Annotated in this window: 58 protein-coding genes, 1 tRNA gene and 1 pseudogene (1 of these 60 cut by a window edge); 35 read left to right on the plus strand and 25 right to left on the minus strand. The window is 64.1% G+C overall.

Annotated features, from left to right (window positions below; translation table 11 throughout):
• Nucleotides 1-127 precede the first annotated feature (127 nt).
• The 9 genes from CA236_RS00005 (at nt 128) to CA236_RS00045 (ending at nt 8610) form a co-directional block, all read left to right on the plus strand.
• A complete protein-coding gene (locus CA236_RS00005; protein WP_277600058.1) occupies nt 128-1114 on the plus strand; it encodes an ABC transporter permease in 987 nt (328 codons plus the stop codon).
• Nucleotides 1115-1414: 300 nt separating this feature from the next.
• The gene (locus CA236_RS00010) at nt 1415-2503 is read left to right on the plus strand and encodes a catalase family protein (protein WP_239436748.1); all 1089 of its coding nucleotides are present in this window, start codon (nt 1415-1417) and stop codon (nt 2501-2503) included.
• 17 nt (nt 2504-2520) lie between these two features.
• Entirely contained in the window at nt 2521-3219 is a 699-nt protein-coding gene (locus CA236_RS00015) for a hypothetical protein (RefSeq protein WP_125944062.1), read from the plus strand.
• 1 nt (nt 3220) lies between these two features.
• Nucleotides 3221-4591 (plus strand): Dyp-type peroxidase, encoded by a 1371-nt coding sequence (locus tag CA236_RS00020; protein ID WP_125944063.1) that lies wholly within the window; start codon nt 3221-3223, stop codon nt 4589-4591.
• Nucleotides 4572-5009: a thioesterase family protein gene (locus tag CA236_RS00025; RefSeq protein WP_241212435.1), complete on the plus strand. Its 438-nt coding sequence runs from the start codon at nt 4572-4574 to the stop codon at nt 5007-5009. The genes CA236_RS00020 and CA236_RS00025 overlap by 20 nt, the downstream gene beginning before the upstream one ends.
• 191 nt (nt 5010-5200) lie before the next feature.
• Nucleotides 5201-5830, plus strand: coding sequence for a TetR/AcrR family transcriptional regulator (locus tag CA236_RS00030; protein ID WP_125944064.1), 630 nt, complete (start codon nt 5201-5203; stop codon nt 5828-5830).
• A 506-nt stretch (nt 5831-6336) separates the two neighbouring features.
• Complete coding sequence (locus CA236_RS00035; RefSeq protein ID WP_206430469.1) at nt 6337-6768, plus strand: glycoside hydrolase family 15 protein; 432 nt, start codon at nt 6337-6339, stop codon at nt 6766-6768.
• Between the two features lie 212 nt (nt 6769-6980).
• Nucleotides 6981-7301: a 2Fe-2S iron-sulfur cluster-binding protein gene (locus CA236_RS00040; RefSeq protein ID WP_046411193.1), complete on the plus strand. Its 321-nt coding sequence runs from the start codon at nt 6981-6983 to the stop codon at nt 7299-7301.
• A 28-nt stretch (nt 7302-7329) separates the two neighbouring features.
• The gene (locus CA236_RS00045) at nt 7330-8610 is read left to right on the plus strand and encodes a cytochrome P450 (protein WP_125944065.1); all 1281 of its coding nucleotides are present in this window, start codon (nt 7330-7332) and stop codon (nt 8608-8610) included.
• Between the two features lie 37 nt (nt 8611-8647).
• On the opposite strand, the gene CA236_RS18900 is transcribed toward CA236_RS00045, so the two are convergent.
• Nucleotides 8648-9670 (minus strand): HigA family addiction module antitoxin, encoded by a 1023-nt coding sequence (locus CA236_RS18900; RefSeq protein ID WP_206430473.1) that lies wholly within the window; start codon nt 9668-9670, stop codon nt 8648-8650.
• A gap of 604 nt (nt 9671-10274) precedes the next feature.
• Between CA236_RS18900 and CA236_RS00055 the strand changes: the two genes are divergently transcribed.
• Entirely contained in the window at nt 10275-11276 is a 1002-nt protein-coding gene (locus CA236_RS00055; RefSeq protein ID WP_125944066.1) for a DNA N-6-adenine-methyltransferase, read from the plus strand.
• Here the strand turns inward: CA236_RS00055 and CA236_RS00060 are convergent.
• Entirely contained in the window at nt 11188-12456 is a 1269-nt protein-coding gene (locus tag CA236_RS00060) for a Y-family DNA polymerase (RefSeq protein WP_125944067.1), read from the minus strand. The two genes, CA236_RS00055 and CA236_RS00060, sit on opposite strands and share 89 nt — an antisense overlap.
• Nucleotides 12453-12881 (minus strand): translesion error-prone DNA polymerase V autoproteolytic subunit, encoded by a 429-nt coding sequence (umuD, locus tag CA236_RS00065; RefSeq protein WP_125944323.1) that lies wholly within the window; start codon nt 12879-12881, stop codon nt 12453-12455. The genes CA236_RS00060 and umuD overlap by 4 nt, the downstream gene beginning before the upstream one ends.
• A gap of 285 nt (nt 12882-13166) precedes the next feature.
• Here umuD and CA236_RS00070 point away from each other — a divergent pair, with 285 nt between their 5' ends.
• From CA236_RS00070 to CA236_RS00090, 5 genes are read left to right on the plus strand one after another with little or no spacing between them, the layout of a single operon-like run.
• Entirely contained in the window at nt 13167-14381 is a 1215-nt protein-coding gene (locus tag CA236_RS00070; protein WP_164518803.1) for a cysteine desulfurase family protein, read from the plus strand.
• The gene (locus CA236_RS00075; RefSeq protein ID WP_125944069.1) at nt 14378-15283 is read left to right on the plus strand and encodes a DUF4007 family protein; all 906 of its coding nucleotides are present in this window, start codon (nt 14378-14380) and stop codon (nt 15281-15283) included. The genes CA236_RS00070 and CA236_RS00075 overlap by 4 nt, the downstream gene beginning before the upstream one ends.
• On the plus strand, nt 15280-17256 hold the full coding sequence (locus tag CA236_RS00080; protein WP_125944070.1) for a hypothetical protein: 1977 nt from the start codon (nt 15280-15282) through the stop codon (nt 17254-17256). Before CA236_RS00075 ends, CA236_RS00080 begins: the two co-directional genes overlap by 4 nt.
• A gap of 58 nt (nt 17257-17314) precedes the next feature.
• A complete protein-coding gene (locus CA236_RS00085) occupies nt 17315-17536 on the plus strand; it encodes a hypothetical protein (RefSeq protein ID WP_125944071.1) in 222 nt (73 codons plus the stop codon).
• Nucleotides 17533-17766, plus strand: a complete 234-nt coding sequence (locus CA236_RS00090) for a hypothetical protein (RefSeq protein WP_125944072.1) — start codon at nt 17533-17535, stop codon at nt 17764-17766. The genes CA236_RS00085 and CA236_RS00090 overlap by 4 nt, the downstream gene beginning before the upstream one ends.
• A gap of 200 nt (nt 17767-17966) precedes the next feature.
• On the opposite strand, the gene CA236_RS00095 is transcribed toward CA236_RS00090, so the two are convergent.
• A complete protein-coding gene (locus CA236_RS00095; protein WP_125944073.1) occupies nt 17967-18458 on the minus strand; it encodes a hypothetical protein in 492 nt (163 codons plus the stop codon).
• A gap of 313 nt (nt 18459-18771) precedes the next feature.
• Here CA236_RS00095 and CA236_RS00100 point away from each other — a divergent pair, with 313 nt between their 5' ends.
• From CA236_RS00100 to CA236_RS00115, 4 genes are read left to right on the plus strand one after another with little or no spacing between them, the layout of a single operon-like run.
• Nucleotides 18772-19056 (plus strand): hypothetical protein, encoded by a 285-nt coding sequence (locus CA236_RS00100; protein WP_125944074.1) that lies wholly within the window; start codon nt 18772-18774, stop codon nt 19054-19056.
• Between the two features lie 10 nt (nt 19057-19066).
• Complete coding sequence (locus tag CA236_RS00105) at nt 19067-19798, plus strand: hypothetical protein (RefSeq protein WP_125944075.1); 732 nt, start codon at nt 19067-19069, stop codon at nt 19796-19798.
• Nucleotides 19798-21162, plus strand: coding sequence for a hypothetical protein (locus CA236_RS00110; protein WP_125944076.1), 1365 nt, complete (start codon nt 19798-19800; stop codon nt 21160-21162). The genes CA236_RS00105 and CA236_RS00110 overlap by 1 nt, the downstream gene beginning before the upstream one ends.
• On the plus strand, nt 21162-24437 hold the full coding sequence (locus CA236_RS00115; RefSeq protein WP_125944077.1) for a lytic transglycosylase domain-containing protein: 3276 nt from the start codon (nt 21162-21164) through the stop codon (nt 24435-24437). Before CA236_RS00110 ends, CA236_RS00115 begins: the two co-directional genes overlap by 1 nt.
• 1 nt (nt 24438) lies before the next feature.
• Here the strand turns inward: CA236_RS00115 and CA236_RS00120 are convergent, their stop codons facing one another.
• Both CA236_RS00120 and CA236_RS00125 read right to left on the minus strand, forming a co-directional pair.
• Nucleotides 24439-24795 (minus strand): J domain-containing protein, encoded by a 357-nt coding sequence (locus CA236_RS00120; protein ID WP_125944078.1) that lies wholly within the window; start codon nt 24793-24795, stop codon nt 24439-24441.
• A 72-nt stretch (nt 24796-24867) separates the two neighbouring features.
• A complete protein-coding gene (locus tag CA236_RS00125) occupies nt 24868-25326 on the minus strand; it encodes a hypothetical protein (RefSeq protein WP_125944079.1) in 459 nt (152 codons plus the stop codon).
• Between the two features lie 165 nt (nt 25327-25491).
• Here CA236_RS00125 and CA236_RS00130 point away from each other — a divergent pair, with 165 nt between their 5' ends.
• Both CA236_RS00130 and CA236_RS00135 read left to right on the plus strand, forming a co-directional pair.
• Nucleotides 25492-26211 carry a hypothetical protein gene (locus CA236_RS00130; RefSeq protein WP_125944080.1) on the plus strand — a complete coding sequence of 240 codons (720 nt, stop codon included), beginning with the start codon at nt 25492-25494 and terminating at the stop codon, nt 26209-26211.
• On the plus strand, nt 26204-26776 hold the full coding sequence (locus CA236_RS00135) for an energy transducer TonB (RefSeq protein ID WP_125944081.1): 573 nt from the start codon (nt 26204-26206) through the stop codon (nt 26774-26776). Before CA236_RS00130 ends, CA236_RS00135 begins: the two co-directional genes overlap by 8 nt.
• Before the next feature lie 24 nt (nt 26777-26800).
• Here the strand turns inward: CA236_RS00135 and CA236_RS00140 are convergent, their stop codons facing one another.
• The gene (locus CA236_RS00140) at nt 26801-27382 is read right to left on the minus strand and encodes a hypothetical protein (protein ID WP_125944082.1); all 582 of its coding nucleotides are present in this window, start codon (nt 27380-27382) and stop codon (nt 26801-26803) included.
• A gap of 11 nt (nt 27383-27393) precedes the next feature.
• Here CA236_RS00140 and CA236_RS19020 point away from each other — a divergent pair, with 11 nt between their 5' ends.
• Nucleotides 27394-27849: a hypothetical protein gene (locus tag CA236_RS19020; RefSeq protein WP_125944083.1), complete on the plus strand. Its 456-nt coding sequence runs from the start codon at nt 27394-27396 to the stop codon at nt 27847-27849.
• Between the two features lie 188 nt (nt 27850-28037).
• Here CA236_RS19020 and CA236_RS00150 read toward each other — a convergent pair whose 3' ends face one another.
• Nucleotides 28038-30104 (minus strand): hypothetical protein, encoded by a 2067-nt coding sequence (locus CA236_RS00150; protein WP_125944084.1) that lies wholly within the window; start codon nt 30102-30104, stop codon nt 28038-28040.
• Nucleotides 30105-30693: 589 nt separating this feature from the next.
• On the opposite strand from CA236_RS00150, the gene CA236_RS00155 reads away from it, so the two are divergent.
• The gene (locus CA236_RS00155) at nt 30694-30882 is read left to right on the plus strand and encodes a hypothetical protein (protein WP_125944085.1); all 189 of its coding nucleotides are present in this window, start codon (nt 30694-30696) and stop codon (nt 30880-30882) included.
• Between the two features lie 17 nt (nt 30883-30899).
• Here CA236_RS00155 and CA236_RS00160 read toward each other — a convergent pair whose 3' ends face one another.
• Nucleotides 30900-31607: an SOS response-associated peptidase family protein gene (locus CA236_RS00160; RefSeq protein ID WP_125944086.1), complete on the minus strand. Its 708-nt coding sequence runs from the start codon at nt 31605-31607 to the stop codon at nt 30900-30902.
• An 856-nt stretch (nt 31608-32463) separates the two neighbouring features.
• On the opposite strand from CA236_RS00160, the gene CA236_RS19305 reads away from it, so the two are divergent.
• Entirely contained in the window at nt 32464-32535 is a 72-nt protein-coding gene (locus CA236_RS19305) for an excalibur calcium-binding domain-containing protein (protein WP_241212473.1), read from the plus strand.
• A 9-nt stretch (nt 32536-32544) separates the two neighbouring features.
• On the opposite strand, the gene CA236_RS00175 is transcribed toward CA236_RS19305, so the two are convergent.
• Together CA236_RS00175 and CA236_RS00180 are read right to left on the minus strand one after the other, a co-directional pair.
• Nucleotides 32545-33717, minus strand: coding sequence for a plasmid recombination protein (locus tag CA236_RS00175; RefSeq protein WP_125944089.1), 1173 nt, complete (start codon nt 33715-33717; stop codon nt 32545-32547).
• A gap of 303 nt (nt 33718-34020) precedes the next feature.
• Nucleotides 34021-34293: an XRE family transcriptional regulator gene (locus CA236_RS00180; protein WP_125944090.1), complete on the minus strand. Its 273-nt coding sequence runs from the start codon at nt 34291-34293 to the stop codon at nt 34021-34023.
• Nucleotides 34294-34515: 222 nt separating this feature from the next.
• Here CA236_RS00180 and CA236_RS00185 point away from each other — a divergent pair, with 222 nt between their 5' ends.
• From CA236_RS00185 to CA236_RS00210, 7 genes are all read left to right on the plus strand, one after another.
• Entirely contained in the window at nt 34516-34728 is a 213-nt protein-coding gene (locus CA236_RS00185; RefSeq protein WP_125944091.1) for a hypothetical protein, read from the plus strand.
• 3 nt (nt 34729-34731) lie between these two features.
• A complete protein-coding gene (locus CA236_RS00190; RefSeq protein ID WP_125944092.1) occupies nt 34732-35328 on the plus strand; it encodes a hypothetical protein in 597 nt (198 codons plus the stop codon).
• Nucleotides 35325-35765 carry a hypothetical protein gene (locus CA236_RS00195; RefSeq protein WP_125944093.1) on the plus strand — a complete coding sequence of 147 codons (441 nt, stop codon included), beginning with the start codon at nt 35325-35327 and terminating at the stop codon, nt 35763-35765. The genes CA236_RS00190 and CA236_RS00195 overlap by 4 nt, the downstream gene beginning before the upstream one ends.
• A 1-nt stretch (nt 35766) precedes the next feature.
• The gene (locus tag CA236_RS00200) at nt 35767-36471 is read left to right on the plus strand and encodes a hypothetical protein (RefSeq protein WP_125944094.1); all 705 of its coding nucleotides are present in this window, start codon (nt 35767-35769) and stop codon (nt 36469-36471) included.
• On the plus strand, nt 36471-36689 hold the full coding sequence (locus tag CA236_RS00205) for a hypothetical protein (RefSeq protein WP_241212438.1): 219 nt from the start codon (nt 36471-36473) through the stop codon (nt 36687-36689). Before CA236_RS00200 ends, CA236_RS00205 begins: the two co-directional genes overlap by 1 nt.
• Nucleotides 36690-36796: 107 nt before the next feature.
• The gene (locus CA236_RS18610) at nt 36797-36961 is read left to right on the plus strand and encodes a hypothetical protein (protein WP_164518805.1); all 165 of its coding nucleotides are present in this window, start codon (nt 36797-36799) and stop codon (nt 36959-36961) included.
• Between the two features lie 85 nt (nt 36962-37046).
• Nucleotides 37047-37541: a hypothetical protein gene (locus tag CA236_RS00210; RefSeq protein ID WP_241212439.1), complete on the plus strand. Its 495-nt coding sequence runs from the start codon at nt 37047-37049 to the stop codon at nt 37539-37541.
• Between the two features lie 6 nt (nt 37542-37547).
• Here CA236_RS00210 and CA236_RS00215 read toward each other — a convergent pair whose 3' ends face one another.
• The 6 genes from CA236_RS00215 to CA236_RS00240 form a co-directional block, all read right to left on the minus strand.
• Nucleotides 37548-38201 carry a hypothetical protein gene (locus CA236_RS00215; protein ID WP_164518806.1) on the minus strand — a complete coding sequence of 218 codons (654 nt, stop codon included), beginning with the start codon at nt 38199-38201 and terminating at the stop codon, nt 37548-37550.
• Nucleotides 38202-38204: 3 nt separating this feature from the next.
• Nucleotides 38205-38819 (minus strand): hypothetical protein, encoded by a 615-nt coding sequence (locus tag CA236_RS00220; RefSeq protein ID WP_125944097.1) that lies wholly within the window; start codon nt 38817-38819, stop codon nt 38205-38207.
• A complete protein-coding gene (locus CA236_RS00225) occupies nt 38816-39664 on the minus strand; it encodes a TIGR04255 family protein (RefSeq protein WP_164518807.1) in 849 nt (282 codons plus the stop codon). Before CA236_RS00225 ends, CA236_RS00220 begins: the two co-directional genes overlap by 4 nt.
• Before the next feature lie 300 nt (nt 39665-39964).
• Nucleotides 39965-40528, minus strand: coding sequence for a hypothetical protein (locus CA236_RS00230; protein ID WP_125944099.1), 564 nt, complete (start codon nt 40526-40528; stop codon nt 39965-39967).
• A gap of 227 nt (nt 40529-40755) precedes the next feature.
• Nucleotides 40756-41097 carry a hypothetical protein gene (locus CA236_RS00235; protein ID WP_125944100.1) on the minus strand — a complete coding sequence of 114 codons (342 nt, stop codon included), beginning with the start codon at nt 41095-41097 and terminating at the stop codon, nt 40756-40758.
• Between the two features lie 149 nt (nt 41098-41246).
• A tRNA-Thr gene (locus CA236_RS00240) sits at nt 41247-41322 on the minus strand.
• Between the two features lie 160 nt (nt 41323-41482).
• Between CA236_RS00240 and CA236_RS18905 the strand changes: the two are divergent.
• Nucleotides 41483-42103 (plus strand): annotated as a pseudogene (locus CA236_RS18905) (hypothetical protein); the annotation flags it as partial.
• 283 nt (nt 42104-42386) lie between these two features.
• Nucleotides 42387-47006 carry an NAD-glutamate dehydrogenase domain-containing protein gene (locus tag CA236_RS00250; RefSeq protein ID WP_125944101.1) on the plus strand — a complete coding sequence of 1540 codons (4620 nt, stop codon included), beginning with the start codon at nt 42387-42389 and terminating at the stop codon, nt 47004-47006.
• A gap of 79 nt (nt 47007-47085) precedes the next feature.
• On the opposite strand, the gene CA236_RS00255 is transcribed toward CA236_RS00250, so the two are convergent.
• From CA236_RS00255 to CA236_RS00290, 8 genes are all read right to left on the minus strand, one after another.
• On the minus strand, nt 47086-48087 hold the full coding sequence (locus CA236_RS00255; protein ID WP_125944102.1) for an NADPH:quinone oxidoreductase family protein: 1002 nt from the start codon (nt 48085-48087) through the stop codon (nt 47086-47088).
• The gene (gene leuD, locus CA236_RS00260) at nt 48050-48676 is read right to left on the minus strand and encodes a 3-isopropylmalate dehydratase small subunit (RefSeq protein ID WP_125944103.1); all 627 of its coding nucleotides are present in this window, start codon (nt 48674-48676) and stop codon (nt 48050-48052) included. Before leuD ends, CA236_RS00255 begins: the two co-directional genes overlap by 38 nt.
• 123 nt (nt 48677-48799) lie before the next feature.
• Nucleotides 48800-50230, minus strand: coding sequence for a 3-isopropylmalate dehydratase large subunit (gene leuC, locus CA236_RS00265; protein ID WP_125944104.1), 1431 nt, complete (start codon nt 50228-50230; stop codon nt 48800-48802).
• A 106-nt stretch (nt 50231-50336) separates the two neighbouring features.
• The gene (locus CA236_RS00270; RefSeq protein ID WP_125944105.1) at nt 50337-50978 is read right to left on the minus strand and encodes a CoA transferase subunit B; all 642 of its coding nucleotides are present in this window, start codon (nt 50976-50978) and stop codon (nt 50337-50339) included.
• The gene (locus CA236_RS00275; RefSeq protein WP_125944106.1) at nt 50978-51829 is read right to left on the minus strand and encodes an HAD family acid phosphatase; all 852 of its coding nucleotides are present in this window, start codon (nt 51827-51829) and stop codon (nt 50978-50980) included. Before CA236_RS00275 ends, CA236_RS00270 begins: the two co-directional genes overlap by 1 nt.
• Nucleotides 51826-52542 (minus strand): CoA transferase subunit A, encoded by a 717-nt coding sequence (locus tag CA236_RS00280; RefSeq protein WP_125944107.1) that lies wholly within the window; start codon nt 52540-52542, stop codon nt 51826-51828. Before CA236_RS00280 ends, CA236_RS00275 begins: the two co-directional genes overlap by 4 nt.
• Before the next feature lie 157 nt (nt 52543-52699).
• On the minus strand, nt 52700-53350 hold the full coding sequence (locus tag CA236_RS00285; RefSeq protein WP_046409899.1) for an HAD-IA family hydrolase: 651 nt from the start codon (nt 53348-53350) through the stop codon (nt 52700-52702).
• A 68-nt stretch (nt 53351-53418) separates the two neighbouring features.
• Entirely contained in the window at nt 53419-54714 is a 1296-nt protein-coding gene (locus CA236_RS00290; RefSeq protein ID WP_125944108.1) for a M20/M25/M40 family metallo-hydrolase, read from the minus strand.
• 174 nt (nt 54715-54888) lie between these two features.
• Between CA236_RS00290 and CA236_RS00295 the strand changes: the two genes are divergently transcribed.
• Together CA236_RS00295 and CA236_RS00300 are read left to right on the plus strand one after the other, a co-directional pair.
• Nucleotides 54889-55320 (plus strand): hypothetical protein, encoded by a 432-nt coding sequence (locus CA236_RS00295; RefSeq protein ID WP_125944109.1) that lies wholly within the window; start codon nt 54889-54891, stop codon nt 55318-55320.
• Nucleotides 55321-55423: the beginning of a TorF family putative porin gene (locus tag CA236_RS00300; protein WP_241212440.1), read on the plus strand. The gene runs 638 nt beyond the window's last position; only the first 103 of its 741 coding nucleotides appear in the window; its start codon is at nt 55321-55323; its stop codon lies beyond the right edge, outside the window.

Below are 55423 nucleotides of genomic sequence, written 5' to 3' on the forward strand. Positions count from 1 at the left end.
GGCCTTGGCAGGCGATTTTTTCAAGGAGTGTTGGGGCTTCATCTTCGTTCCTTCGTCACTACGACGAAGCCCCAACACTCCTTAATTCACAACCTCAAATCTGTGCCATTGGCGCTGACGGGGAACACTGCCCGTCGTCGTGGTTGACCAGGATGGCAGCGCCCTCAGTAGAGCGATGATCGTCGACCTGGACGCGACGCGCGCCAGCCGGGTTGCCGAGGTCGTCCCGAACGTGGCCACGGCCAGGCAGATCATGCGAATCGGCAAGGCTGACGGGATCATCCTCATTTCCGATAATCTGGAGCGTCAGCTTCGCACCGGAACGCCCGGCGCCGGCGTCGCCGTGTGGGTCAATGCAACCTACCTCCTGCGCGCCAGCACCATCGGCGAAGCTGTGACGGCTGTCATCCAGAACATCGCCACGTCACGGCTGATCCCCGGAACCCAACTCAGTCGCGGCGGGCTGCCCGTCGCGGTCACCACCGAACCGTTGTTCAATCGGACGGGTGGTTACAAGGGCTATGTCTTTCCGGCCGTAGCGGTGATCATCGTTCAGCAGACGCTGCTCTTCGGCGCCGCTACCTTCATGGGCGGACGACGCCGCTCCGGCGCATGGCGGATGGGTGTCGCGGAGTTCTGGGGTACGCTGGCGGCGTTCGCGTCGGTGGGCATCCTGGGGTGTTATTTCCTCTTCGGGTTCATCTTCTGGCTCCAGGCTGTGCCCGTCGATGGCGACATTACCGGCATGATGGTGATGGTCCCTGTCTTCGCCACGGCGGTTGCTGCCCTAGGGCTGCTCATCGGCAGCGTGTTCGATTGCGCCGAGCGGGCAACCTACATCCTGGCACCGACCTCGGTGCCGTTCTTCTTCCTCACCGGGACCGCCTATCCGCTCGATCAGATGCCGCGTTTCATCGCCGCTCTCTCTCACTTGATCCCGGCCACCGCCGGCGTCCACACGTTCGTCCCGTTGAACCAGATGCATGCGAGCCTGGGCGAGGTCACGATCCCGGCCCTGACCCTTGCAAGCCTTGCCATCGGCTATGCCATGCTGGCGTATTCGCGCCTCGTCGGCTTCGGCGCGATGGTCGGGACGTCCGCCACCGAGGCCTGAATGGAGGGCAATCCTCGCCAAGGAGCGCAAGCTCCACCGTTTCCGCGGCTGTAGTGTATCGCGCACTCCTTCTAGCCGCTCGTAGTGGCTGCGACCTCGCTTCGCATGGCCACGAGACTTCGTGTCGCTGATCGCTGCCACCTACATCGATAGTTGCCTCACGTAGAGACCTGGTCGAGTCAGCAAGAAAGGGAACCATTCGGTTCCCCTAGTGTTGTTGGTGGGTAATTGCCGGGAAATGGCTGGGCCAAGCGGCGCCGCGACCGGCGTCGGGACATGGGCAACAGACGAGGTCAGGCTTTGAAAGCACCGCTTCTCTATTCGTCCGACATCGAGACGATCGCCGAGGATGAAGAGCGCCTGACGGCCGAGATCGTCGAGCAGATGGCGGCCGGCAACCGCTGCGCTTTCGAGCATCACCGTCACGCGATCCGCGACGCGCATGCCAAGTCACATGCCGTCCTGAAGGGCACATTGACGGTTCACGACGATCTGGCGCCGGAACTGCGGCAGGGTATCTTCGTGCGCCCAGCCACGTATGGTGTGGTCGCACGGCTGTCCTCGGCACCCAGCGACATTCATTCGGACGCGATCCCTGCGCCGCGAGGCTTCGCGATCAAGGTGATCGGCGTCGAAGGAGAGCGGTTGTCGCCCGATATCGGGGGCGCCAACCAGGATTTCCTGATGGTGAACTTTCCCGTCCTCGCCTTTGGCACCATCGCCAAATACAAGCTGATGCTGAGCCTTCTCGAGGCGAATGCGCATGCGCCCGACACCTTCCAGCGGCTGATCGCGGGCACTGCGCGGGGTGCCAAGAAGACAGTGGAGGCGTTCAGGATGACGCCGGGGGCGACACTCGAAGGTTTGGCGCGCGACAACCATCATCCGCTCGGCGAGAGCTACCATACGCAAGGTGCTATCCGCTTCGGTGACCATGTCGCCAAGCTGGCGCTGTCCCCAGCTTCCGATAACGTCCGGGCCTTGACGGGACAGCCGGTGGGCAAGACGGATTTCTCCACGATGCGGGATGTTATGGTGGAGCATTTCGCCGGCCAGGGCGCGGAATATGCCCTGTCGGCGCAGCTCTGCACCGATCTGGCGGAGATGCCGGTCGAGGATGCGGCGGTACGCTGGGACGAGAAGGTGTCGCCGCATCGCCCAATCGCGACGCTGCGGTTCGCAGCGCAGGACGCTTACGCCCCGGCACGCCAGGTGTATGGCGACGACGTCCTGTCTTTCAATCCATGGAACGGCGTAGAGGCGCACCGCCCACTCGGCCAGATCATGCGCATCCGCCGGGCGGCTTACGAACGCTCCACCAGCTACCGCCATCGGATGAACGCGCGCCCCCGGATCGAGCCTGACCGGCTCGATGACATTCCCGATTGAACAAGCAGGAGGTCGTGATGACCACAGACAACAAGGACCCGCGCCTCGCGGATGAGAGCAAGCTTCAGGAAATCCGTCGCCGGGTGGAGGAAGTCGCCGCCGATGCACCCCACCTCGCCAAGATCGCGCTCGAGGCGATGATCCGCAAACATAATCCGGACCTGAAGGGCAGCGCCCGGTCGGCCGGCCGCGCCGGCAAGCAATCCGGCAACGTGTCCGAACTCACCGCCATCGCGACGCTCAAGCCGGGCGGCGCGGAGCGCCTGCGACGGATCTTCGATCTCACCGCCGGCAACATGGACGGCGCCCAGCGCGTCTCCACCCTGCACGACATGCGCTTCGTCTTTTTCGACGATGATACGCGCATCCTGTTCGCGACCGCTTACGACGGCGACTGGGACGCCTACATCAATGACTTTGCGACCAAGATCCCCGAGCTCATGGACCTTCTGTTCGCCAACGTCGAAGGCTGGCCGGGGATCGACAGCCCCAAGGTGAAGGATTTCATCGCCGACCACCAGATCGACGCTGCCGGCTGGTTCGTTGCCAATCCGCAGGTGACGGTGGTCGACGTACGCCGCTTCCAGCGAATGGAGAAGGCGCTCAACGTGTTCCTCGATGCAGAGGCCGCCAACATGGGCATCGACCCGACGACCAAGGCGGCGCTCGACCAACTTACAGACGCCATCTCCAAGCCGGAAGGGGTGGATTACTGACATGAGCGTTCTGGCGAACCTGAAGGCGCGCTTCAGCCGGGAGCGGGTCAAGCTGCAGCTCGACGACATCCAGGCCCTGATCCTGCGATCCCGGCCCGAGCCCTATGTCGGCCTGCACGCGATGCTGCACGTCGATGAGGCGGAAGGCGGTCGCGATCTCGTCCGCCGGCTCGCGCCGCACATCCCCTCGGCCCACGATTGGACGGACGACATGGACGCTTGGACCGGCGTCGCGATCAGCCATGCCGGCCTGAAGGCGCTGGGCGTGCCAGAGGCATCGCTGAAGAGCTTTCCCCTGCCGTTTCAACAGGGCATGGCCGCCCGAGCCGAGCAATTGCGCGACTTCGGCGAGAACGCACCCGACCGGTGGGAAGATGCCTTTCGGCCCGGCACCTGCCATATCGCGCTGACGATTTATGCCCGCGACGAAGCCGCGCTTGAAAAGGCGATCGAAGTTGCCATGACCGAGTTGGAAGCCTCGCATGGTGTCACGCTCGTCGGCACGCACAGCTTCGGGGCGGATGCCGATGCCAAGAATCCTTTCGGATTTCGCGACTCCATCTCGCAGCCGACAGTGGCGGGCGGCGGGGTGGACCCGCGGGGCGACGAGCGCGCGATCGCGGCGGGCGAGTTCATCCTGGGCGAAAACAGCGAGACCGGCGCGCCAGTCGCAATGCCCGAACCGGCCCCGCTCGGCCACAACGGATCGTTCGTGGTCCTGCGCAAATATCAGAGCGCGGTTGGCGCCTTCAACGATTTCATCCGTGCCAACGCCGATAGCGAAGCCGACCAGGAAAAGCTGGCGGCCAAGATGTTCGGCCGCTGGCGCAGCGGCGCGCCGCTGATCCTGGCACCGGATCGTGACGACGAGGCGCTGGGGGCGGATCGATCACGCAACAACGATTTCAATTTCGCGGAAGATCCCAAGGGACTGGTCTGTCCGCATTCAGCGCACATGCGCCGTCTGAACCCGCGCGACAGCCAGTTGACGATCCTGACCGACGTCAACATCCACCGCATTATCCGGCGCTCTTCCACCTTCGGCCCCAAGTGGACTCCGGACGTGACGGCGGCCGACGATGCGAATGGCGATCGCGGCATCTTCTTCATCTTCATCAGCGCGCGGGCGTACGATACGATCGAGTTCCTCCAGCAGGAATGGATCAACCGGGGTAACTTCATCGATCTTGGCACCGAGAGGGACCCGATCGTCGCGCTGCACGAGGAGCCCGGGACCTTCACCATTCCGCAGGAGCAGGCGCGAAGGCGCGTCAACGGCGTGACCACCTTCAACCGTCTGATGGGCGGCGAATATCTCTTCATGCCGTCGCTGACGGCGCTCCGGTGGATCGGTGAAGCAGGCTGGCGCTGAACCGTCCGGCGGGCCCGGGGGGCGCTCGCAATACCGTTCGCATCGGCATGCCATCACCGTTTCGGCGGACGCGATCGACGAACCGGGCCACGTCAACAATGCTGTGTACCTGCAGTGGGTGCAGCAGGCGATAACCGCGTACTGGCGCGCGGTGGCGAGGAAGGAAGATGTCGACCGGCTTCGCTGGATCGTCGCTAGTCACGAGATCTTCTATCGAAAACCGGCCTTTCTCCGCGATAGTCTCGTCGCGACGGTGCAGCTTACCAAGCACACAGCGTCGCGAGCATGGTTCTCGACGAGTATCAGCAGGGACGGCGAGACGGTCGCCGAGGTGCGCTCGACGCTATGCTGTCTCGATGCGAGTTCGGGTCAACTCGTCCGCCTAACTCCGGACCTCGCGCAGCCGTTCTGCCTGTAACACGCCGGGCCTATGAGGGGCGGTTAACCCTGGCGAGCAGCTTGGGTCGGATGGTGCGGCGCAGCCCGCGAGCAAGCTGCGCCACGGCCGATCATGCTCAGCCTCTGGGCAGCGTCGGAACGGCTCGAGCGGTCGTCGCCGACGCTGACCGGGACCGATCAAAGCTCGGAGCGATGTAAGGAAGAGCCGCGATGGTCGGTGAAAAGAGAATGCCGAAAAGCCAACGCGGTCGGATAGGCCGGCCGAGTGCCGAACAGGCGGCCAGTCTGGAAGACCGGATCCTGGCCGCCACTTGGGACTTGCTGCTCGCAAAGGGTGCCCGCGAACTCTCGGTCGAACGGATCGCACGTGCGGCTGCTGTCAGCAAGAAGACGATCTACACTCGCTTTCATGGCCGCAGTGATCTCTTGATGCGCCTCCTGCGGCGCAAGCTGGAACTGGAAGAAAGCGGACTTCATGAGGACGTGGATGCGGAAGACTTTCGCGATGCATTCTGCAGCGTCGGGAGGCGTATCCTGGCCTTCTTGATCAGCGCGGAGCGTCAGGCGATCGCAGCGGTGCTGGCGGAACTACCGGACGCGCGGCATGATGCCTGGACCTCTACCTATGCTGTCGGTCTACGCGCAATTGATGCCTTGCTAGCACATCCGGGAGCCGCGATCGCGCTAGCGGATCTCGATCTTGCGACGTTCCGTCATGCTTTGTTGCAATGTCTGATCGGTCGGGCGGAGAACATGCTGCGTGCTCCTGAGTCAGATCAGCCTATGAGCGAGGATTGGATGAAGGCCTTGGCAAAGCTCTTCATACGGCATGATTCGTAACCGCGGTGGTGACTGCCATAGCCAATAGCCTTGGCAGGGTAGAACGGCCTCGCCGCATCGCTCGTCTCCATCTGACGAGCTAAGCTACCAATGGCATGATTTCCGGGGAGCAGGTCATCAGGCTTGAACGCACCCAGATTCTTGAGGTGAACCGAACCCAGCACCAAAACCTGCGTCTTCTCCCCGGCCACCTTGGACTTCCAGGCACGCGGATCAAATGCCGGGTCTCGCGCGATAGCTGCACTTCCCAGCGAAAGGCAGACCAATCCCATTATAAGTGCGCGCATCTGTAGCCCCCTGTGCCCCGCGACCAGTGGCACGTTCTGATCGCCAAACACCAGTCGTTATGCCGAATTAGTGATTTCCGCTGCGACGCCTTCCCGATGGCGGGCGATTTTACATTGGAGGATCTGGGCTTCATCTTCGTTCCTTCGTCACTACGACGAAGCCTAGATCCTCCTTAAATCACAACCTCAAATCTGTGCCATTGGTGCTGACGGCGGACAGTGCAGGAGCGGGGCGGGCGCGAGCTGGACGCGGCGTTGCTGATGATGCCCCTCGTCCGCTTCGTATCATCGACCGATCCCGTGTGGCTTCAGACGCTCGATGCGATCGGCGAGCAATTGTCCGATGACGGGCTGGTCTACCGCTACCGTATCGACGACGCGCTCGAAGGCGATGAAGTCGCCTTTACGACATGCATATTCTGGTTTGCGGAGTGCCTGGCGCGCGCCGGCCGCTTGGATGAGGCGCGGATGCAGCTTGCCAAGGGTGCGGCTTATGCCAACCATCTCGGCCTGTTCGCCGAGGAGGTAGACGTGCGCGGCTTGTCGTTGGGAAACTTTCCCCAGGCGCTCACCCATCTGGCCTTCATCAGCGCCGCGCACTTCCTGGATCGGCGTTTGGACCCAGCGTACCGGCCAAGCTGGCAACCGTAAGGAAACCCCGCTCGATGCGCCGGCAACTGTTACTCACCTTGCAACGCTGGGACGCGCTGTTCGATGGGCCGAGTCAGGTAAGCCGCCATCTTCACGATGCGCGGATGCGACCTCACGACCCGACACTCTCCTATTGTCACGGCTGTCAGTAAGGATTACGCCTGTATCAACAGACCTTCCACTTCGTGGACGAACGGCACCGAGAGGAACCGATGGCAACGATCATCTACGTCGAGCACGACGGCACGCGTCATGAACAGCAGGTCACCGACGGCTGGAGCGTGATGGAGGGCGCGGTAAAGAACGGCGTGCCCGGTATTGATGCCGATTGCGGCGGCGCGGCCGCCTGTGCAACGTGCCACGTTTATGTCGATCCAGACTGGCTGACGGCGACCGGTGAGCGCACCGAGCAGGAAGCCGAGATGCTGAACTTCGCTGAAAACGTGGAAAGCAACAGCAGGCTGTCGTGCCAGATCGAGGTTACGCCCGCGCTCGACGGGCTGATCGTCACCATGCCCGAAAGCCAGCACTGAGCCCCATCATCCCGGAAGGATCCGTCGCATGAGCACCGCCGCCACTGCCGCCTTCGCCGCCACCAATCCCGCCCGCGACGCCGCCTATGCGACCCCGCTCGACAAGCTGGATCCGTCGCGCCCCGAGCTGTTCGCTGCCGACGAGATGTGGTGGAATTTCGAGCGGCTGCGTGCCGAGGCGCCGGTCCATTACACCGCCGAAAGCGCTTATGGGCCGTTCTGGTCGGTGACGAAATATAACGACATCATGGCGGTCGACATCGATCACCAGACCTTCTCGTCGGAGCCGGGGATCATGATGGTCCCGCCGCTAGCGCCCGGCGAAACGCCGCAACTCGAAGGGCTGGCGATGTTCATCGCGATGGACCCGCCCAAGCACGACGTGCAGCGCAAGGCGGTCAGCCCCGCCGTGTCGCCCACCAACCTTCAGATCCTGGGTCCGTTGATCCGCGAGCGTGCCGCCGCGATCCTCGATGGGTTGCCGATCGGCGAAGAGTTCGACTGGGTCGACAAGGTGTCGATGGAGCTCACCGCGATGACGCTTGCGACGCTGTTCGGCATGCCGCAGGAGGATCGCCGCAAGCTGACCTATTGGTCCGATGTGGTCACTGCGGAGCCGGGGCATGGCGTGGTCGAGACGCGCGAGCAGAAGATGGGCATCTTTCGCGACTATCATGCCTATTTTACGCAGCTGTGGAACGAGCGCGTCAATGCAGAGCCGACCGGCGACCTCATCTCGATGCTCGCGCATGATCCCGCGACACGCGGTATGTCGCCGATGGAATATTTTGGGAACGTCATGCTGCTGACGGTGGGCGGCAACGATACCACACGCAACACGATGACCGGCTCGGTCTATGCCTTGTCCAAGAACCCCGATCAGTTCGCCAAGCTGATGGCCGATCCGTCACTGCTGCCGTCGATGGTGTCGGAAACGATCCGCTGGCAGACGCCACTGTCGCACATGAAGCGTCGCGCCACCCGCGATGTCGAATTCCGCGGCCAGCAGATCAAGAAAGATGACACGGTTGTCATGTGGTACGTCTCGGGCAATCGCGACGATGAAGTGATCGAGCGCCCGAACGACTATATCATCGATCGTCCCCGTCCGCGCCAGCACATCTCGTTCGGCTTCGGCGTCCACCGCTGCGTTGGCAATCGCCTTGCCGAACTGCAGCTGCAGATCGTGTGGGAAGAGATCATGAAGCGTTTCCCGGAGATCAATGTGGTCGCGGAGCCCAAGCGCGTCCGCTCGAACTTCGTGAAGGGCTATGAATCGATGCGGGTCGTTATCCCGCGCCGGTATTGACCGTTACGCTGCCTACTTGAGGCACGTTTCGGTTTTGTCACTCGACCGGGCGCTTGTCGTCAAGGAGGTCTCCGCCCTGGGTTTCGGCGCGTTCCTCGTCGACCAGCTTGGCGATATGCGCGTCGGGCGCAGCATCGTGCGCGATCCTCTGTTGCGACACAGCCGGTTTCGGTGGTTTGGCGACTGGGGCGTTCGACGCGCTTTGGGTCGGAACGGCGGCACCCTGATCAAAACGCAGGCGGTAAATCGGTTCGGGCAGGGCAAAGCCGTGAGCTTCCAAACTACGCTTGGCTGCATCTAGCGCCAAACTGCGCCCTTTCAGATAATCGGTGCGCGACTGGTTCACCCAGCCGAAGAAGCGCAGGACAATGTTCGAATCCCCCACGTCGCGGATGATCGCGCTGGCGGCTGGCGCGTCCAGCACGAAGTCGAGATCACGGATCGCCTGCAGCCCCACCGCTATGCCGTCCACCGGATCGTCATCCGCGTCGATGCCGAGATCGAACTCGAACCGCCGCTCGGGATCGGCCTTGCCTTTGATGTCTTCGGTAACGCCAAACTCCCAACCGGAATGGCCCGATGGCACCCAGGGTGTCGCATGCGTTGCCGTAACCTCTCCATCCCAACCAGAGCGCTCGCTATCGTCATTGCCGGGGAACTCGACCTTAATCAGGCCGACCCCAGTCGAGTTCACCAACGTTCTGATGAACACAGCCAGCCGTTGGCGAGGGGTGACGCCCGTCGTCGCCCACCGGGTGATGTCGGCACCCTTAATCTGCAAAAAGGGCGGCACATAAGACTTGGTAATCGCCGCCGAGCGGGCTGTGGTTTTGGCAGCGTCCCACGCGCTTTGAACGTCAAGTAAAGTGCGGGCAGATACGCCGAAAGCTCGTTCTAATCGAGCTGCCATCTCGGTTGAGAGATCCGCTTTCCCGTTGAGAAAGTTTGAGAGCGTTGGACGGCTGACATCGATCAGCTTGGCCGCTGTGGTGACGTTGGTGCCAACAGGAATGACGTTGGTTCGGACATACTCGCCCGGATGGATAGATTCATTTTTCATACGTGTAGTGCATGACGCTACACGATGCATGTCGATGGCAATGTAGCGTGATGCGCTACACGCTACATCAAGGTTTAGGCTAATGTCATTTCCAATCCGTGCCGACATCAACGCTCAGACCATTCGAAGTCTGCGGCTGCCGACTCTCACGCCGAAATGCGCTGACTGCTGACGGTCAAGTTTCGCCGTCGACTGAGAATAGGATGGTTTACGTCCGGTCCGCTCGTTCGAGTGCCGTAACCTGCCAGTCCAAAACCGGCCCACTTCCAGCCGCTCAGCGCGCCGGATGTTAGGATGGCAGCTCCTGGGCCGGGAGCTGACAGGCCGTATTTACGCGGCCAAGCGGGAAAGGACGTGTGGGGGTAGAGCCTACGATCAGGCAGTCGGTGTGCGCGGGTGATCGTCGGCGCCGTTTTGAAGCCGATCCACGACCAAGTGACCTCGACGATGAACGCCTGCACCAGTCCATGCGCCGCAGCGCCTACCGCCTGACACCAGTTCCTGGCGACGAGCGACCTCGCCAATTAACAGCTTGCACTGATCTCACCGGTAACGGCTGGTGAATGGTCACTGGAAAGAAAATGATACCAGTTGAGGTCAGATTTTGATCGGCGATCTTAAGGAGGCGCGGCGGTCAGCCGGTTGGAGTCAGAAGACCCTAGCGGACCGGATCGGCGCCGACGCCCAGACGGTCAAAAGGCTGGAGAAAGGGGTTGGTTCGGTCACGACGCTGGTCGCGGCCATGAAGGCCCTGGACTTTCGCCTGACAGGGCTCGGTCCGGGCGCAACACTGGCTGACCAGTTGCGCACCCGCCGGCGCCTGCGGGCGCTTTCGGTGAGCGAGGTAGCGTCAAAGGCGTGCCTAACTCGGGCTACAGTCTCCAGCCTAGAACAAGGAGGCGGGTCAGTCGCGAGCCTTCTTCGCCTGCTCTCCGTGCTCGCGCCGAATGCCCGCCGCCGTGCGCCTGAGCGCGCCTACTGGGGACAGGGCGACAAGGAAGACCGGGACAGCCGCTTCACGCCGCCGGAGTTCATGGATGGCATTTACGCGGCCTTCGGCGACGTCGACCTCGATCCCTGCGGTCACGCGCTCAGTCCCGTGATTGCGAAGCGCCGCATCCTGCTCAGCGAGGGGGGAGACGGATTGGTCGACGACTGGTCGGGCCGTCTCGCCTTCGTGAACCCTCCATTCAGCGAGTTGCTCATGTGGCTGCGCCGAGCTCACCACCAATGGAGCGCCCGGAACGTCGAGACGGTCGTCTGCCTCGTGCCGGTGCGCACGGACGCCGCCTGGTTCCATCAGACGCTGAGCGCGGACGCCGATCTGTTCCTGCTTCAGGGACGGGTCCGCTTCCTGAGCCCGGCGGGAAAGGCGCAGCAGACCCCGTTCTCGCTGATGCTGGTGACGCTCGGCGCGACCGGCGAGCAGAAGGACCGCTACAGCGAGCTGGTGCCGGGCTTCTGGCTGGCGCGCCGGCGCAGACCAGGCGCGGACCCGTCGTGCGACGTCCCGGATGTCACCGGGCGGAAACCACCGGCACCTCGGCGATCCGCGTCGTCCACGCCGGCGACTTCGCCTCGGCGCGCATCCGCCAGTCTCGCTTGAACCCCTGCGCCGCCGGCACGGCGGTGTAGCGGCCGAACCTGCCGTTCACCTCGTCGAGCGCCGTCATCAGCCGGGCTCGCCGGTCGGTGTGGCCCTCGAACAGCGTCCGCGGGCGCAGGTCGGCGGCCACGAGGTCGTCCAGCATGATTCCCGCCTTCGTGTAGGCGAAGCCGTCGCGCCACGCCGCCTCCACGCCCCGGCGGGCGGCGGCGAGCAGTTCGAGCGAGTCGTCGGTCATCGGGTGCAGCGTCATGCGCCGGGATCCGTGGTGTTGCGGTCGGTCGCGGTTGTGCGGGTTAGTGTGGAAGAAGACGGTGAGCTGGGCGGCGACGAGTCCGTGCGACCGCAGCTTCTCGCCGGCACGCATCGCGTACTGGGCGACCGCGCCCATCAGGGTCTCAAGGTCGGTGACTGGCGTCCCGAAGGAGCGCGTCACCGCCATCCCCTTCCGCTGCGGCTCGACGACCTCCACCACGCTGGCGGCGACCCCCTGCAGTTCGGCGACGAGCCGCTCCAGGACGACGGTGCCGAGGCCGCGCGCCTGCTTCATCTGCATGTCCCGGAGCTGGCCCGCGGTGGCGACGCCCAGTGTCGCCAGCTTGGCCGCGGTCGCCCGACCGACACCCCACACCTCGGCCACCGGGAAGCGGTCGAGGACGAAGCCGCGGATGGTCTCGTCACGCAGGTCGGCGACCCCGTCGAACAGCGGGTTCTTCTTGGCGGCGGCGTTGGCCAGCTTGGCCAGGGTCTTCGTCGGTCCGATGCCGACGCAGGTCGGGATCGTCGTCCAGCGCTGTACCTGCCGCCGCATGGCGTTGGCATGGATCACGAGGTCGCGGTCAGCGAACGGCGCCAGATCGAGGAAGCTCTCGTCGATGGAGTAGATCTCCACCTCGCTGGCGAACTCCTCCACGGCCGCGACGACCCGCCGCTGCATGTCCCCGTAGAGCGTGTAGTTCGACGAGCGGACCACGACGCCATGCTTGTCGAGCCGATCGCGGATGAGGTGGATGGGATCGCCCATCTTCACGCCCAGCGCCTTGGCCTCGTTCGAACGCGCGATGGCGCAGCCATCGTTGTTGCTGGCGACCACGACGGGGACGCCGACCAGCTTCGAGTCGAATGCACGCTCGCAGCTGACGTAGAAGTTGTTGCAGTCGATCAGCCCGATCGCGGTCATGCGCGGTAACGGCGGGCCAGCGCGACCACGACGCCCCAGATTTCGACGTTCTCGTCGATGCGGATGGCGTCGTAGCCCTCCGCCTCGGGCACCAGCCACAGCCGGTCGCCGCGCCGGCGCAGCCGCTTCATCGTGCGGTCCCCGTGGACCAGCGCGACGACGATGTCCCCGGCGCGCGCCTCCACCGCTCGACTGACGACGACGAGGTCGCCGTCGGCGATCCCGGCACCGGTCATGGAGTGGCCCGCGACACGCATGACGTAGCTCGCCGCCGGATGGTCGATCAGCCAGGCCGCGAGGTCGATCGGCTCCTCCATGTCGTCCTGGGCCGGCGACGGGAAGCCGGCCGGCGTGGTGCAGACGAACAGCGGCAGCTCGTGAGCGACCGCTTCGAACGGCACGTCATGCAGGGTCAGGCTGGTCATCGGCACGCTTCCAAACACAGGTTCGGAAGCGTTGTAGGACGGGGCGAACATATTGAGAACGATATTTCCTGCATGAGCCGACAGGCGCCAGCGCCTCGGCGTCTCAATCATGCAGCTCCACATTGACGCGGAGCGCTGGATTGTTTCCAAAGAACGCAACATGAACGTGAAGAAACCAACTCGGTCCAGCGTCCGTCGAGAGCGATTGTTCAACATGTGCGCCAGATCGCTTGGCGGTCCGCGGGGGGCCAACCTATAAGCACGCCAGAGATGGGGGAAATCGCAATGTTCGGCAACGTCTTGAGCGAGGAGGACAAGGGCTGCGCAGGCTCCGATCCAGCGCGCTTGGCGGAGATGGTGCCCATCAACCTGGACGCGAACGCGAATGCGCCGGTCACCCAGCGCGTGACAGACGCCGTGGTGGCCGGACTGGTCGGGGGGACCAATCCTTCGAGCGGCCATGCCGGAGGAGCCGAGGCGCGCGCCACGATCACGCGAGCAAGAGACGCGGTGGCCTCCCTGGCCGAGGGCGTGTTCGACGACGCCGTGGTGTTCACCTCGGGTTGCACGGAGGCCAACAACACCGTGCTGCACGCCGCCCGGGCGCTGCGAGCCACGCTGATCACGACCGCAGTCGAGCACCCGTCGGTGCTCTCCCCCTCGGCGGCGCTTCAGCGCGACGGGGTTCCCGTGATCCGGATGCCGGTCGGAAGGGATGGCGTGATTGCATTGGATGTGCTGGAGAGGCATCTGCGATCGATATCCGGCGCGATCGTCTTGTCGGTGCAGACCGCGAACAGCGAGACGGGTGTCATCCAACCCATCCAGGAGATCGCTCGCCTGATCGCCAAGCGCGGCGACGTCCTCTTCCATACGGACGCCGCGCAATCGTTCGGCAAGCTGCCGCTGGTTCTCGGCGACGGCGGCGCGCATGCGGCGAGCGTCTCCGCCCACAAGCTGCACGGCCCGATGGGCGTTGGAGGCATCCTGCTGTCCGATGGCGAGGACCGCATCCACCCGCTGCTGCATGGTGGCGATCAGGAAGGACGCAGGCGCGCTGGGACCGAGGCCCTACCGCTGATCGCCGGGATGGGGGCCGCCTGCGCGGAGCGCGCCGAGCAGCTGGACGGCGATGTCGGCAGGATGCGGATGCTTCGCGACCGCCTGGAGGCCTCCATCGTGAGCAGCGTGGACGGCGCCGCCGTGAATGGCGTCGGATCCCCGCGGCTGCCGAACACGACGAGCATCCGCTTCGAGGGTCGGGACGCGATGGAGATCGTGGCGCGTCTGGACGCGCTGGGCATTCTCGTCTCGCAGGGCTCCGCCTGCTCCAGCATGCGTCCGACACCTTCGCACGTGCTGATCGCCATGGGGCTGACCGAGGCCCAGGCGTTCTCCACGGTGCGCCTGTCCACCTCCCCGCTGAACACCGAGGACGAGATCGACCGAGCGATCGCCGCCGTCGAGCGCGTGTGCCGAGAAGTGAGTAGAGCAGTATGAGCAAGCCCATCCGCTTCCAATATGGAGGTCACGCCACGTTCCCGGTGCGATACGGGTGGCTCCCGAAGGGCGTCGGGCGGCTGGTGCGCGACGGCACGTTCGTCGCCAACACGGAGACCGCGGACGAGCTAGGCCTCGGGTCGAAGATGGTGGACTCGCTCGGCTATTGGCTGGACGTGACCGGCCTCGGGGACCAGCGCGAGAACGCGCGTGGACCCATGCCGCCAAGCGAACTCGCGCTGTCGATCCAGCGGAACGATCCGTTCTTCGAATACCCAGGCACGTGGTGGTTCCTGCACCTGGCCATGGCGCGACGCGAGGGGACCGTCTGGTCGTGGTTCTTCAACGACTATCACGACCGGATCTTCGACCGCATCGCCTGCACCGACGCCTTCCTCCAGCACACCCGGAGCCACGCGATCCGCCCGGCGACGCCGGCCGCGGCCCAGCGCGAGATCGCCTGCCTCATCAGCTCGTACGCGGCGCGCGCCGGCGTCGACGTGGTGGACCCGGATGACGTCGGCGCCTGCCCGCTGCGCGAACTCGGACTCGTCGTCCGCCATGATGCGGTCAACCGCTTCGAGCGGACCAGGAACCCTCATGCCGTCCCCATGGAGGCGTTTCTGGCATCCGCCTGCCTGCTGGCGGCCGACATGGAGAAGTCGGCGCTGACACTCAGGGATCTGTCGTCGGCCCGTGGCGGGCCCGGGCGGGTGCTCTGCATGGGACTGGACGCCATCGAGGAGATGGTTGGAGAGATCGGGAGAAAACGGTGGGTCGACGGGATTGGCGTGGAAACGTCCGCGGGCGAGCGGCAGCTGGTCCTCGCTCCGCGCGCACCCGCATCCTGGCTCGGCGAGCTCTACGAGCGAATCGAGAAGTCGAAGGCGAAGGCGGCGTGATCGAGGACAGCTTCTTCCGGTCGATGAGCCTTGCCGAGGATCTCGGCGAGCCGACCCGCTTCAGTCATTACCGCCCGACCCGTCGCGCCGCGGCCGTCCTCAACGCCGTGTTGCAGCCCAACGCCGCGACGATGGTCATCGCGCCGTATGGCAGCGGGAAGAGCCTCGCCGCAGGCGTCGCGGCTCTCGCCGTGCGCAACGGCGAGGACGACCGACAGGTCGTCGCCGGCATGGTCGACGCGGTCGACGAACTCGCGCCCGAGATCGGCCACCAAATCCGGGATCGACTGCATTCCTGTCGCAGCGGCCTGGTGGTCGTCCTCTCCGGTTATGAACCCGATCCCCTGGCGGTGATCGCGAGAACGGCCGGCATGGCGAAGGCGCCGCAGACCGTGGAGGGCTTCGGGAAGGCGTTCCGCGAGGGCGGTTGGGATCACGTCTCGATCATCTGGGACGAGTTCGGCCGGCATCTCGAGGGCCTGGTCGGCGAGGGCCGCCCGGACGAGCTCGACATCCTCCAGCGACTGGCCGAGCGCTGCGTCCGGGCGAACGGCCCGACGATGAGTCTGACGCTGCTGCTGCACCAGAACCTGCTGGCTTACGCCGCTCGCCTCAACGAGACGACGCGCAGCGAGTGGCGCAAGGTCGAGGGTCGCTTCGCCGCGGTTCGCATGGTCGAGGACAGCCAGGAGATCTACCAGCTGATCGCACATGTCGTTGGAGGCCTCCGTCCAGCGGCGCCGAAGGAGAAGACGCCACCCGGCGTCATCGACAAGGTTCGCGCGGCGCGTTGGCTCGACGACATGGCCGACAACGCGAAGGTCGGACAGGTGCTCGCGGACGCGCGTCCGCTGACCCCGGGCGCCCTGCAGATCCTGCCTACGCTCGTCGCCCGCGTCGGCCAGAACGAGCGCAGCCTGTTCGCCTTCCTGCGCGAGACGGATCTCAATGAGACGGTCGGGATCGAGGAAGTCTACACCGCCTTCGCTGACGCGCTGCGCAGCGATGTCGGCATCGGCGGCGCCTACAGACGGTGGCTGGAGACGGAGAGCGCGCGCTCCCGCGCGCATAGCCCGCTCCAGCGTGAGGCGCTCGCCGCCGCATGCGTGCTCCAGCTGGGGACAAGCGGCGAAAGGCGCCGGCTGCCCCGATCCGTGCTGGAGCTGGCGCTCATGCGGCCTGGAACCGGGCCGACGGAGATTTCGAAGGCGATCGACGATCTTCTGGAGGCCAACCTCCTCCTTTGGCGGCGTCACAACGACGATGTGGCGGTGTGGCATGGCGCCGACATCGACGTCTCGCTCCGCGTGAAGGAGGAGCGCGAGCGGCAGGCGATCGGCTTCGACCTCCAGAGCTTCCTTGAGGAGCGCTTCCCGGCGCCTAACCTGCGCACGCCTGGCCATAACGCTCGCTATGGCGTGAACCGCTTCTTTGCCGGTGGCTATGTCGCGGCGGCGGACATCGATGGGCTGCAGGAGAGCGCCGCGCCGCGGGTCAAGTACGTCCTCGCCCGGAACCGGACTGAAATCGGGGTCGCAACCGCTGCGGCCCGCAGAATAGATCATGAGGGCACCATCCTCGTGATCCCGTCGAGGCCCGTCGAGGTCGAGAGCGCGGCGGTCGAGGTTCTCGCACTGGAGGCGCTGCGCGCGGATCGGGACTTCCTCGCCATCGACCCCATGGTCTCGACTGAACTGGACGAGCTGGAGTCTGTCGCCTTCCAGCAACTGGCTGCGCTGATGCGGTCGCTTCTCGACCCACGGGGCGGGAGCGCGACCTGGTGGTCGGCAGGCGAGCGGCTCCCGGTCTCCGGGGACCGGCCCGCATCGATGGCGGCCTCGCAGCTGCTGGACGACTGGTATGGCCTGACGCCCGCCATCGCGAACGAGCAGCTGATGCGCGAGCACGCCTCGCGCACGATGCAGACGGCGCCCCGGGTGAACAAGCCGCATGCCTTTCAGCCCTACGCGTAGCGTGGGCGGTGAATTCGCTGCCGGGCAACCCTCCAGCCGTGCTAGCGGAGCGGAGGTCGTGAGCCGGGCGAACCTAGATCAGCGTCTCGGCCGATTGCAGCAGAGCCGCGGCGACGATCTGCCGCTGTACGTGCGCCGCTGGTTGACCAAGCCGCTGGCGGCTGACTGGCACACGATCGCCCACGTCGAACGGACGCGAGTGCCGAAGGTGCCGATGGACGCGTCCTCGTTCAGCCCGGAAGCGTACGCCTGGCTGAGTCAGCGGGAGCCAGTAGCATGACGCTGTCGCGAAGGATCACCCGCCTGGAGGCATCCGGCGGCGGCGAGATGATGACCGCGGCTGATCGTGAGGCGGTAATCTCCCGCTATATGGAGACGCATAGCGTCTTCAAGCCCGCGTTCCCGAACGCCATAACGCCGGCCGCATACCGCCACGCCATCGAGACCACACGAAGCCCGTTCAGCCAGCAGCTTCTCGCATGCTGGTTACCCGGCGATGAAGACCTTTGAGGGGCAAACGGCCATGAACATCAGCATCAAGAACCGACTCGAGAGGCTAGAAGCCGCGGAGCCCGAGAACAACGTCCGTTATCGTCTGCACTTTCTTCGGAACGGTGAGCCGACACAGCGACTGCCCGCGCTGGTGGCTCACGAGCACCTGCTTGTGGTCAACTTCGTTGATCCCGCCCTGGACCTCCGTTCTCACTCGGTCACCAGCACGACTTAAACCACGCTGATCGGTAGCTTGTATCTACCTCATCCTGCACCGTAACTGCGAACCGAGTGTTGCCGTTCTTCTTTAGAAATGCCGTAAAGGTGTCGGCTGGTAACCAAAGGACAAGCGACCTCCCCGATTCAATCGTGGTCGGTAGTTTGGGCGTGAAAACTGCATCATCGCTCACTTGATGGGAGATCGCCGCGCGGGGGAGAGAAAAGCGGCGGTAGCGAAACATGTCGCTGACTCGGCTCTTCAGACGACGGGTGATCTCGGTATCAATGCTGACGTGTCGAACGTGTACCGGGCGGTCGGCAACGTTGCGGATGTTGACGCGGGTGAACCTGCCGACGGGAGGATATTGCTCTGACCCGTAAGCGGGCACGGCAGTGATCGACAGCCGGCGTTTTCCTGCAAGTATCTGTCGAATGGCAAGATAGCTACTCAGCAAGGCACCATAGGCGCCCAGTGCATCTCCGATCGTCATATGAGCAGCATCGCCTGCACACCACCTATGATCAAGGCTTCGCCTCCTGAAGCAAAGGCTGCCCACCCCATGTTGGATTGGAGGGCGTTGCACCCGATAGACCCCAAAACACCCTCTGACATTCGGCTAAGTGCCGAAGCATACCTGTGCCCACGATCATCGGAGGGATTATGCGCACAGAGGTTCATAACACTCTCGCCCGTTTCCGGGTGAATGACGCCTTGATCGCATCGGCGGCCGCCAAGGCGAGAAGTGATGGCATGACCTTGTCCGAGTTCATCCGCGCCGCAATCCGTCGCGAGGTTCGAAACTGATGGGCCTCTTCAGCGATCTTGCGCCCGGAGCGTTCTCGAATTTGGCCGCATCGTTCGCTGCGGAGCGACAGGCACAGCGCGCGGCGCAAGCGGATGAAAGCACTGTGTGTGCCTTTGCCAAGGCGGTTGCTTACCGGAGCGACATCCCGTTCCGGGATGCACTATTCGCCGTCGCCAACGTGGCCATCAACGGCGGGCCTGACCTTCGCACGCCCAAGGGCTGGGCCTGCACTTCGGCGCTCCTCGGTGTGCCGGGGCTGCCGATCACTCCCACAATTCACTGAGGACATAGCCATGGGACTCTTCGGCGCAATCGCGGGTTTGTTCGGCGGTGGATCGCAAAAGAAGGCCAGTCAGAAAGCAACTGATGCGCTGGTGGCTGCCTATAACCGCGGCATCGACACCCAGAACGCGTTCAACCAGCAGGTACGGCAAGACTACGTGCCGTATACGCGGGCAGGCACGGCTGCGATCGGCGAACTGTCGAGCCTCGCAGGCCTAGGGGACGACGCCAGCCAACAGGCGATGATCGACGAACTTCGGGCAAGCCCGCTTTACGCGTCGCTCTACCGCAACGGCGAGGAAGCGCTGCTCCAGAATGCCGCGGCGACCGGTGGCTTGCGCGGTGGGAATACCCAGCGCGGACTTGCCGACTTTGGGGCTGACACTTTGGCGCAGGTCTACCAGCAGACCTTCAACAATCTCAGCGGGCTGGCGGGGCTCGGGATGGGCGCGCAGGGGACGGTAACGCAGGTCGGCGGCAACACCGTCAATAACGTGACGAACCTGCTGAGCGAGATTGGCGGCGCGAAAGCCAATAACTTCCTGGCGAAGGGAAGGATCAACGCCGAGAACTGGGCAAATATCGGCGGCTTCCTCGACGACGCTGTGGCGAATTTCATCCCCGGCGGCAGTCTGCTGTCCAAACTTGGTCTCGGTAACAGCGGTGCGATCACTTCGCGCTCTACCGGCAACCTAAACCTTGCGTCGCAGTCGGTGCTTCGCGGCAACCCGAGTATCTTCTGATGAACCTCGACGGCTATTTGGGCGCCTTGGGACAACTCCCCAGCTACCAGGAGATGAAGCGGTTCTCGCTCGTCAATCGTGGTTTGGAAATGCAGAACCAGCAGGCGGAGCAGGCTACGGTTGATGCACAGTCCGATCGCGAGCGTGCCATGTTGCGGGCTCAACAGCGTGCCCAGGCTCTGTCGGCTTATCATCAGCAGCCCTCATCCCAAGCTGCAGTGCGCCTGATGACCGAATACCCGGAAATGGCGGAGCCGGTGAAGGAGGCGTGGAAGCTCCAGAGCGAAACTGCACAGCGTCAGCATCTGGGCACGTTGACGCAGGTAAAGTTCGCTCTTCAGAGCGGCCGTGTCGACCTCGCTGAGCAGGCAGCACAGCGGTATATTCAGGCCGCTAAGGCGTCTGGTCTTCCGGCTGAGGACGACGAGGCCATGGTTGAGGTGATCCGCACCAACCCCCAGCTAGCGCTTGCCAACATTGACGGTCTTCTTGCCGTCGTCGGAGGCCCCGAGAAGTTCGGGGATACGTCCAAGGCTCTCGCGGACTCCACGAAGACGATCGGCGAGAATGCGCGCGCGGCTGAGGTTCAGCCGAGCTTGGTCCGAAAGATGAACGCGGAGGCGTCCGAGTCTGAGACGAAGGCGCAATATGCTCCGCAGGTCTTTCAGTCCGGGCTGCTCAATGACGAAGCCAACCGCCGCAATATTGACAGCCAGATCACCACTCGCGCAGCGCAGATCGACATCGCCCGCGATACGCTCACGAGCAACGTACAGCTGAAGATGCAGGAGCTTGAGGACGCAGGCGCGCGGCCAGATCCCGGTTCGGTGAATATGATGAACCAAGCGGTAATCTCTGGATCTGCGAACGCCGCGCTGGCTGAACGTACCCGAGGTCTCGCGGATCAGTTCGCAGCATCTCCGGCGCGTGGCGGCGCGTTCTCCGACTGGGCCGAGTTCAGCAAGCGGCTCCTGGGGCGTCAGGATGCTGTTTCGATGTTACGGACGCAGTATCAGAAACTCATCAACAATGCCGCGATCAAATCGCTTCCACCCGGGCCCGCCAGCGACGCGGACATCAAGATTGCACGGCAAGGCTTCCCGTCACCGACTGCGCCGCGCGAGTACATCGTGTCGTGGATGAAAGGCATGGCGAAGCTGCAGGACATCGCTGCCGCGCAGGACAACGGCCGCGCCGAGTGGATCGCTGGCAACGGTAATCTTGGCAGCGCCAAGCGCGATCTGGTGGTGAACGGCGTGCAGATCCCGAAGGGCACCAGCTACGTCGACTATCAGCGCCGCACCGCCGCCACCGCCGGTCGCCAGCAGCTTCCCCCGCGTTCCTACATGGAGTTTGCCCGCTAATGCCGAGCCGCGCCCCCCAATCGTTTCGAGATCCTCGTTATGATGAGATCGATAGCTCGGTCGAGGCGAAGCTGGGGCTGCCCAAGGGCCTCCTGTCAAGCGTGCGACTGAAGGGTGAGCGCAGCAATGCCGACCAGGTTTCATCCGCTGGCGCGCAGTCGGTGTATCAGATCATTCCCGCGACGCGCTCCGCGCTCATGAAGAAATATGGCGTGGATGCCTATGAGGGTCCCGAACAGGCGGCGCTGGCTGCAGGCTATGTTCTGCGTGAAGGGCTCGACCGCAACAAGGGAAGCGCGGTTGCAGCGGTAGCCGAATATCATGGCGGTACCGATCGACGGCAGCATGGCCCGGTCAATCGGGCATATGTCGCGCGTGTGACCGGCACCGCCGGCGACTCCACGTTTGACCGCGTGCGAGCGAAGCGGACTGTTGAGCGTGAAGCCGAAAGCGGGCCCAGCCTGGCTAAGGTGTATGCCGCCTATCGCCGTGGCCTCATGTCGCCGGAACAGGCCGCCCAGTTCGAGCACGACGTGAACATGGGCGCGGTTCTTCTGCCTCCGGGCGGTAAGCTGAAGAAGACGCCGGCAGCGCCGCAACTGCCAGCCGGCGTCGTGCGCGCGTATAATGACATGAGCAGCGGGATGACCGTGGACCAGCGGCGGGAGATCGACAACGACCTGCGCGACGGCATCGCGTCGCTTCCTCGTGGTGCAAAGCTGAACCCATGGCGGGAAGGGACGACTGCTGAGAAGGTCGGCCGTGGGCTGGGGTTAGGGGCCCGCTCGATCATCGAAGGTGTGGGAAGCGCAGCCGGTATGGTCATGAACCCGCTGAACTCGCTGCTGAATGTTACCGGGCTGCCACAGAGGATCACAGGCCAGCCTCTCGCGATGGCGAACGATCCTGACGTGAACGTCGCCGACATGATGGGTTTACCAAAGCCGCGGACCGAGGCCGAACGTATGCTCTCTGCTATCGAGCAGGGGGCGTCTGGTGGCCTGGCCACCGCTGGCGCTGGTTGGGCTGCGTCCGGTGCACGGGGTGCCGCTGGCATGATCGGTCGAGCGCTTGCCTCTTCCCCTACAGCAGACGTGATCTCGGGCGGCCTCGGTGGCGGATCATCGGATGCCGCGCGTCAATCTGGGTTCGGACCGACGGGTCAACTCGTCGCCGGATTGATCGGCGGCGGCGCCGGTGTTGCTGGCGTTGTTGGGGCAGAGCGCGTTGCAGCCACCCGCCTAGGACGTCGCGCTGCAACGGAGCTTCCTTCGTCCATGCCGCGCGAAGCTGTGATTGATCGCTCCGGCGAGTTGACGGAGGATGGTCAGGAGCTTGTGGCTCGGCACGGCTTTGAGCCCGATGAGATCAAGCATGCCTATGACGATGCAAGCGCTTCGAGCGGCGATGCCAGCCCGGGCGGGCGTAATAACGAGACCCCGCCGGCATCTGATGGTTTGCCGAGGGAGGCGTCTGAACTAGCCGCAGCCTCGACGCCGATGGTTCGGCGCCATGAGGGCTCTGACTATCCCGTGCAGATCGTCGGGCCTGAGCAGGCCGACGCCAGCGGCCGCGTCCACGTGCAGGTGCGTGGGTTGGAAAGCGGCGAAGTCGGCTTTGTCCCCAAGGACGAGATCTTTCCTGCTGCACAGGCCGCGCAGCGAGCCGCTGCCTCAGCAGTCGAGCCTGTCCCAGCGGCACGCCCGCCCGCATTTCCGGCAGGTGATGCGGCTGGCTCTCCACGCGCCGCTGCCGGTCGCACCGCCGCCGATCGGACGCGCGAAGCGGAAGCGCTCGGCATTCCGCTGACGCGCGGGCAGGCAACCCAGGACTTCGCCGTTCAGGACACCGAGCAGACGCTGCGGGCCCAAGCGAGTGGGGAGGGGGAGAAGGCCCGAACTTTCCTGGTCGATCAGGCGGAAAAGATCAGGGAGGCGACGGTCAAGTTCCGCGAAGCGTTCGGCGCTACCGACATGACCAAGGCCGACCGTGGGCGCGTCGTGGTCGATGCTCTGCGAGAACTGCGCGACCGCGGGAAAGCAGGGATTAACGCACTTTATCGCGAGGCGCAGGAGATGGGCGGTGATGGCCTCTCTCTCGACACGAGCGGGATCACCGACGCGGCCCGGCGCGCGCTCGTTGAGGCGGATGTGCCGGATAGCGTCAAGAATGTGATCCGGCAGGAAATGGCCCGTTACGGTTTGATCGGGAAGAACCCGGTCACCGCCGAGGACGGGATCACCACCGTCACGCTGGCGGACGGGCGCAAAATCCAGTTCTATGGTGATCCTGAGCCGCTGACGGTTGGCAACGCGGAGGCGTTCCGGAAGGCGATCAACTCGCAATACACTGCGGATGGCCCGCGCAAGCTGTCGCAGCCGATCAAGGGTGCTGTGGATGATGCTGTAGAGGCCGCGGTTGAGTTGGCCGCTCGAAATGGCGTTAGTGGACCGGTGGGCGACACGCTTCGGCGTGCTCGGCAGGCTGTCGTCACGCATAAGGAGACGTTCGCCGCCAAGGACGTGGTGCAGAACCTGATCGATTGGAAGAAGGGCACGCGTACCGACAATATTCTGCCAGAGCATGCCATCCGCGAGGTGCTTTCGGGCGAAGTGAGCAACCTGCGCCGGATTAAGGCGGTGCTTCTCTCAAGCCCAACAGCAACCAGCAAGGCGGCATGGCGAGCGGTTCAGGCAGAGGGTATCGGCGGCATTTTCGACAAGGCTTACACTGCCAACAGCAATCTCGGCAGCGGCCCGGCCGGCAGCGTCAGCGGTGCCAAGCTCAACAGCGAGATCATCCGGTTTGGCGTGCCGAAGCTGAAAGTTCTTCTCGACGAGGGCGACTTCAACCGCCTGATGAGCCTGCGACGGGTAATTGGTGAAGCGACGATACCGATCGCGGGAACGACCAATCCTAGCGGTTCTGCGTTCAAGCTTATGCGCTTTCTCGCGCCTATGGCGGCACGTTTCTCCAGTATCCCATTCGCCGGTCCGCTTATCGATGTCGCGAGCGGAGTCGTGAAGCAAGCAAAGGCGACCGCTGAGGCGAAACAGACCCTTGCGGGAATGACGAGCTACAGCGCGAAGAAAGCTGCTGCCGAGCCGGCCACGAAAGCGGCAGCCAGCGCCTCTCGCGTGACGAAGGGCGATGATCCAGAAGCCGACAAACGGGCTGCCGACTTCATCGAGGCGCTAATCGAAGCTGGCCGATCTGGGCGCTTAACTGCTGCGATTATAGGCGCCAGCAGCAACGCAACCGCACAACGCGACTGATCTATCTGGCGGAGCCGACCGCCGCGGCTATTGCCACAATCGCGGCAGAAAGCCCGGTAGCCCACGCTAGGTTGCGGCCGATGTTGAAGGGCGCGGTGATGGTGGGCGCAAGGGACGGATCTGCGCGGACTGTGCTCGGGATCGGTTCGGCCGCCGACACTGAGCCGTTCTTCACCGACGCGTATGCTGCATTGATCTCCTGTGCTCGCCGGTGGGCGAGCTCCGGCGAGCCTGACCAACGATCCGGATGATACTTCTTCATCAACGCTCGGTAGGCGGCTTCGACAACTTCCGGCTCTGCGCCAGGCTGCAAGCCTAAGATCTCATACGGGGTCAGCACCGTCGAAACTAGTAACACATCCTAGCGAGCCACGGCCATCGTCCGGCGCCGCTACCAATCTGAATGATCACCCTGAGGCGCAGCTGCGAGTTAGTACACGACTTCCTCAGCATCGCTCTCGGTGCTGGAGCTGCTAGTTTGTTCGTCCGCATAGGAGCGGCATCCTTCGACGAAGCTCCATGAGCGCCCGCCACAATCATCCGCGTTGGTGATGCCCCGCTGTTCCGCCCACTGCCGACCGGCATCATGGCCGCTGCAATCTTCGGTGCACTGGTAACCGCTGGAGTAGAGCCCCGTCGCCGTGACGTCCCGGCGATCATCATATTCAGCATAGGTCTCGCCCGCGATTACAGGCCCTTCGCCCGTTTGATCTTTTCCCTCTGGACCGGCACCCGGCATCTCCTCAGAACTATCATCCGAAGTTTCAACAGCCTCTACCGTTGTAGCAGTGGCAGCTGGCTTATCCTCTTTAAGGGAGCAGTAGCCGACAAGAAGAATCGCCACGAAGACAAGCCATCGGCCGCCACTGGATGATTTTTGCTGAGCCATGCCGTCCCCCTCTTGTGGAGGGCATCGGCTCAGCATGCACTTGAGTCAACGGTTTTGCTCACAGGTGATTGGGGCTCTCAGAATCCGCCCGTCAGCGTAGGCAAAAGTGGGCAGGGATCGGCCGCAGCTAGTTGGCATAAACTTCGAATTAGGTAGGGCTGTGTGATGGGAGTGCTTGTCATCGCGAGCATCAACGGGGGAAACAACATGCTTGCTAAGCTCGAACGAGCCTATCTCGGATTATTGCGCGTCGTCATTCTAGTAGCGGCGACGATCGCCTTGCTGGTCGCGATTATTGGTGTGGCAACCGCTATACCGTCGTTGCTCAAATGGAGCGGTTTCACTGAAAGAGCGGAGCCGAGTGGCGGCACGCTTGGTGATTTCATCGCCGAGCAGAAGATCACGGATACCACGTCCACAACAGAAACGAAGGAAGCAGAGCCGTTTGTTATTCCTGACATCAAGGAAGCCGCCAAGACAATCAAAGCCTATCTATCGACTAGGGGAGACATCACGCAAAACGACTGGGAGAGGGGGCTTCAAGCTTACGCGGACGAAATGCCTGGAAACGGAGTCGACTACGCCCGTAGCGTCCGAACTCTAGCTAAAGAATTGCGAAGCAGCACTGGAAAGCCTCTTAGTGAGGCGCGCGTGCTGCAGTTGATTGAATGGCACAAGACACGATTCCAGGGAGACGTCGCAAGTCGGGCGGCGTCCGAAGCAGAAGGAAATGCACAATTCTGGATTAAGATCGGCTTCGCGAGCGCCGCTTTTCTAGGGTTTGTTCTTATAATTTTCATATTCCTTTTCGTCAAGATCGAGCGCAGCCTCCGAGTTGTTCAAACGGCTCGGGTGAACGATAGCTTTGGCGTCGCCGATGCGTAAGTGGGCGTGCTTCGCCTGCACGCTGCTCCTGGTGGCGGCCTGCCAAGACCGGAACGCGACCCAGCAGCCAGTAGATACAACCCTCAATGACGAAGAACCGGCCGCCCTGGTTTCAGATGATGCGCCCGCGCCAAGCGATGGCGAGACGTCTGCGACGGGGCGCGATCTTGAAGCCCAGGGCACTGAGGCAGGGGGCCCATACGCGAGCACCGCGAGTGATTACGGATATGACCCGCGGACTGCGCCAATCTCGGAGCCGGAACCGGTCGGCCCCCGGGATGCTGAGGCGCGGGGGGACATCTCGGCTTGGATTACGGCTGACGACTATCCGCCCTCATCGGTCCGAGCGGAAGAAGAGGGCGACGTTGTGATTCAGTGGGACGTCGGAATTACTGGGAGGGTAGAAAATTGTCGTGTGACAAGCTCGAGTGGGAGCGAAGCGTTGGACCAAGCCGCGTGCAGAGCGATCACAAGGCGGGGTCGCTATACACCCGCGACCGACGAAACCGGTACGCCAATCACCAAAACGATGTCTCGGCGAGTTAATTGGCGACTGCCGCGGTAGATGAACTGGGCGAGGCGCTCCAGCTTACGGCCGGTTCGCCTCACCCGCCTGTGCTCCTCTGTCTATCAGACGCTGTTTAATCGCTCGATAGGGTACGAGACAGCTCGTCCACGGGTGCCGCGGTTCAATTATCGCTGTTTTCCAGAACTCGGTTAGGAGACGCTGCTCGCCGACGAAGGGTCGCAGCACATGCAGCGCAAGCCGCACCTCGACAGTGCCTACGGCCTCGTCCGACGATCTTTGTGCTGCGTCACGTAAGATCTGGAGCGCCAGGTTGATGAGGGTGTTCCGGTGAGCCTGCCGTCGAGCGCGCTGCTTTCCGAAGGGCACCGCGAGGAGGGTGACCCGCGGCGCCGCGCATCGCTGCGGACACTTGACCGCCCAGCGGGCTGCTGCCCAGTCTGTGTTGCCGCCGTTGTTGCGCACCTCGGTGATCAGTGCATCCAGCTCCCACAACTCGGACGCCCTGCAGCTCCGGCACGTGACGCGCACCTGCGCTTCGACGCGGTGGAGATCGTGAAGGGACTTTGGCGGGCCGACCATCGCGGCATCATGCCAGAACGAAAAGCGAACGCAAGGGCTGGTGATGTTGGAGAAGTTGTGCACAGGTGGGCGCGATGATCACAATTCTCGCGCTCGCAACCACCGTAGTTCCGGCCGGTACCACGTTCCGCTGCACGCCAACGCGGGTATGGGATGGCGATGGCCCGCTATGGTGCGCCGAAGGGCCGCGCATTCGCCTATCTGGGATCGCGGCGCGCGAGGCTGATGGAGCTTGCCGATCCAACCAGCCGTGCCCAGCCGCTTCCGGCAACGCTGCCCGGGACGCGTTTGTTCGGCTTGTTGGTACGCCGGTCGGTAAGTCGCGCGAGGGGCACGTCCTGGTGAAAGGGCCAGCGCTTACCTGCCGATCGCTTGGCAACGCCAAGGGCGTCAGGACGGCGGCCTGGTGCAGCTCCCCGCAGGTGGGTGACTTGTCCTGCGCGATGGTAGCGACCGGGACGGTACTCAAATGGCCGCGATATTGGCGCGGGCATCGGTGCGGGGCTGAGCGGCGCGCGAACGGCCGCTAATTGGTGACGACCTCTTCGTCGAGCTGCTGCACAAGCTGATCCACGATGTACGATGCGTCGCAATGATCGCAGGTCGCGCCATCATCTCCCTCGTTGGTGAGAGATTCTCCGCACTGCTTGCAAGGCGTCACCATCCACCGACCGCAACAGCGCCGGTCTTCAAACAGTTCCTTCGATCGAAACTCCGGTCACCCGCCCTGCAGCGGAAGCTCACCAAAGGCCAGCCCCTGCTCGGCGACGCTACAGCGGACGCCGCCGCCCTCTGGCCAGCAGAACAGGCCGAGGCTCCAGAAGAGGCGCTCCACGTGCCTGCTGAGCGTCGTCACGACGTTGAGGTCGAGCGCGCCCTCCTCCGTGTAGCAGGCCGCGAGATCGCGGCCGAACAGCGTGATCCAGCTGTCCAGACCGTAAACTGCGAGCCGCTCAGGCAGATCGTCACCGTCAAACGGCTGCCCCTCGGCCAGGCCGTCCCGATGGCCGAGCCAGTCGGCTGCGTGGCCCAGCACCGCGGCCACCGTCTCGAGCCCTGCGAGGAAGGTGTCGTTGATGTCGCTCGGGCCGCTCATCCTCGACCGGGCCATGGCGATCTCGGCCTTCGCGTGCTCGAAGCTGTCGATCACCAGATCGGCGTAGACCATGCCCTCCTCCGGTGACACGAAGGCCGCCTGCTTCGCGCTCCAGTATTTAGACGGGGCCCGAGCCACCGATAGATGCAGCTCGCGGCCCATTTCGTCCGGCTTGAAGGTGGTGTCCTCGCCGAACCGCGAGCTGTTGGCTATCCCAGCAAGCATCTTGACCAGCAGATGAAGGCACATCGCCCTCAGGGCTGGGTCGTCTGAGGTCCACCCCTCCGCGACGCCGGCAGCCACCACGAGATGTTCCTTGCGCTTCCCGTCGCGCAGCACGGTCACCGGCATCGCGACGCCGGCTCCGTATGCTAGGGCACCGCTCGCGACCGGCGGGAGAACCGGGTCGCCGCGGTCGAGCTTGGCAAGAGCGTCCGGGTAGTCGACGGCGATCGTGACGCCGTCCAGATCCTGCAGCGGAATGTCGCGGGACAGGGCGCTGACCACCGCCTGAAGGACGTCGGCATATTCCTTCGCGAGAACGTCGTCGCCGAAGTCGTGCAGCGTCACCCGGTATGAGAACTGCTCCCATTCGAACTGGCGCGGCACCGCGGGCGCGAATTCGCCCGGCGCGAGCGATCGCGCCTTCTCCGCATCCGCCACCGCCTCGGCGATCCCGTCGGCCATCGCCTTCGCGGGGCCGCTTCCGATCGTCGCCGCGACACCATCCTCATCTCGCGAACGCGCGCTGATGAAGAAGCCTTGGCAGGCCCCTGCGGCCTCGACGCTAAACGTCGAGAGATCGACCGGTTCGCTGGGATCGAGGCGTCCCACGAGCATCCGGTCGGTTGATAGCGGGAGCAGGACCAGCGTGGCGTCGGCTCCCCCGGTGAACAGAAGCGCCTCCAGTCTTCCGTGGCCGGCCCGGGACAAGGCGACCGCGTCCGGCAGGATGAGGTCCGCTCCAGCTTCGACCGTCCAGGTGAAGCCCGAGAGTATTCCCACCCAGCCATGGTCATCGAGCGGCTTCGCGACCAGGTCGTTGTGACCGTCCCGCACCATCGTGCCCAGCCCGCCGAACAGCTCCGGCAACAGCGGCGACAGCACGGCCGCGACCTGCGCGGCAAACTCATCGCCGCGCTCGCGAATCACGAACGTCAGGAGCCGCTCGCTGAACGCCGCCGGGATGCCGGCCGGCACCAGCTTCTGCGCGGAGTCCCGGATCGCCTCCGTAACAGACGACGCCAGCGCCGGCGAGGCGAACCCGAGCATGCCCGCGAGGCGCGCCGGATCCGTAAACAGGCTCTCAATCTCTTGGAAGAGACCGGTCACGCCGCTCGACAAAGTCTTTCGCAGATGCGCCGTCCGCATCACGAGGTGGGTAACCGTCCGCGCGGCGTGCTCCGGATCGATTACGGTCCCCGGATCGGAGAGGCGCAGCTCCTTCACCCCCCGGCTGAAGCTTTTCTCGAACTCGGTGATAGCGTCGTCCAGCGTGACCTCGCCGGCAGCGCCCTTGCGGGAGTAGAACCAGTCCTCCACGCCGACGTCGGCGATCCCGACCAAGCGCGCGTGCGAACCCTGCCGATGAAGCCACGTGCGCTCCGCACCGTCGCCTGAGCCGTTCGACTCGGACAGGAAGCCGCGCTGCAGAAACTTTGGAACGTAGTGCTGACGCTTTCCCGCCATTCGTAATCCCTCGCTTATCCGGCCAATATGGGGGCGCCAGTCGGCGAGATCACCGACCTTAAGGGATGCGATCTACGTCGGACGCCTCGTTCAGTCCGGCGGTTGCCCGCGATATTCAAGCGGTGGACGTCTCCGGACTTCAGGTCCCGTCGAGGCGGGACGAATATCGGCTGACGAGGTCGCGGGCGCGGAGAAGGGCGTCCTGCTCCACGGAGATGCCGCGGCTGGACCAGATGAATACACGAAGCTGTCCTTTGCTCCCACAGCACACCGTGTGAAGGAACGGCAGCTTACCGCAATCGCTGCTCGAAAGACGGCCCGGTTTCACCAACGGTATCGAGTGACCCCAGCTGAACGAGCGGCAGCTTTCGGGTAAAGCGGTTTAGCAGCTGAATGACCGACTTTGGGCGCGCAGCTGCCGGTGCGCAACGTCTGGACGATGGCCGTTTATACCGCCGAAGGCGGATAGTCTGCACGCCAGCACTATTCGCCATCCCCGACGTGGCACCAAGATGCCAAAAGAAGACTGACGGCTCCGCCCCGAACTTCTCGGTTCGCCCAAAGGCTAGCGTCGGTGTAGGCTCGCGCCATGACGCCGGACCAGGAACGATGGGCTGAAGCGCTCGCGATCGAGCGCCAGCACGGCCGGCTGGCCCCCGTGTGGATCGCTGAACGGATCGGCGCCTTGGCTTCGGCCGGAGACGTCGACGGGGTCGCGCGGTTCCGCGAGGTTGCAATGAAGTACGAGCAACTCCGGGCAGGAAGGGGAAAGGCGTGAAGCTGCGCCGGCCAACGCTATTCGAGATTGAAGCTTGGCTGGTCGGCGCCATTGTCACTGCCGCCACGGTCACCAGCCTCACCGATTACGGCGCGTGGATCTGGAGCCTGCTGCACTGACATCAGTTGCGAAGGAAACGGCTTGCCTAGCGCCACTGCCTCATCAAACGAGCAGGTGAGCCAGCGGCCCTCGTCTTCCTCATCCAGCAGCACCGGCATCGCTTTGGGATGGACCGGAGCAACTAAGGGGTTCGGCTCGGTAGTCAGGAAGGCGAACACGGCCCCGCTCTCTGTCGGACGCCACACGCCGGCGAAGCTGACGATCGGACGGCTCGGGACGTCGAACCAGAACAGCGGGCGATTGCCGGCGGGGCCGGGGCCATACTCGCTGAAGCTGGTGAAGGGCACCAGACAACGCCGGTCGGGGTTGGCAAGCGCCGACTTCCAGAACGGGGACATGTAGTTGCGGACGTTCGTGACCTTCGTGTCGAGCATCACGGGCTTCCCAGTCGTCTTGTCGATCCGCTTGCCCGGCACCTTGCGCGGAAAGCCCCAAGCCATGGTATCGAGGATGCGTTGACCGCTCTCCCGTCGCGCCACCCACGCCAGCCGGTCGGGGAACAGTTCGGGCGACGGGAACGTCGCGTCCTCGGGGTAGATCGGTTCCGCGCCATAGCGGGAGGCTAGTTCTGCCTGCTTGGCGGACATGCGGTAGCGGTTGCACATGCTGGCAAGGGTTGGAAATGGCACTGCCGGAGTCAACGATGTTGATGGGCGAGGCGCAGCCCATGCCATTTACCGTGGGCTAAGCGTCGCCGAACTCTTGTGAGGTAAGCATCCGCCTGAAGAGCGTCCTTCGCACGGTGGCGCCTGGTGTTACAGTAGCGGCAGGCGGCTACGATGTTGGAGGACTCGTCGCGACCACCACACGATCGCGCAATGACGTGCTCCGCGGTAACTTGGAGATGACGAGCGGACTCCGCAGACAAGTTGTGGCGCTGAGCGAAGGTTGCGGCATCGGCCAGCCACATAGGCTGTTCGCAGTAGAAGCACCGGCCGGCCTGGCTTTCAAATGCCCGTCGCTTTAATCGTCGAAGATCGGTCATGTCGTCACCACATGGAAAGTTGATCCAGTGTGGGACGCTCCGACCTCGGGGCCGGGTTGAGGCGAGAGCTACTGCTCGCGTCCGAAACGGCCATCACCGTTTCCACAGTCCTCGACGAGCCGCTGCTGCGATACCCGCCGCCACAACCTGCATATCGGCCCCCCAATTGCAAGAGCTTCGTGCTGAAAGGATGCGTTGCGCAAACAACCGCGATAATAACTGCTTGGGGGAGAAGTGGCGTGCGATTAGAGGTTGTTCTTGTTCTTGCGGCAGTCACAGCCGCGTGGTCGCCGAACGTTGAAGCAACACCGGGCGGTCTCAACGCCCGGGGCTGTCACAACGATCGCAAGGGTGGGACCGGGTACCATTGTCACGGCGGGTCCGCTGAGCCTACGCGGCGCGTTCAAGCCCTTCGATCATCCACCGGCGGCGCTTTCGCGAACTGCTCAGCGGCAAGAGCGGCGGGGGCAGCGCCAGTGCGACGAGGTGATCCAGGCTACGGCCCGCATCTGGACCGCGATGACGATGGCATTGGCTGCGAGCGCTGAAGCGTGAACCTAAAGACCTCGTCCACGAAGAGATGCGAAGCGCTGCTGAAGGTGTGCCGGTAGCGCCTGCTCATCGACCTCCGGCACCGTGACCGCAGACGCCGCGGCTTGAAAGCCGTAGACCTTCTGGACGATCTCACGCCCCGCAGGAGGCAACTCGGCGAGTGGCACGCTCAGGAGAGCTGATCGCAGCGCCTTCGCTTTCTCAGAGGCCGTGACGAGGCCTTCGATCGAGCGCCCCAAGACCGCTGCCCGCTTCTGCGCAGCGTGGCGAGCCACAGCGGCCGCGTCGCGCTCCTTCTTGGCGGCAGCAAGCATTAGCGCGGCTTCTCGGCGCTGGACCTCCAAGTGAAGCGTCGCTTTTCGCACCGCCGCCTTCTCGCGGGCCAAATCGGCCTTCTCCCGCAGGATCTCGTCAGCTCGCGCCTTCAGTAGAAGCCGTTGCTGCTCCTGTTCCCGCATAGCCGTTGATGCCTTAGCTGCCTCAGTCTCAGCTTCCTCGCGCGCCTTTTCAGCAGCCTCAGCGGCTTCCGCCGCGCGCCGCTTCTGCTCATCAAGGTCGGCGAGTTCGGCCGCATACGGCCGGTACTTTGCGCGCGATCGGGACTTGCCTCGAACCAAGCCCAATGAAGTCATGGCCTCGGCATAGGCGTCATGCACTTTCTGATACATTCCAGGCCCGGAAATGCTGCGGGCTTCAAGCGCCCACGTTGTTCCGCGCTCGGGCCAACGGCGATAGGTCTTTTCCACCAGCGGCAGCAGGACGACGTGGATGTGAGGCGTATGCTCGTCGAGGTGAAGAACCATCGAGACGATCCGGTTCTCTCCCCACATCTTCCTCGCAAAGGAGCAGGCGGCCCTGATCCAAAGCCCAGTGCGCTTCGCGGCTTCTTGGTACGGGCCAGCGGTGAAGAACGGCCGGGAGGCGGTCATAATCACCTCGAACGCAATCGCGGCATTCTTGCGTAGCTTGAATGGATCAATCTTGTGATCCAACAAACGCGCTTTCACCTCGGCGACCAGGGCCGTTGTGCCGCATAGGTGAATAGGCCTCGGGGCAGTTGGGTCACAATGCGGTTCGGGCTTCTCTCGGTTGTTGTGGGAGGCGATAGCCGCCAGTCGGGACCACGTCTTCACCGGTCCTTGATCGCTGAAGGTAACGACACCGTAGTTGTCAACCATCACTTTTCCCCGCTCGCAGGAGTATTGTCCCGAAGCTGGAGTGAATAGGCAATAACCCCCTCAAACCACTTGTTGAATTATCCTCGAAATTGAAGATCCCGAATGCTGGCGGACGAATTCGCTATGCCTAGTAGCGGTTTCGGGTGTGCGTACGACCAGGCCGGAGAATGAAAGGGAAAAATAGGAAGGCATCCTTGCCTGGCGACGCGCTCAATAGTGGTCCGCCCGACAAACCTTTGTCATCGCGGCTGCATGCATTGCCTAAGCGCTTCAGGTGAAGGATGAATGCAACAACCACGAACTTCAAGAAGATTGCGGCGGTCCGCCTGACGGTTGCGCGCAGGTCACGCGAAAGCCTTCGCCGCCATCTGTCGAAGCTTCGCCGGCGGCGATGAAGGAGATCCCAGCAGCTGTGAACGCCTGCATGATTTTCGAGACCGAGGAGTCCTGCATCGGTTGACCGCCTTCCAACCGCTTCACCGTCATGATCCCGACACCCGCCGCTTTGGCCACGTCGCCCGCGGTCCAGCCAAGGTAGGCTCGGGCAGATCGGCATTGGGCAGCGGTCAAGAGCATGCAGTGCCATATCATCCGCGGCGCGCGAATGAACAACGGTCAATAGCGAACACTTGCGAACGCCGATGAACGGTGGTACCCAAAGTACCAGCAACGACCGGTTGCGGAGATTGAGCCCTCCGCCCCCGGTCTAACCACAACCGTTCTGGAGGAACGATAATGGCTATGAGTCCACTACCGGGAACCGCGTGCCTGGCCAACCCAGCGCGGCCGACGTCCAGCTTGAGCAACAGCACGGCGCAGGCTGTCGATATGGCGCGTCTGCACCTACGCAGCGGCAACCCCCGCGGTTATGCGCGCGCCCTGGCTGGTGAGCATCGCGCTTCCAGCAAGCGCCAGCAGTTCGCGATTGAGGCCGTGATCGCCGCGGACGCGTGCGAGCGCCTGTTCACCCGGCATCCCGGCCACGGCTGCCTCATGGCACGGGAGGGCTGACCGATGACCAGCAATCATATCGCCGCGCCCAAGATCGCCGAGCCAACCGAGTTAGTGGTCGAATTGGCTCTTGCTCTCGAACGGGTCGCTGTCCTGCTCGCCAGGACCAATAGCGACCTGATGAAAGACGTCGTGAGCGGCCTGCCCCGCGAGCTTCAGGCAGTGCACCACTCCGCCTACACCGTGTGGTGCAGTAATCAGATCGCTGTCGAGAAGCTGGAGGAGATACACAAGCTGCTGGCAGACGCAGGAGACGAGCTGCACGCCCACCCGCAACGGCGAAACGGTGGCCCGGGGCAGCAAGCTGATGCGACCGAGGCCCGACATGCCGAATGGACTGAAGCGCTTTCCGCCTGGGCCGCGGCGCGCTCGGTCGTCGCGCGACAGGATGCAACACCCGGCGGTGTCCCCGACGAGCAGATGGATAAAGCCACTGGCGCGGAGCACGAGGCGGCAGAGCGCCTTGCGGCACTTCCGGCTCCTGATCGGGCGGCGGTGGGGATCAAGATCAACGCTCTCCTCGACTCGTTCGGCGGGCCAATTGACGTTCCGACGCTGCGGATGATCGCAGCTGACGCTGTGCGCGGCGAGGAGGCATGATCATGACCACACCGACTCGCCATCTCGTGCTGATGCTCGACACCGTACGCGAGCGGCAGGAAGCGCTCGACGCCGCGGAGAAGCGCAATGATCTCTCGCATGTCGAATGGGCGTCCGCGTCCCGTGTCTGGAGCCGGCAGCAGCAGGCGCTGTCGTGTGCGATCATCGCCGAGCCGCCGCAGACCTTTGACGACGTGCTTGCAGTGCTGTCGGAACTCGCCGGCTGGCATGAGCTGATTACGGGCCAAGGGGAGGACGCGACTGAACGAGAGCTCCGCGACCTTCACGAGATGACGAGAGTCGCAGTCGCCAATTGCACGCAGCGTTTGGCCAGCCTCTTCCGTCCGGATGAAGAGCCGACCGAGGCGCAGCGCAGCGCGCTCAGCTGGATCTCCAAACAGACGAAACAATGGCTTCCTGCAGAAGGAGGGCGCTAACATGCGCAGCGTTGCATCTCGCCGCAGTTTCATGAGCGCTGCCGGCATCGCGGCTATCGCCTCGCTCAGCATCGCTGCTGAGCCGGCGAAAGCATCCCGACCATCCTGCAACCCGCGCCTCACGCGCCTCATCGCGCTGTATGATCGTGCAGACGCGCAATGCGAACGCTTCGATCGTGAAGTGGAGATGCCTGCTCGCGACGCATGCCGAGCAGCCATCGATGCGCTGCCGTCCGAACCACCGCCACCCCACGTGGAAAGCAGGACAACCTTCGAGAATGCCTTTGGCGAGACCGCGCGACTCTCGACGTCGGTTCCGGGGCTAGTGGCGTCAGCGCCAAGGTGGCTCTCCGACCCGGCATTTGCGGGACCGGAGCTGGAGGACTGGCGGCAGGCGCATCGGGAGATCTTGGAGGCGAACGAGAAGCGCGAGGCTCTGATCGCTGCCCAGACCGAGAAGCGGCGAGCGATCGAGGCAGAAAAGAGATCACGGTTTAGGATCGAGGCCATCGCCGCCCGGTCGGCTGATCTCGCCCGGCGGCGCGACAACCTGGCCGACGCGGTGTTGGCAACGCCAGCGGCCAATCTCACCGACCTGGCAGTGAAACTCGAGTTCATCGAGCGCCTCGTCAGTCCCGGTCAGGTCACCGAGCATGAGTTCACCTTCATTAGCGCCGACATTCGCCGCTTGGCGGGAGAAGCATGATGCCCGATCCGAGCTTCGACCCGCGGCTATGGCTCTCGGCGTTCGCGGCTATCGGTGGAGGCTACGCGCTGACGCCTGACCGCAAGCTGTGGCTAGTTGTCGACGGGTACGATGATGAAGCACTCGCCGCCTGCCTCGCTCCTCTCGTCGGCGAGCCCGAGCGCCAGAGCGCAATCAAAGCCGCGATCGAACAGCGGCAGCTGGGGGAGGCTGCATGATGGCGCACCTTCCCCTTTCTTCACCGGCCCGGCACCCGCAGTTCAGCCCTTGGACGCGACGCCGTACCAGGCGCTGGGTGCGGACTAACAACATAGGGCACGCCGGCATGCTGTTTGCGGCCATTCCTTCTCTGCCGCGGGCCGAGCTGGCCCGCCTCACCGAGCGGATGATCGATCGCATGGACGAGATCGATGGTGATCCCGACCTCGAGCACCTGCGTGAGGATGATGAGGACACCCACGACCAGGAACAGGAGGAGGCCTACGATTAGCCCCGCCGCTTGGGAGCCGGCACTGCCAGCGCCAGTCTCGCGACCAGCCCCCGTTCGACATGCTCGGACGGGGGCATTCGCGCGCGTGCACCGCTTCGCGGAGAGCCATGCGCTGTCGCAGCAATACGGCGCCGACTGGTGGATCCCGATCTATCGCCAGCTCTTTCCGACGCTCATGTCGGCCGTCGCTATCGAGCAGGACGGATGGGCACAGCGCGCTGGTATCGATCGTCTGCTAACGTTAGCGTGCGGCCGCACGTTCACGGTCGACGAGAAGATCCGGACCGAGGACTGGCCCGATGTGCTGCTGGAACGCTGGTCGGATGAAGGGCGCAAGTCGCCCGGCTGGGTGCAGAAGCCACTCGCCGCAGACTTCATTGCCTATGCTCACGCGCCTGCGGCTACGTGCGTGTTGTTGCCCGTACCGGCTCTGCAGCGTGCCTGGCGCCAACATGGTCGGCAGTGGATCGGCCTCTATGGTCAGCGTCGTGCGCAGAACGCTGGTTACACCTCGGTCAGCATCCCGGTGCCCCGAGGCGTTCTGATGCAGGCGATCGTAGAGGCGATGTTTGTTAGCTAAGATCAACTAGGCGGCAGCCGAAAGCCTATCAAGATCTTGATTCACGATAGCACCGAAATGCTGCGCTTCCTCAAAGCTGATCGGCCACTCCGATAGGGCGCTTGAGCCTACCACCTCTTCAGGTGTGAACCTGCGGGAGCCAATATCCCGCGCCACTGCTTCCTTCTGCTCAGACGGGGCATCCGGTTCGTCCCGCAATGCATCGACGATATGTCTCTGCCATTCGACGTTGGCTTCTTCAGGCCAGCTTGTCTCGACTAAAAGTTCAAGGCCGACGGCTTTAAGTATAGCAAGTATGAAGGTTGCGCAGGTGAAGCCCCTTCCCGTTGGGCCGGGTATTATGTTTCCTGTTTGCGGATCAAAGGAAAACCCCTCAGCGTTTAGCCCATACGGGATACCTGGTTGCCGCCGAGCAATCCTGTCACAAACGACCGCTAAATACTTAGCGTTTACTGGATCCAGACTGTTGTCTACCCAAAAGTAGGATTGTTTTAAAGGCTCATAATAGAGGGTATAGTTCCAGCCAAGGTGAAGAAGGCGGAACTCCTCATCTTCTCCCTTGAAGGCGATCGCCGAATGATTCTGGCTTTCACTTATTCTGCGAATTGCAAGAACGAAGCTCACCGTATCAGAATTAATTGTGTCGACAGCCTGAAGCAAGGATCAGTCAAGCCCCGCTAGCATTCGTGTGCCAGCGCCTCTCGCTGTAAGAACAGCTTTGGCGCGTTCGACAAAGCTGCGCCAATGCGACAGCTCTGTTCTCGCTGAGAACGTCGTTCTGGCTATGGTCACGATCGCTTCGGGGCTCATCATTTCGATGGTCGCCGATGCGAGATCATCGTCGATAGAAGAGAAGTCAGCTTGAGACAGGCGGCTTGAGAGAGAATCGACTATAGCCCCAACTTGGCTGAACGTCAGAGTATCGGTGCTGGACTCAGAAAGTGCAATCCAATCAGATTTTGGGTTAGTAGGTTTGCCAGCTGTCTCGAGGCTCGTCCACACGCTGTATACGCGCTCAGTACAAAGCGCGCCGACAGCCAAAAACCGATACAATTGATGTGACGCCGCGGCTGAGGTCTGAGTGCCCAAGCTGTAGACTACGTAGGTCGGCGCAGCTTGACTGATAGCAAGCTCCGCCATCCCGCGCATTATGTCGGCATTGGAATGGAAGCAGGGATCCCAGACGTGATTGGTCAGCGAGTCATCTGGCCAAGCGAATTCAAGGCCTGCCCACTCAGTGCCGGCGCCTGGATCGTCAAACAGTAGCTCGCTGATCATGTTACGCCCAATCCAGTGGAGCCCGGAAGATTTATATCTGCCTGAAGGCGGTCGGAAAGCAACTTGGATAACAGTGCTTTGTCAGCCAGATGTAGATCTTGGAAAGTGCTCATAACGGATGATTCAAAATCTGCGCCATCCGCGAAAAGAGAACCCTTTCCCGATGATTGTTTCGAAATAACCTGCAATATCGTTGCATTGGGACGGGCGTGCTCGCCCATTCCGATCTCGATGTTTAAATTGTACAGCGTTCTGCCAAGATCGCTTTGGTCGTCGATCCAACCGGAATGAAGATGCAGGAATGTTTCTCGATCAATCATGTCTCCGGTCACGTAGGGAGAATCCTGTCGAACGAGGTCGCTAAGCGGCGGAATGCTTTCTGTGTCGCTCACAAATCTATCCACGCAGCGCAACTCAACAACGGAAACACGGGCGGCATTATTCTCGGCGAGAACACTTGCCACTGGGCTCAGAATTGTTGTTATGTGAGCGACCATATCCGCCCACCGCTTATACCGATGGGTGCGGAAGGTTACTGCATTACGCTCCAGAGTCAGTTCCTCTGCCATGGAGCCGTCCGGCTCCACGCGCTGGAAAACTGTACCGGGGGTCATCTCAGCCGCCGAGTAGCCTGGCGAAATTACCTGCCTACCGAAAAGCAGAGATAAGGGGTCTAGCTGCACGCGGCCGGGCAAACCGGACTTCGCGGCTAACTCCGCAGCCTTAACGACCGCGGTACTGTAAACCGCATCCGTGGTCGCGCCACTTATTCTGACGCCTACAACTGCCTGCTCGATGGCATGAGCACCCGAAACTGGGCGATACGAAGCCATCAAAATCCCCACCTCAAGCCTACTATTGATGTGTTGCGTGTCGTGCCGGCGAAGTCAAGCAAGCCAGAACTCCTCTTCGATGCACATGGCGCGATCCTGCGCCGGGACCACTGCACGCTTGATTAACGAGCAGAGAGGCCGGCCGATCCGAGGATGTGCCGCTAACGACCAACAAAGCCTCACTTGCCGCAGACGGCGCCGCGCAGTGGCTGACTACGGCAGCGTCGTGGAAGATGCAAACTCGCCGGGCGGTGTGCTGCCGCAAGCTCCAGAGTTGGCACTGGCAAGCCCGGGGCCTGCAGCAAGCCTCGGCTAGGACGTGAGCAGGGCCTCGCTGCCGGCGGCTACAATCAAGGCTCCTACCACAATTGCCCCGAGTACGACCGCGTACAACGCTAAGTCCATGGAGGCCCTGAGTTGGAGCCCAGATGCATCCGCCGCGGCCGCATTGTCGGCAATCTGTTCGTCGAGCGTCGCCGCTTGTTCCAGTAATGCCTGACGCAGATCGCACGCTTGGCCCGTTCCGTAACACTGCCATTTCTCGGGGAGCCAATTCCGTGGTTGGTTGCCCGGAAAGTCGAAGTTCTTCGGCCGCACCACATCAATAGCCTTCATGATCGCTACTCCGAGCATGAAAGCCACGCCGACGCCGGTTCCGGCCAGCAAAAGGTTCTTGCCGGTGGTCAGGAGTGCAGCGGACCCGCCAAGCACCGCTGCGGCAACCGTAACCAGAAGTGCCGCCCATGCCATCGCGCGCTGATCGGCTGCGTTCGCCGTGGCGAGTTGCGCATCTATACGACGCTCCCCCTCACGAACGACCTCTTTCAGGATGTCATTATCAAGCGCTTTAAGAGAATCCAGATTGCATCCCACCATTTTGCAAGTTTACCATCGGTCATGGCTAAAACACCAGAAAAGCAGACACGGACCGGCAACTTCTCTGATAGCTCGGGACGCAAGGAAAAGGCGGGCACGACCCGGCCTCCGACGCAAAGTCCGGAAAGGAAGCCTGTTCCTCCTGCTCCAACGAAGAAGCGTTAGAGGCAAATCTCATCAGGGCACGAGGAGCGTCGCCTTAATGGCGGCGGTGCTTTCGTCTCAGCTTACTTACTGTCCGTGATGCTGGGCAGCTTCATCTTTCGCAGTTGCGCAACCATCCGCCGTGCTTCCTTCGGCGCAGCCTGCATGAATAGAGTGAACAACTGCGCCTCCGCCATTGCATCGTTGCCGGCGCTGAGCGGAAGCGCGAGCGGCTGGCGAGCCCGGACTCCCGGCTGCGCCTCCACGACAATCACGCGCCACGTCATGCCGACGGGAGGGTCGCTCAAATCGCGAAACTCACCGGGGACAGCGTTGCGCAAGCGAAGGCGGCGATCGGGGTTCTTCTCGAACCAAGCCGCATCCCCTTGGGTCGCGACTTCTACAAAAAGGTCGGGAGTGGACATAGCTCACGTGCTCTACGGGGTCCGCTTCAGAACGCCAACGCCCGCTCCTGCTCGCCACAAGCCTTGAGCGCGTGTGGGAACGTATGGGGGTTAGATCGCCAGCGATCCGGTAAAAAACGCCCATCTACAGTGTGCTAGCAGAGAGCGAATGGTGCCGCTTACAGGACTCGAACCTGTGACCCCCGCATTACGAATGCGATGCTCTACCAGCTGAGCTAAAGCGGCACGGGCGCTCTGGCGAGCGCGCTGGAAGCGGGCGCCTAGCAGGGGTTTGGGTATCGCGCAAGTGGCTGTCGCTCACATGGGCACGGCCGAGAATTTACGCGCTTTTTACCATGGTCGTGGCACAAGGCGGGACGGACAAGACGTCCAGAGGGATGATGGCATGGATAACCGCGGCTTCGATCGGCCCGGCGCGGACCGGGGCAGTGATCCGACCGATGGTGGGATCGGCGAGGCGACGTTTGCGATCGGCGCCGATGAGCGGCGCATGCACGTGCGCGCGTACAACCATTGGGTGTCGCTGCTGAAGGGCGGTGCCTATCCGCGGATCAGTGACCTTGATCCCGCCGGCAACATGGATTTCGGCGCGCACGGCGTCCTGCTCGATTTCACCGACGGGCTCGACGATCCGGTCATCACCTTCCTGGGCGACGCGCTGCGCGAGGAATGCGGTGTCGATCGTGCGATCTCGCGCATCGGGCAGGTGCCCGCACGCTCGCTGCTGTCGCGGCTGACCGATCATTATCTGAAGATCATCGCCAACCGTGCGCCGATCGGCTTCGAGGCCGAGTTCGTCGGCACCCGCGGCCACAACACGCTGTATCGCGGCATCCTGATGCCGTTCACCTCCAACGGCGAGACGATCGATTTCGTCTATGGCGTGATCAACTGGAAGGAGATCGTCGGCGCCGAGGAGCAGGCGATGCTTGCCGCGGAGCTCGATGCCGCGGTGCGCAGCGCGCCGCGCCATGAGGTGGTCGGCGCCGTCTGGGCAGATGGCCCCGGCGCGTCGCGCGGCAGCGAGGCAGAGGCGCCCCCCGCGCGCACCCCGCTGGCGACATTGGCGCTCGACCTGCCCTCCGCAGCGGACCAGATGGTCGTGCTGCTGGCGAAGGCGCGCGGCGATGGCATGTTCGATGTGATCGGCAGCGTCAGCGAGGACCAGGACCTGATCCGCCGGGTATCGACGACGATCGGCTGAACGTTGCTTCCGAAGCCGTTGATAAGGCCCCGCGCCGCCTAACTGGGGTTGAGCCCCGCGACAGGGCGGCGCATAGGCCGCGGCCATGTCGAAAGCTTCGATGAAGGCGCTGACGCAAGCGCTAGCCGAGCGGCTCACAAAGGGCGCTCTCCCGGGGGAACTGGACGGCTTTGGTCCGGATGAGCGGATGGAGGCGGCCGCCTTCCTTGCCGCGACCGCGCAGACCCGCGCGGCGGGGACTGCGGCGGTAACGCTGGAGCAGCTGCCGGGCGACGGCCCGCAGCGCCGGATGCGGCTGGCGATCGTCAATGACGACATGCCCTTCCTGGTCGATTCGATTGCCGGCATGATCGGGGCGCACGGCCTTGCCATCGACCGGATCCTTCATCCGGTGGTGCCGGTGCACCGCGATGCCGACGGCGCGCTGGAGAGCGTGGACGAAGCGGGCAACCGCGAATCGATGATCTATATCGAAACCGAGCGCGCCGATGCGCGTGAACGACGCGAACTGGTTGACGATCTGACGGCCGCTCTGGCCGATGTGCGCGTGGCGGTGGCCGATTGGCGCCGGATGCAGGCGACGCTCGCGGCCGATGCCGCCAGCATCGAGGATGTTGGCGGCGATGCGGAAGGCGCCGCGCTGATTCGCTGGTTCCTCGACCGGCATTTCACCCTGCTGGGTCACGAGCGTTGGCTCGCCGATGGCAGCAGCGATGGCGAGCCGCTGGGCATCAGCCGTCATGAGCATGAGCCGCCGCTGCTCGCCGAACGGTCGCGCCGGCTGGCGATGGATTACTTCAACAGCGGCAAGTCCGCGCCATTGCTGCTCAAGTCCAGCCTGTTGTCGCCGGTGCACCGGCGCGTACCGCTTGACCTGGTCGTCGTGCCGATCTGTCGCGGCGCGACGGTCGCCGGGCTGTCGATCCACGCGGGCCTGTGGACTTCGGCCGCGCTCAACGCCCCGCCGCGCAGCGTGCCGGTGCTGCGCCAGCGGCTGGCCGACCTGGAGGCAAAGCTCGGGTTCGATCCGCTCGGCCATACCGGCAAGGCGCTGACCCACGCGCTGGCCACCCTGCCGCACGATCTGGTCACCGCCGTGTCCGCGGAATCGGTCGAGGAACTGGCGCTCGCGGCAATGAGCCTTGCCGATCGCCCGCGGCCCAAGCTGGTGCTGGTCCGCTCCGCACTGGGCCGGCACCTGTTCGCCTTCGCCTGGGTGCCGCGTGACGATCTGTCGACCGCGCGGCGCGTGGCGATCGGCGATATGCTGGCGGAAGCGGCCAACGGGTCGATCCTCAACTGGTCGATCGCGCTGGAGGACGGCCGTGTCGCGCTAATCCGCTACACCATCGACCTACGCCAGTCCGGCGTCGTTCCCGATGTCGCGCCGCTCGACGCGCGGCTCGAAAAGATGGTGCGCGGCTGGGAGCGCGACGTGGAGGCGGCGCTGGCCGAGCGTATCACGCCTTCGCGCGCGGCCCGGCTGGCGATCCGCTGGGCCGGGGCTTTCCCGCCCAACTATCGCAACCTGTCGACCGCGGAGGAAGCGGCGGAGGACGTGCTGCGCGTCTCCGACCTGGCGGACGAGAATGATCGGGCGGTGCACATCTACCCGACGGTGGCGGGCGATGATCACCGGCTGAAGATCTACAAGTCGCATGGCGCGCTGGCGCTGTCCGAAGCGGTGCCGGTGCTGGAGAATTTCGGCTACCGCGTGATCGGCGAACTGCCGACGCGGCTGCGCGATGACAGCGACAGCTTCGTCCACGATTTCATGGTTCAGCCGCAGGGCGATGTCGCCAACATCGACCGCGTCGTCCTGGAAGAGGCGATCACCGCGGTGCTGAAGGGCGTGGCGGAGAATGATGCCTTCAACCGCTTGATGCTGGTGGCTGGCCTTACCCCGTCCGCGGTGCTGCTGTACCGCGCCTGGTTCCGCTATCTGCGTCAGGCGGGGATGACCTACGGCCTGTCGACGGTGGCCGATGCGCTCGGCCGTGCGCCGGTGCTGGCCAAGGCGCTGATCGACCGCTTCACGCTGGCGCATGATCCTGCCGCGACCGGCGATGTCGAGGCGATCGATGCGGAAATCGCGGCCGGGCTCGACACGATCGTGGCGATCGACGACGACCGCATCCTGCGCGCGTTCAAGGCGGTGATCGCCGCGACGCTGCGCACCAACGCCTTTGCCCCGGCGGCGGCAGAGGCGCTGGCGTTCAAGCTCGACAGCAGCCGTATCCCCGGGCTGCCCGCACCGCTGCCGTGGCGCGAGGTGTGGGTCTATTCCCCGCGCGTGGAGGGCATCCACCTGCGCTCCGGCCCGGTCGCGCGCGGCGGCCTGCGCTGGTCCGACCGGCGTGACGATTTCCGCACCGAGATCCTCGGCCTGATGAAGGCGCAGCGGGTCAAGAACGCGGTCATCGTGCCGAGCGGCGCGAAGGGCGGCTTCTATCCGAAGCAATTGCCCAGTCCGGCGGTCGATCGCGATGCATGGCTGGCGGAGGGTACCGAGAGCTACCGCATCTTCATCCGCACCTTGTTGTCGATCACCGACAATGTGGTCGCGGGCAAGGTGGTGCATCCGGACGGCGTGCGGGTCCACGACGGCGAGGATCCCTATTTCGTGGTCGCGGCGGACAAGGGCACGGCGACGTTCAGTGACGTTGCCAATGCGATTGCGCTGGAGCGTGGGTTCTGGCTCGGCGACGCCTTCGCCAGCGGTGGCAGCCACGGCTATGACCACAAGGCGATGGGCATCACCGCGCGGGGCGCCTGGGTATCGGTACAGCGCCACTTTGCGGAGCGCGGCGTCGACGTGCAGCGCGAGCCGATCCGCGTGGTTGGCTGCGGCGACATGTCGGGCGACGTGTTCGGCAACGGCATGCTGCTGTCCAAGACGCTCAAGATCGTCGCGGCGTTCGACCACCGTCACATCTTCCTCGATCCCGATCCCGATCCGGCGGCAAGCTGGACCGAACGGGCGCGGCTGTTCGCGCTGCCACGGTCGAGCTGGGAGGATTATGACAAGGGGCTGATCTCGGCTGGCGGCGGCGTCTTCTCGCGCACTGCCAAGACCATCCGCCTGACCCCGGAGGTGAAGGCGGCGCTCGACATCGCGGTGGACGAGATCGAGCCCACGGCGTTGATCTCGGCGATCCTGAAGGCGCCGGTCGACCTCATCTGGTTCGGCGGCATCGGCACCTATGTGAAGGCGGCGTCGGAGAACAATGCGACCGTCGGCGATCCCGCCAATGACCGGCTGCGCGTTGACGCGGAGGACCTTCGCGCGATCGCGGTTGGCGAAGGGGCCAATCTGGGCGTCACCCAGGCCGCGCGTATCGCGTTCGCGGCCAAAGGTGGCCGGATCAATACCGACTTCATCGACAATTCGGCCGGCGTCGATTGTTCGGACAATGAGGTGAACATCAAGATCGCGCTGAATCGCGAGATGGCCGAAGGGCGGCTCGCGTTCGACGATCGCAACACGCTGCTCGAGGCGATGACCGACGATGTCGCCCATCTGGTGCTGGAGGATAACCGGCTCCAGACGCTGGCGCTGTCGATCGCCGAGCGTGGCGGCGTGCGCGCCGTGCCCAGCTACATCCGCGCGATCGAGATCTTCGAGGCGGCGGGCCGGCTGGATCGACGCGTCGAGGGGCTGGCGTCCAACGCCGACCTGTCGCGCCGCGCGGCGGAGGGTGAGGGGCTGACCCGGCCCGAACTGGCGGTGCTGCTGTCGACCGCCAAGCTCGCGCTTCAGGATGCGATCGAGCAGGCGGGCCTTGGTGCCGACGCCTTGCTGGAGCCGGACCTGCGCGCAGCCTTCCCGACGGCGATGCAGGAGAAGTTCGGCAAGGCGATCGACGAGCACCAGCTGCGCGGCGAGATCGTCGCGACGAAGCTCGCCAACCGCATTGTCAACCGCATCGGCCTGCTGAACCCGTTCGAACTGGCGGAAGAAGAAGGCGCGGCACTCGGCGATGTGGCGTCGATGTTCGTCGTGGTCGAGCGGCTGTTCGACCTCGGCGCGCTGTGGCGCGACATCGAGACGACCGCCATGTCGGAGGACGGCCGCCTCGCGCTGTTCGAAGGCGTGGCGCGCGCCGTGCGCGGGCAGGTGGCGGACCTGTTGCGGGTGGTCGATCCCGGCACGATGCCGGGCGAGGTGCTGAAGCGGATTGGCGGCGGCGTCGCCAAGCTGGAAGGGCAGGCGAGCGAGCTGCTGCTGCAGGAGGCACGTGCCGCCAGCGCGCGGATGGCGGAATCGCTGACCGCCACCGGCGCGCCCGCGTCGCTGGTGGCGCGGGTCGTCCGGCTGCATGAAATGGACGGCGCGATCGGCCTCGTCGATCTGAGCGGCAAGAACCACACCGACGAAACCAAGCTCACCCGCGCTTATACGCGGCTGGGCGCAGCGCTGGGCATCGACTGGGCCCAGGCGATGGCGGCGCGGCTGGTGCCGGCCGACCCGTGGGAGCGGTTGCTGGTAGCGGGGCTCGCCCGTGACTTCGAGCAGATGCGGCTGGATTTCCTCGCCCGCGACAATCGCGCCGACATCGATGCGGTGGATGCGTGGCTGACGGAGAATGAGGCGGCCGTGGCCCGCTTCACCGCCGTGGTGAGCCGCGCACGCGGCGCTGCCGCACCGAGCGCCGCGATGCTGGCGCAGGTAGCCAGCCAAGCGCGGGTGTTGCTCGGCCGCTAGACCAGAAAAAGAGCCCCTCCTCGTGGTGAGGAGGGGCTCTTCCTTGTTTGCTCAGCCGCGCCGCGACGGCGCGAGCCGATCAATCGGCGACGCGCACCACCAGCTTGCCGATTGCCGCGCGGCTTTCCATCTTCGCGATTGCATCGCCGCCCCGGTCGAACGGGAAGATCTCGGTCACCTTGGGCGCAATCTTGCCCTCTGCCCACAGATCAAACAGCTGTTTGATGCTGGCGCGGTTCTTAACCGGCTCGCGCGCCGCGTAAGCGCCCCAGAACACGCCGCGGATGTCGCAGCTCTTCAGCAGCGTCAGGTTCAGCGCGATCTTGGGAATGCCGGCGGGGAAGCCGATCACGAGATAGCGGCCTTCCCAGGCGATCGAGCGGAGCGCAGGCTCGGCATAGTCGCCGCCGACCGCGTCATAGACGATGTCGAACCCGTTCTTGCCGGCCTTTTCCTTGAAGGTATCGGCCAGTGCCTTGCTCTCGTCCTTGGAGAAGGGCGCGCGGCCATAGATGATGACGTCATCGGCGCCTGCATCACGCACCGCCTGTGCCTTTTCCTCGCTCGACACCGCGCCGACAACACGTGCGCCGAACGCCTTGCCAAGTTCGACCGCGGCCAGGCCGACGCCACCCGCTGCGCCCAGGACCAGCAGATTGTCGCCCGCCTTGATGTTACCGCGATCGACCAGCGCGTGGATGGTCGTGCCATAGGTGAGCAGCATCGCCGCCCCTTCCTCGAACGAACGCTCGTCGGGGATGGCGTAGATGTTGTCTGCCTTCATCGCGATCTTCTCGACGAGGCCACCGTTGCCGGTGTTGCCCATCACCCGGTCGCCCGGCTTCCACGCCGTCACGCCTTCGCCGACGCTTTCGACGACGCCCGACACCTCACCGCCCGGCGCGAAGGGGCGCGGCGGCTTGAACTGATATTTGTCCTGGATGATCAGCACGTCGGGATAATTGATCGCGCATGCCTTCACGGCGACGATCACTTCACCGGGTTTGGCAACGGGATCGGGAAGCTCCCCAATCTCCAGCGTTTCAGGTCCGCCCGGCGCCCTCGACAGCAATGCTCGCATTCGTCTCTCCCGCAATCCACGGACGATGCTCATCAAGCATCGTCTCGTATTTCGAAATCGCGGTATCCCTTGCCAGCGTCAGGCCGACCTCGTCCAGCCCCTCCATCAGGCACTGGCGACGGAACGGGTCCAGTTCAAAGGTGAAGCGATCCTGGAAGGGCGTGGTGACGGTCATCGTTTCCAGGTCGATGGTGATCTCATCGGTCTTTGCGACTTCGATCAGGCGGTCCACCGCCTCCTGCGGCAGAACAACGGGTACGATCCCGTTCTTGAACGCGTTGCCCGAGAAGATGTCCGAGAAGCTGGGCGCGATCACCGCCTTAATGCCCATGTCGCCCAGCGCCCAGGCGGCATGTTCGCGGCTGGATCCGCAGCCGAAATTGTCGCCAGCGATCAGGATCGGGCTGCCGGCATAGGCGGGATCGTCGAAGATGTTGCCGGGCTGCGCGCGCACCGTCTCGAACGCGCCGCGGCCAAGGCCGGCGCGCGTAATGGTCTTCAGCCAGTGGGCGGGAATGATCACATCGGTGTCGATGTTCTTCGCGCCCCACGGATAGGCCTTGCCCGAAACGGTACGAACGGCCTCCATCAGCGTTGCTGGACCGTGGCCAGCGTGCTGGGGGTGGCGATCGCGCTATAGGCCGCGACGCCGCTGAGCAGTGAGCCTGCGATCAGCAGGACGAATACTTTCTTCATGTGGCCAAGCCCCTGTTTAAGCCATCAACTCGCGAACGTCGACGAGGTGCCCCGTGACAGCCGCGGCGGCGGCCATCGCGGGCGATAGCAGATGCGTACGCGCACCAGGACCCTGACGGCCAACGAAATTTCGGTTGGAGGTGGAGGCGCAGCGCTCGCCCGGCGGCACCTTGTCCGGGTTCATCGCGAGGCACATGGAGCAACCCGGCTCCCGCCATTCGAAGCCGGCGGCGGTGAAGATGCGATCGAGCCCCTCCGCCTCTGCCTGGCGCTTCACCAGGCCAGAGCCGGGGACCACCATGGCGCGCACGCCATCCGCAACGCGCCGGCCATCCGCGACGGCAGCGGCGGCGCGCAGATCCTCGATCCGGCTGTTGGTGCACGATCCGATGAAGACATGCTGGACGGGGACGTCCTGAAGCCGGGTGCCGGGCGTCAGGCCCATATAGTCGAGCGATTTCCTGGCTGCCTCGCGCTTCGACGCATCGGCAAAGCTGTCGGGTTCCGGCACGGTGCCGGTGATCGACACCACGTCCTCCGGGCTGGTGCCCCAGGTGAGCGCCGGCGCGATTTCCGACGCGTCGATCACCACGGTGCGATCGTAGCGCGCGCCCGGATCCGTCGCGAGGGTTCGCCACCAGGCGACGGCCTTGTCCCAATCCGCGCCCTTGGGCGCCATCGGCCGCCCCTTGATATAGGCGAAGGTGGTTTCGTCGGGGGCAATCATGCCGGCGCGCGCGCCCGCCTCGATCGACATGTTCGCGACGGTCAGCCGTCCCTCGACCGACATCTCGCGGATGACGTTGCCGGTATATTCGATGACATAGCCGGTGCCGCCCGCCGCGCCGATGCGGCCGATGATCGCCAGGATAACGTCCTTCGGAGTCACGCCGAAGCCGAGCGTACCCTCTACCCGCACTTCCATCGTCTTCGACGGGCTGAGCAGCAATGTCTGCGTGGCGAGCACATGCTCCACCTCGCTGGTGCCGATACCGAAGGCGAGCGCGCCGAGTGCCCCGTGCGCCGAGGTGTGGCTGTCGCCGCACACGACGGTGGTGCCGGGCAGGGTGAACCCCTGTTCGGGTCCGACGACATGGACGATGCCCTGTTCAGCAGCGAGTGCATCGATGTACGGCACGCCGAAGTCAGCGACATTCTGCCGCAGCGCCGACAATTGCGTCGCGCTTTCGGCGTCGGCGATCGGCAGTTCGCGGCCCTCGGCGTCGACCCGCGCCGTCGTGGGCAGGTTGTGATCGGGAACGGCGAGCGTCAGGTCAGGACGACGCACCCGGCGGCCGGCGACGCGCAGCCCCTCGAACGCCTGCGGGCTGGTAACCTCGTGAACGAGGTGGCGATCGATGTAGATCAGGCACGTGCCGTCGTCGCGTCGTTCGACGACATGCGCGGCCCAGACCTTTTCGTAGAGGGTAAGCGGACGACTGGCCATGACGCGCGCGCTTTAGCCGCAGATGCGCAACAAATGGAAGAGCGTTAGGCGTTGCGCTGCACAAAGATTGCGCCGAGCTGTTCGCCTTCCGCCCATCTGTCGGTGATCAGAGCGCGACGTCGTAGGCGGCCGTCGTCTTCCCGGCGATCTCCTCTACGGTCACACCGGGCGCCAGCTCGACCAGCCGGAAGCGGCTCTGGTGATCCGGGCGCTGGAAAACGGCTAGGTCGGTGACGATCATGTCGACCACATTCCTGCCCGTCAGCGGCAGCGTGCATGCCGGGATGAACTTCGGACTGCCGTCCTTGGCGACATGCTCCATCACGACGATGATCTTCTTCACGCCAGCGACGAGATCCATCGCGCCGCCCATTCCCTTGATCATCTTGCCGGGGATCATCCAGTTGGCGATGTCGCCGTTTTCCGCGACTTCCATCGCGCCGAGCACGGTCAGGTCGATATGCCCGCCGCGGATCATCGCGAAGCTCTGGTCGGAGCCGAAATAGACGCTGCTGGGCAGCTCGCTGATCGTCTGCTTGCCGGCGTTGATGAGGTCCGGATCCTCTTCGCCCTCATAGGGGAACGGCCCGATGCCGAGCATGCCGTTCTCGCTCTGCAGCGTCACCGTCATACCGTCCGGGATGTTGTTGGCGACCAGCGTCGGGATGCCGATGCCCAGGTTCACATAATAGCCGTCGCGCAATTCCTTGGCGGCGCGCGCTGCCATCTGGTTGCGATCCCACGCCATCACTTCGCTCCTTGCATGTCGGTCCAGCGCTTCTCCGCCGGGAAGGTATCGTCCCAGCCGCTGCCGAGGCCGGTGCCGTAAACGGGGTTGGGGAGGATGAACCAGCTTCTGCCCCAGCGCGCCGCATAAGGGGGCGACGAGACGGCCACGCGCCGTGCTGCCGGTGTTCCCTCCAGCGCATCGGTGAAATCCCCGATCTGGTCACCGCCCAGCGCCAGCACGCACCAGCGCGCGGCGATCGCGCGACGACGGCCGTCCTTTGCGGACTTGCCGTCTGCGTCGCCCTTCAGGAACAATGTTTCGCCATGCACGAAGCTGCCGAGACCGGCGCGCGCCAGAGCGTCAGCGGTCTCCTTTGCGGCGGCGACATTGCGGTTGGTGTTGATGATCGGCGTCACGCCCATCGTGCGCAGCGCGGCGAAGGCGGCGGTGGCGCCCGGCACTGCGGCCACCTTGTCCGCGCCGCCCGATTCCCATCGCGCCCAGCGACCGGCGTCGAACGCCGCGCCGCTCACTGCGTCGTTATATTCGTAGCCGAGATTGAGGATCGCGGTCTCATCCATGTCGAACACGGCGGCAAAGGGCTTGTCGCCGCACGACGCGGCAACCGGCGCACCGTCGCCGGGCAGTACGATCGCCGATTCTGATGGACGTGGCCCGGCGACGCGCAGCCGGACATTGTCCACCAGCGCATTATAGGCCTGTTCGCTCAACGCTGCCGCCTCAGCCGAACCGTAGAGAAATTGCATGGCGCCGGGCACGACCGCCGGTCGGGCGCTACGCGACGGCGCCGGCATGGTCGCGCAGCCCGCCAACGATGCGGCAGCGGCAAGCGCCAGAACCTTCCTCACGCGGCAGTGCCGGTGGGGCGAGGACGGGTCATGCGGAATTCGATCTTCTTGTCGTAGGGTGCGCCGACGACCAGCCGGTTGACGTAGATGCCGGGGAGGTGGATCGCGTCGGGATCAAGGCTGCCGACGGAAACGATTTCCTCCACCTCGGCGACGCAGATGCGGCCGGCGGTCGCCATCGGCTGGTTGAAGTTGCGCGCCGTCTTGCGGAAGATGAGGTTGCCGCTCTCGTCCGCCTTCCAGCCCTTGATGATGCTGAGGTCAGCGCGGATGCCCCGTTCGAGGATATATTCCTCGCCGTCGAACACCTTCACTTCCTTGCCCTCGGCGACCAGCGTGCCGACGCCGGTCTTGGTGTAGAAGCCCGGGATGCCCGCACCGCCAGCCCGGCACCGCTCGGCCAGCGTCCCCTGCGGGCAGAATTCCACCTCCAGCTCGCCCGACAGATACTGGCGCTCGAACTCCTTGTTCTCGCCGACATAGCTGGAGATCATCTTCTTGATCTGGCGTGTGCGCAGCAGCTTGCCGAGGCCCTCGCCATCGATGCCGGCGTTGTTGCTGGCGACGGTGAGGTCCCTCACGCCGGACGCCTGCACCGCGTCGATCAGGCGTTCGGGAATGCCGCACAGGCCAAAGCCGCCGGCGCAGATCAACATCCCGTCATGCAGCAGACCATCGAGCGCCGCCGCGGCATCGGGATAGAGCTTGTTCATGAAACGCCGCCTCTTTTCGCTGGTTTGCGCCGGTTAGCGGCTGGGCGAAAGGGGTTCAAGGCGGCGGGCTCGGCGGGAATGCGGGGGCGAGCGGCGGCAAGAGCCAACCTCCCGGCGAGGCGCTCCGCCGGGCCATTGGCGTAGTGCCGCCCCTCGATCAGAAAACCGCGCGATCGACCCCAAGCGCGTCGGCAAGATCGGCCAGCGCCTGCGTCTCGTCGCTTACCTTGATCGCGTGAATGCCGAGCTGCGCAGCCGGCTTGCAGTTGATGCCGAGGTCATCGAGGTACACGCACTTGTCGGCTGGCTTGCCCAGCGTTTCGAGCATCATTTCATAGATACGCGGATCGGGCTTGCGGATGCCCACCTTGCTCGATTCGATCACATGATCGAACCGCGCCATGATCTCGGCGACCTTGGCTGCCTTTTCGGCGCTGCGCGACATGCCGGCACCTTCGCCAGCGGGCACATTGTTAGTGATGCAGCCAAGGCGATAGCCGTTGCGCTTCAGCCAATCGAGCGCGTGGACCATGCGGGGACGGATGTCGCCGGAGAGCAGGAGCAGGACATCCTCGCCGCGCAGTTCATGGCCCAGGGCGCGCGCTTCTTCGGCGAACTGCGCGTCGAAACCGGCAGCATCGATTTCCGCCCGCTCGAACAAGGCCCAGGCGTTTTCGTCCGGGTTGGTGGCGTTGATCTGCCGGATCAGATCCTCCGGCAGACCACGTTCGCGCTCCAGCCGGTTGAAGGCCTCGAAAGGCGAAGAGGTGATTACCCCGCCGAAGTCAAAGATCACGGTGTCGCGCATGAAGTGGTCCTTAAAGGTGGTCGAGATGTCCGAGGGGGCTGGCCAATCGCAAACGCCGCGTGCGGCGCTTATTTCCCGCGCGGCTGCGCGGCGAGGCGCGAGATGAGGACCGCGCTGCGCAGCGCCTGGCGCGGCAGGCTGGTGAGATCGACCCACTCGCCCACCGCATGCGCGCCGCCCCCGGCCACGCCCATGCCGCCTAACGTTACCGCGTCCGCGGCGACGAAGCTGGAATCCGCCGCGCCGCGCTTGGCGGGGTCCATTTCCAGCATCTCGGGCAGGCCGAGGTCGCGATTGACGGCGTTCAGCTCGTTCATCAGCGCGCGGTTGGCCGCGGTCGGCGGCATCGAGGGATAGCCTTCGAAGAAGTGGATCGACGCCTGGGTGCCGGGCAGGTGGCGGGCAACGATTGCCGTCATCGCCGCCTTTGCCTTGGCATCCTGTTCCGGCGTCAGGCTGCGCAGATCGCCGCGCACGACCGCCCGGGCGGGGATCACGTTGGTCTTGCCCTCCGCGGTGCCCTTCACGCCGGCATCGTCGAGCGCGGCGGGCGTGCCGCCGACGACGACGCTGGCATTGTAGGTGAGGTTCGGTTCCGCAAGCGTGCGGCGGAATTCGTCGAGGATGCGCGCCATCTCGTACACCGCGCCATAGCCCATCGACGCATTGAAGATGCCGCTGGAATGGCCCGTCTTGCCGGTGGTGACGAGTTCCCAGTTGGTCGAGCTTCGCCGCGCGGTGGTGGCATATTCCTGGTCGCCATCGCGGGCGACATTCTCATATTCCAGTGCGATGTCGGCCCATTTGCCGGCGTCGACGAGATCGCGGCGGGCGACGTCCAGCGGCGCGCCGGTCTTTTCCTCGTCGCCGGTCAGGACGATCTTGATATCGGCATTGCGCAGGGTTCCGGCGGCCTGCATCGCACGCAAGGCGGCGACGATCACGACCAGCCCGCCCTTGTCATCGCCAACGCCGGGGCCGGTCACGCGGTCGCCCTCCCGCTTCCAGCCGGTGAAGGGACTGTCGGGTTCGAACACGGTGTCGAGGTGGCCGATCAGCAGGATGCGCTTGCCACGGCCGTTACCCTTGTGGGTCGCGACGATGTGGCCTGCGCGGCCCGTCGCCGTCATGTCGACCCAGTCAACGGTGAAGCCAAGTGGCGCCAGTTCGGCGCGCATCATCTCGCCGACGGCCTTCACCCCGGCAAGGTTGAGGCTGCCCGAATTCTGCAGCACCAGCTTTTCCAGCAAGGCCTCGTGGCGCGGCGCTTCGCTCGCGACCACCTCCCCCATCCGCTTTTCCGGCGCGCTGGTGGCGGCGGTGGTGAGCAGGGCGAGGGCGGCAAGGGCGGTGCGCAGGATCATGCACGGCGGGCTAACAAAGCAGCCGGTCCGTGAACAGGGTGGGTGTATCAAATCGTTGCGTTACGGGGCGCAGATTGAACCCCCGGCGACGCTGCGCCATGGGAGGATTGCTGCACGGGTCGGTGCGGCAGTGGCGATCGGGCACCAAGCCGGACGCACCGCAGGAGACCGAACATGAATGTTGCCATCCTTGCCGGGCTGTTGCTCGGCGCGCCTCAGCCGGAGGCGCACCGTGTCGAGATTGATCATCAGGGCCAGCGGGTCGACGTGACGTACCAGAGCGCGACTGACGTCACCCATAAGCAGGTCGGCGCAGTGGGCGCCGCCGGCCGCGCCAGCACGCTGCGTTGCGTCTGGCGTGCCAACGTCAGCGTCGCACGCGAGGCGCGTAGCACGGCGGGCCATGTTCTCGCCCGCACGATCGCTGGCGATGCGCCGGTGGAGGGCAGCCGCGCGGGCTGGTGCTCGGCGCAGCGCGGCGCGATCGCGCAGGACATTGCGGCCCGCAGCGCAGATACGCGCGCGCATCTTCTCGCGGTGGCTGAGCGGGACCGTGAGGTTCTGGCGCTAGAGCTTGATACCGCCCATGCCGCGGGGCGCAGCTAAGTGCGCGCAGTCGGGATGATGGCGGCCGCCGGCCTATGTGCCCTGGCCTCGCCCGCGATCGCGCAGGTTGCGGTTGGCGGCAGTGTCGAGATCGCGACGGATG

Source organism: Sphingomonas sp. ABOLG (assembly GCF_003950435.1).
Lineage (GTDB): Bacteria > Pseudomonadota > Alphaproteobacteria > Sphingomonadales > Sphingomonadaceae > Sphingomonas > Sphingomonas panaciterrae.

What these genes read in the sequence shown, in the direction of transcription:
- CA236_RS00015 (WP_125944062.1), top strand. Translation starts at nt 2,521, where the DNA reads ATGACCACAGACAACAAGGACCCGCGCCTCGCGGATGAGAGCAAGCTT.
- CA236_RS00020 (WP_125944063.1), top strand. Translation starts at nt 3,221, where the DNA reads ATGAGCGTTCTGGCGAACCTGAAGGCGCGCTTCAGCCGGGAGCGGGTC.
- CA236_RS00030 (WP_125944064.1), top strand. Translation starts at nt 5,201, where the DNA reads ATGGTCGGTGAAAAGAGAATGCCGAAAAGCCAACGCGGTCGGATAGGC.
- CA236_RS00040 (WP_046411193.1), top strand. Translation starts at nt 6,981, where the DNA reads ATGGCAACGATCATCTACGTCGAGCACGACGGCACGCGTCATGAACAG.
- CA236_RS00045 (WP_125944065.1), top strand. Translation starts at nt 7,330, where the DNA reads ATGAGCACCGCCGCCACTGCCGCCTTCGCCGCCACCAATCCCGCCCGC.
- CA236_RS18900 (WP_206430473.1), bottom strand. Translation starts at nt 9,670, where the DNA reads ATGAAAAATGAATCTATCCATCCGGGCGAGTATGTCCGAACCAACGTC.
- CA236_RS00060 (WP_125944067.1), bottom strand. Translation starts at nt 12,456, where the DNA reads ATGACCGCGATCGGGCTGATCGACTGCAACAACTTCTACGTCAGCTGC.
- umuD (WP_125944323.1), bottom strand. Translation starts at nt 12,881, where the DNA reads ATGACCAGCCTGACCCTGCATGACGTGCCGTTCGAAGCGGTCGCTCAC.
- CA236_RS00070 (WP_164518803.1), top strand. Translation starts at nt 13,167, where the DNA reads ATGTTCGGCAACGTCTTGAGCGAGGAGGACAAGGGCTGCGCAGGCTCC.
- CA236_RS00075 (WP_125944069.1), top strand. Translation starts at nt 14,378, where the DNA reads ATGAGCAAGCCCATCCGCTTCCAATATGGAGGTCACGCCACGTTCCCG.
- CA236_RS00090 (WP_125944072.1), top strand. Translation starts at nt 17,533, where the DNA reads ATGACGCTGTCGCGAAGGATCACCCGCCTGGAGGCATCCGGCGGCGGC.
- CA236_RS00095 (WP_125944073.1), bottom strand. Translation starts at nt 18,458, where the DNA reads ATGACGATCGGAGATGCACTGGGCGCCTATGGTGCCTTGCTGAGTAGC.
- CA236_RS00100 (WP_125944074.1), top strand. Translation starts at nt 18,772, where the DNA reads ATGGGCCTCTTCAGCGATCTTGCGCCCGGAGCGTTCTCGAATTTGGCC.
- CA236_RS00105 (WP_125944075.1), top strand. Translation starts at nt 19,067, where the DNA reads ATGGGACTCTTCGGCGCAATCGCGGGTTTGTTCGGCGGTGGATCGCAA.
- CA236_RS00110 (WP_125944076.1), top strand. Translation starts at nt 19,798, where the DNA reads ATGAACCTCGACGGCTATTTGGGCGCCTTGGGACAACTCCCCAGCTAC.
- CA236_RS00115 (WP_125944077.1), top strand. Translation starts at nt 21,162, where the DNA reads ATGCCGAGCCGCGCCCCCCAATCGTTTCGAGATCCTCGTTATGATGAG.
- CA236_RS00125 (WP_125944079.1), bottom strand. Translation starts at nt 25,326, where the DNA reads ATGGCTCAGCAAAAATCATCCAGTGGCGGCCGATGGCTTGTCTTCGTG.
- CA236_RS00130 (WP_125944080.1), top strand. Translation starts at nt 25,492, where the DNA reads ATGGGAGTGCTTGTCATCGCGAGCATCAACGGGGGAAACAACATGCTT.
- CA236_RS00135 (WP_125944081.1), top strand. Translation starts at nt 26,204, where the DNA reads ATGCGTAAGTGGGCGTGCTTCGCCTGCACGCTGCTCCTGGTGGCGGCC.
- CA236_RS19020 (WP_125944083.1), top strand. Translation starts at nt 27,394, where the DNA reads ATGATCACAATTCTCGCGCTCGCAACCACCGTAGTTCCGGCCGGTACC.
- CA236_RS00150 (WP_125944084.1), bottom strand. Translation starts at nt 30,104, where the DNA reads ATGGCGGGAAAGCGTCAGCACTACGTTCCAAAGTTTCTGCAGCGCGGC.
- CA236_RS00155 (WP_125944085.1), top strand. Translation starts at nt 30,694, where the DNA reads ATGACGCCGGACCAGGAACGATGGGCTGAAGCGCTCGCGATCGAGCGC.
- CA236_RS00160 (WP_125944086.1), bottom strand. Translation starts at nt 31,607, where the DNA reads ATGTGCAACCGCTACCGCATGTCCGCCAAGCAGGCAGAACTAGCCTCC.
- CA236_RS00175 (WP_125944089.1), bottom strand. Translation starts at nt 33,717, where the DNA reads ATGGTTGACAACTACGGTGTCGTTACCTTCAGCGATCAAGGACCGGTG.
- CA236_RS00180 (WP_125944090.1), bottom strand. Translation starts at nt 34,293, where the DNA reads ATGCTCTTGACCGCTGCCCAATGCCGATCTGCCCGAGCCTACCTTGGC.
- CA236_RS00190 (WP_125944092.1), top strand. Translation starts at nt 34,732, where the DNA reads ATGACCAGCAATCATATCGCCGCGCCCAAGATCGCCGAGCCAACCGAG.
- CA236_RS00195 (WP_125944093.1), top strand. Translation starts at nt 35,325, where the DNA reads ATGATCATGACCACACCGACTCGCCATCTCGTGCTGATGCTCGACACC.
- CA236_RS00200 (WP_125944094.1), top strand. Translation starts at nt 35,767, where the DNA reads ATGCGCAGCGTTGCATCTCGCCGCAGTTTCATGAGCGCTGCCGGCATC.
- CA236_RS00205 (WP_241212438.1), top strand. Translation starts at nt 36,471, where the DNA reads ATGCCCGATCCGAGCTTCGACCCGCGGCTATGGCTCTCGGCGTTCGCG.
- CA236_RS18610 (WP_164518805.1), top strand. Translation starts at nt 36,797, where the DNA reads ATGCTGTTTGCGGCCATTCCTTCTCTGCCGCGGGCCGAGCTGGCCCGC.
- CA236_RS00220 (WP_125944097.1), bottom strand. Translation starts at nt 38,819, where the DNA reads ATGATCAGCGAGCTACTGTTTGACGATCCAGGCGCCGGCACTGAGTGG.
- CA236_RS00230 (WP_125944099.1), bottom strand. Translation starts at nt 40,528, where the DNA reads ATGGTGGGATGCAATCTGGATTCTCTTAAAGCGCTTGATAATGACATC.
- CA236_RS00235 (WP_125944100.1), bottom strand. Translation starts at nt 41,097, where the DNA reads ATGTCCACTCCCGACCTTTTTGTAGAAGTCGCGACCCAAGGGGATGCG.
- CA236_RS00250 (WP_125944101.1), top strand. Translation starts at nt 42,387, where the DNA reads ATGTCGAAAGCTTCGATGAAGGCGCTGACGCAAGCGCTAGCCGAGCGG.
- CA236_RS00255 (WP_125944102.1), bottom strand. Translation starts at nt 48,087, where the DNA reads ATGCGAGCATTGCTGTCGAGGGCGCCGGGCGGACCTGAAACGCTGGAG.
- leuD (WP_125944103.1), bottom strand. Translation starts at nt 48,676, where the DNA reads ATGGAGGCCGTTCGTACCGTTTCGGGCAAGGCCTATCCGTGGGGCGCG.
- leuC (WP_125944104.1), bottom strand. Translation starts at nt 50,230, where the DNA reads ATGGCCAGTCGTCCGCTTACCCTCTACGAAAAGGTCTGGGCCGCGCAT.
- CA236_RS00270 (WP_125944105.1), bottom strand. Translation starts at nt 50,978, where the DNA reads ATGGCGTGGGATCGCAACCAGATGGCAGCGCGCGCCGCCAAGGAATTG.
- CA236_RS00280 (WP_125944107.1), bottom strand. Translation starts at nt 52,542, where the DNA reads ATGAACAAGCTCTATCCCGATGCCGCGGCGGCGCTCGATGGTCTGCTG.
- CA236_RS00285 (WP_046409899.1), bottom strand. Translation starts at nt 53,350, where the DNA reads ATGCGCGACACCGTGATCTTTGACTTCGGCGGGGTAATCACCTCTTCG.
- CA236_RS00290 (WP_125944108.1), bottom strand. Translation starts at nt 54,714, where the DNA reads ATGATCCTGCGCACCGCCCTTGCCGCCCTCGCCCTGCTCACCACCGCC.
- CA236_RS00295 (WP_125944109.1), top strand. Translation starts at nt 54,889, where the DNA reads ATGAATGTTGCCATCCTTGCCGGGCTGTTGCTCGGCGCGCCTCAGCCG.